Source organism: Paraburkholderia sp. BL25I1N1, from assembly GCF_003002025.1.
Lineage (GTDB): Bacteria > Pseudomonadota > Gammaproteobacteria > Burkholderiales > Burkholderiaceae > Paraburkholderia.
In genome coordinates this window covers 113,683-171,353 of sequence record NZ_PVZB01000006.1, presented here as the reverse complement: position 1 = coordinate 171,353, position 57,671 = coordinate 113,683, and the positions used below count along the sequence as shown (strand labels likewise).

47 protein-coding genes (2 of these 47 only partly in view) are annotated in these 57,671 nt (G+C 62.7%); 16 read left to right on the top strand and 31 right to left on the bottom strand.

Annotation, left to right across the window (positions count from 1 at the left end):
- The 3 genes in view from tssM to B0G73_RS11350 are tightly spaced (at most 4 nt apart) and all read left to right on the top strand, a layout consistent with a single transcriptional unit that may run on beyond the window.
- A protein-coding gene (gene tssM, locus B0G73_RS11360; protein WP_106280710.1) for a type VI secretion system membrane subunit TssM crosses the window boundary here: on the top strand, positions 1–2,066 show its 3' portion. Its footprint begins 1,813 nt before the window's first position; only the last 2,066 of its 3,879 coding nucleotides appear in the window; the start codon falls outside the window, past its left edge; it ends in the stop codon at positions 2,064–2,066.
- Positions 2,063–3,055, top strand: coding sequence for a type VI secretion system-associated protein TagF (gene tagF / locus B0G73_RS11355; protein WP_106280708.1), 993 nt, complete (start codon positions 2,063–2,065; stop codon positions 3,053–3,055). Before tssM ends, tagF begins: the two co-directional genes overlap by 4 nt.
- A 4-nt stretch (positions 3,056–3,059) precedes the next feature.
- Positions 3,060–4,022 carry an OmpA family protein gene (locus tag B0G73_RS11350; RefSeq protein WP_106280706.1) on the top strand — a complete coding sequence of 321 codons (963 nt, stop codon included), beginning with the start codon at positions 3,060–3,062 and terminating at the stop codon, positions 4,020–4,022.
- Positions 4,023–4,109: 87 nt separating this feature from the next.
- On the opposite strand, the gene tssA (B0G73_RS11345) is transcribed toward B0G73_RS11350, so the two are convergent.
- From tssA (B0G73_RS11345) to B0G73_RS11305, 9 genes are all read right to left on the bottom strand, one after another.
- Complete coding sequence (gene tssA / locus B0G73_RS11345; RefSeq protein ID WP_106280704.1) at positions 4,110–5,213, bottom strand: type VI secretion system protein TssA; 1,104 nt, start codon at positions 5,211–5,213, stop codon at positions 4,110–4,112.
- Positions 5,214–5,266: 53 nt separating this feature from the next.
- Entirely contained in the window at positions 5,267–7,942 is a 2,676-nt protein-coding gene (gene tssH / locus B0G73_RS11340) for a type VI secretion system ATPase TssH (RefSeq protein WP_106280702.1), read from the bottom strand.
- A gap of 35 nt (positions 7,943–7,977) precedes the next feature.
- On the bottom strand, positions 7,978–9,072 hold the full coding sequence (gene tssG, locus B0G73_RS11335; RefSeq protein ID WP_106280700.1) for a type VI secretion system baseplate subunit TssG: 1,095 nt from the start codon (positions 9,070–9,072) through the stop codon (positions 7,978–7,980).
- The gene (gene tssF / locus B0G73_RS11330; RefSeq protein WP_106280698.1) at positions 9,036–10,874 is read right to left on the bottom strand and encodes a type VI secretion system baseplate subunit TssF; all 1,839 of its coding nucleotides are present in this window, start codon (positions 10,872–10,874) and stop codon (positions 9,036–9,038) included. Before tssF (B0G73_RS11330) ends, tssG (B0G73_RS11335) begins: the two co-directional genes overlap by 37 nt.
- A gap of 122 nt (positions 10,875–10,996) precedes the next feature.
- On the bottom strand, positions 10,997–11,476 hold the full coding sequence (gene tssE, locus B0G73_RS11325; protein ID WP_007176945.1) for a type VI secretion system baseplate subunit TssE: 480 nt from the start codon (positions 11,474–11,476) through the stop codon (positions 10,997–10,999).
- An 85-nt stretch (positions 11,477–11,561) separates the two neighbouring features.
- Positions 11,562–12,065 (bottom strand): type VI secretion system tube protein Hcp, encoded by a 504-nt coding sequence (locus B0G73_RS11320; RefSeq protein WP_020070381.1) that lies wholly within the window; start codon positions 12,063–12,065, stop codon positions 11,562–11,564.
- Between the two features lie 75 nt (positions 12,066–12,140).
- Positions 12,141–13,631, bottom strand: a complete 1,491-nt coding sequence (tssC, locus tag B0G73_RS11315; RefSeq protein WP_012426790.1) for a type VI secretion system contractile sheath large subunit — start codon at positions 13,629–13,631, stop codon at positions 12,141–12,143.
- 14 nt (positions 13,632–13,645) lie between these two features.
- Positions 13,646–14,194, bottom strand: a complete 549-nt coding sequence (gene tssB / locus B0G73_RS11310; protein WP_106280696.1) for a type VI secretion system contractile sheath small subunit — start codon at positions 14,192–14,194, stop codon at positions 13,646–13,648.
- Between the two features lie 36 nt (positions 14,195–14,230).
- Positions 14,231–14,914, bottom strand: a complete 684-nt coding sequence (locus B0G73_RS11305; RefSeq protein ID WP_106280694.1) for a tetratricopeptide repeat protein — start codon at positions 14,912–14,914, stop codon at positions 14,231–14,233.
- Positions 14,915–15,277: 363 nt separating this feature from the next.
- Here B0G73_RS11305 and tssJ (B0G73_RS11300) point away from each other — a divergent pair, with 363 nt between their 5' ends.
- The 3 genes from tssJ (B0G73_RS11300) to icmH all read left to right on the top strand — a co-directional run bounded on the left by tssJ (B0G73_RS11300) (position 15,278) and on the right by icmH (position 18,135).
- A complete protein-coding gene (tssJ, locus tag B0G73_RS11300) occupies positions 15,278–15,904 on the top strand; it encodes a type VI secretion system lipoprotein TssJ (RefSeq protein ID WP_106280917.1) in 627 nt (208 codons plus the stop codon).
- Positions 15,905–16,012: 108 nt separating this feature from the next.
- Positions 16,013–17,359, top strand: coding sequence for a type VI secretion system baseplate subunit TssK (gene tssK, locus B0G73_RS11295; protein WP_106280693.1), 1,347 nt, complete (start codon positions 16,013–16,015; stop codon positions 17,357–17,359).
- Positions 17,356–18,135 (top strand): type IVB secretion system protein IcmH/DotU, encoded by a 780-nt coding sequence (gene icmH, locus B0G73_RS11290; protein WP_106280691.1) that lies wholly within the window; start codon positions 17,356–17,358, stop codon positions 18,133–18,135. The genes tssK and icmH overlap by 4 nt, the downstream gene beginning before the upstream one ends.
- A 73-nt stretch (positions 18,136–18,208) precedes the next feature.
- Here icmH and zwf read toward each other — a convergent pair whose 3' ends face one another.
- From zwf to B0G73_RS11260, 6 genes are all read right to left on the bottom strand, one after another.
- Positions 18,209–19,690, bottom strand: coding sequence for a glucose-6-phosphate dehydrogenase (gene zwf, locus B0G73_RS11285; protein ID WP_106280689.1), 1,482 nt, complete (start codon positions 19,688–19,690; stop codon positions 18,209–18,211).
- Positions 19,691–19,992: 302 nt separating this feature from the next.
- Positions 19,993–20,928: a bifunctional Delta(1)-pyrroline-2-carboxylate/Delta(1)-piperideine-2-carboxylate reductase gene (lhpI, locus tag B0G73_RS11280; protein ID WP_106280687.1), complete on the bottom strand. Its 936-nt coding sequence runs from the start codon at positions 20,926–20,928 to the stop codon at positions 19,993–19,995.
- Positions 20,929–20,972: 44 nt separating this feature from the next.
- On the bottom strand, positions 20,973–22,079 hold the full coding sequence (locus B0G73_RS11275; protein WP_106280685.1) for a TrkA family potassium uptake protein: 1,107 nt from the start codon (positions 22,077–22,079) through the stop codon (positions 20,973–20,975).
- 94 nt (positions 22,080–22,173) lie between these two features.
- Complete coding sequence (locus B0G73_RS11270; protein WP_106280683.1) at positions 22,174–22,425, bottom strand: hypothetical protein; 252 nt, start codon at positions 22,423–22,425, stop codon at positions 22,174–22,176.
- Positions 22,426–22,523: 98 nt separating this feature from the next.
- Positions 22,524–23,156 (bottom strand): C39 family peptidase, encoded by a 633-nt coding sequence (locus B0G73_RS11265; protein WP_106280681.1) that lies wholly within the window; start codon positions 23,154–23,156, stop codon positions 22,524–22,526.
- 35 nt (positions 23,157–23,191) lie between these two features.
- Positions 23,192–24,532: an FAD-binding oxidoreductase gene (locus B0G73_RS11260; RefSeq protein WP_106280680.1), complete on the bottom strand. Its 1,341-nt coding sequence runs from the start codon at positions 24,530–24,532 to the stop codon at positions 23,192–23,194.
- Between the two features lie 265 nt (positions 24,533–24,797).
- Between B0G73_RS11260 and B0G73_RS11255 the strand changes: the two genes are divergently transcribed.
- From B0G73_RS11255 to B0G73_RS11245, 3 genes are all read left to right on the top strand, one after another.
- The gene (locus B0G73_RS11255) at positions 24,798–25,052 is read left to right on the top strand and encodes a helix-turn-helix domain-containing protein (RefSeq protein WP_106280678.1); all 255 of its coding nucleotides are present in this window, start codon (positions 24,798–24,800) and stop codon (positions 25,050–25,052) included.
- Positions 25,053–25,054: 2 nt separating this feature from the next.
- Positions 25,055–26,395 (top strand): type II toxin-antitoxin system HipA family toxin, encoded by a 1,341-nt coding sequence (locus B0G73_RS11250; RefSeq protein ID WP_106280676.1) that lies wholly within the window; start codon positions 25,055–25,057, stop codon positions 26,393–26,395.
- 294 nt (positions 26,396–26,689) lie between these two features.
- Positions 26,690–27,544 carry a helix-turn-helix domain-containing protein gene (locus B0G73_RS11245; RefSeq protein ID WP_106280674.1) on the top strand — a complete coding sequence of 285 codons (855 nt, stop codon included), beginning with the start codon at positions 26,690–26,692 and terminating at the stop codon, positions 27,542–27,544.
- Between the two features lie 81 nt (positions 27,545–27,625).
- Here the strand turns inward: B0G73_RS11245 and B0G73_RS11240 are convergent, their stop codons facing one another.
- Entirely contained in the window at positions 27,626–29,476 is a 1,851-nt protein-coding gene (locus tag B0G73_RS11240; protein ID WP_106280672.1) for an ATP-binding protein, read from the bottom strand.
- Positions 29,446–29,988, bottom strand: coding sequence for a molybdopterin-dependent oxidoreductase (locus tag B0G73_RS11235; RefSeq protein ID WP_106280670.1), 543 nt, complete (start codon positions 29,986–29,988; stop codon positions 29,446–29,448). The genes B0G73_RS11240 and B0G73_RS11235 overlap by 31 nt, the downstream gene beginning before the upstream one ends.
- A 271-nt stretch (positions 29,989–30,259) precedes the next feature.
- Here B0G73_RS11235 and B0G73_RS11230 point away from each other — a divergent pair, with 271 nt between their 5' ends.
- Positions 30,260–31,207 carry a phosphoribosyltransferase gene (locus B0G73_RS11230; RefSeq protein ID WP_106280668.1) on the top strand — a complete coding sequence of 316 codons (948 nt, stop codon included), beginning with the start codon at positions 30,260–30,262 and terminating at the stop codon, positions 31,205–31,207.
- Positions 31,208–31,223: 16 nt separating this feature from the next.
- Here the strand turns inward: B0G73_RS11230 and B0G73_RS11225 are convergent, their stop codons facing one another.
- Positions 31,224–32,918, bottom strand: a complete 1,695-nt coding sequence (locus B0G73_RS11225) for an ATP-binding domain-containing protein (RefSeq protein ID WP_106280666.1) — start codon at positions 32,916–32,918, stop codon at positions 31,224–31,226.
- A gap of 214 nt (positions 32,919–33,132) precedes the next feature.
- Between B0G73_RS11225 and B0G73_RS11220 the strand changes: the two genes are divergently transcribed.
- A complete protein-coding gene (locus B0G73_RS11220) occupies positions 33,133–33,759 on the top strand; it encodes a glutathione S-transferase family protein (RefSeq protein ID WP_106280915.1) in 627 nt (208 codons plus the stop codon).
- 132 nt (positions 33,760–33,891) lie between these two features.
- A complete protein-coding gene (locus B0G73_RS11215) occupies positions 33,892–34,455 on the top strand; it encodes a Fur family transcriptional regulator (protein ID WP_106280665.1) in 564 nt (187 codons plus the stop codon).
- A gap of 138 nt (positions 34,456–34,593) precedes the next feature.
- Here B0G73_RS11215 and B0G73_RS11210 read toward each other — a convergent pair whose 3' ends face one another.
- Positions 34,594–35,106 carry a response regulator gene (locus B0G73_RS11210; RefSeq protein ID WP_106280663.1) on the bottom strand — a complete coding sequence of 171 codons (513 nt, stop codon included), beginning with the start codon at positions 35,104–35,106 and terminating at the stop codon, positions 34,594–34,596.
- Between the two features lie 480 nt (positions 35,107–35,586).
- Between B0G73_RS11210 and B0G73_RS11205 the strand changes: the two genes are divergently transcribed.
- The gene (locus B0G73_RS11205; protein WP_106280661.1) at positions 35,587–36,306 is read left to right on the top strand and encodes a ribonuclease activity regulator RraA; all 720 of its coding nucleotides are present in this window, start codon (positions 35,587–35,589) and stop codon (positions 36,304–36,306) included.
- Positions 36,307–36,392: 86 nt separating this feature from the next.
- Here the strand turns inward: B0G73_RS11205 and B0G73_RS11200 are convergent, their stop codons facing one another.
- Positions 36,393–37,187 carry a TetR/AcrR family transcriptional regulator gene (locus B0G73_RS11200; RefSeq protein WP_106280659.1) on the bottom strand — a complete coding sequence of 265 codons (795 nt, stop codon included), beginning with the start codon at positions 37,185–37,187 and terminating at the stop codon, positions 36,393–36,395.
- Between the two features lie 74 nt (positions 37,188–37,261).
- Here B0G73_RS11200 and B0G73_RS11195 point away from each other — a divergent pair, with 74 nt between their 5' ends.
- From B0G73_RS11195 to B0G73_RS11185, 3 genes are all read left to right on the top strand, one after another.
- The gene (locus B0G73_RS11195) at positions 37,262–38,797 is read left to right on the top strand and encodes an MDR family MFS transporter (RefSeq protein WP_106280657.1); all 1,536 of its coding nucleotides are present in this window, start codon (positions 37,262–37,264) and stop codon (positions 38,795–38,797) included.
- Between the two features lie 375 nt (positions 38,798–39,172).
- Positions 39,173–40,444: a hypothetical protein gene (locus tag B0G73_RS11190; protein ID WP_106280655.1), complete on the top strand. Its 1,272-nt coding sequence runs from the start codon at positions 39,173–39,175 to the stop codon at positions 40,442–40,444.
- A gap of 193 nt (positions 40,445–40,637) precedes the next feature.
- Complete coding sequence (locus B0G73_RS11185; RefSeq protein ID WP_106280653.1) at positions 40,638–41,714, top strand: TAXI family TRAP transporter solute-binding subunit; 1,077 nt, start codon at positions 40,638–40,640, stop codon at positions 41,712–41,714.
- 94 nt (positions 41,715–41,808) lie between these two features.
- Here the strand turns inward: B0G73_RS11185 and B0G73_RS41175 are convergent, their stop codons facing one another.
- The 11 genes from B0G73_RS41175 to B0G73_RS11135 form a co-directional block, all read right to left on the bottom strand.
- Positions 41,809–41,931: a hypothetical protein gene (locus tag B0G73_RS41175; RefSeq protein WP_258193272.1), complete on the bottom strand. Its 123-nt coding sequence runs from the start codon at positions 41,929–41,931 to the stop codon at positions 41,809–41,811.
- A gap of 151 nt (positions 41,932–42,082) precedes the next feature.
- On the bottom strand, positions 42,083–42,694 hold the full coding sequence (gene tssJ / locus B0G73_RS11180; protein ID WP_106280914.1) for a type VI secretion system lipoprotein TssJ: 612 nt from the start codon (positions 42,692–42,694) through the stop codon (positions 42,083–42,085).
- 41 nt (positions 42,695–42,735) lie between these two features.
- Complete coding sequence (tssG, locus tag B0G73_RS11175; protein ID WP_106280912.1) at positions 42,736–43,716, bottom strand: type VI secretion system baseplate subunit TssG; 981 nt, start codon at positions 43,714–43,716, stop codon at positions 42,736–42,738.
- A gap of 74 nt (positions 43,717–43,790) precedes the next feature.
- Entirely contained in the window at positions 43,791–45,614 is a 1,824-nt protein-coding gene (gene tssF, locus B0G73_RS11170) for a type VI secretion system baseplate subunit TssF (protein WP_106280651.1), read from the bottom strand.
- A gap of 31 nt (positions 45,615–45,645) precedes the next feature.
- Entirely contained in the window at positions 45,646–47,223 is a 1,578-nt protein-coding gene (gene tssA, locus B0G73_RS11165) for a type VI secretion system protein TssA (RefSeq protein WP_106280649.1), read from the bottom strand.
- A 37-nt stretch (positions 47,224–47,260) separates the two neighbouring features.
- Positions 47,261–50,914: an ImcF-related family protein gene (locus B0G73_RS11160; protein WP_106280647.1), complete on the bottom strand. Its 3,654-nt coding sequence runs from the start codon at positions 50,912–50,914 to the stop codon at positions 47,261–47,263.
- A 122-nt stretch (positions 50,915–51,036) separates the two neighbouring features.
- Positions 51,037–52,050, bottom strand: a complete 1,014-nt coding sequence (locus B0G73_RS11155; protein ID WP_146144168.1) for a hypothetical protein — start codon at positions 52,048–52,050, stop codon at positions 51,037–51,039.
- Positions 52,051–52,235: 185 nt separating this feature from the next.
- Positions 52,236–52,496, bottom strand: coding sequence for a PAAR domain-containing protein (locus B0G73_RS11150; protein WP_106280643.1), 261 nt, complete (start codon positions 52,494–52,496; stop codon positions 52,236–52,238).
- Between the two features lie 46 nt (positions 52,497–52,542).
- Positions 52,543–53,946, bottom strand: a complete 1,404-nt coding sequence (locus B0G73_RS11145) for a T6SS immunity protein Tli4 family protein (RefSeq protein ID WP_146144167.1) — start codon at positions 53,944–53,946, stop codon at positions 52,543–52,545.
- A 35-nt stretch (positions 53,947–53,981) separates the two neighbouring features.
- Positions 53,982–57,134, bottom strand: coding sequence for a phospholipase (locus tag B0G73_RS11140; RefSeq protein ID WP_181196529.1), 3,153 nt, complete (start codon positions 57,132–57,134; stop codon positions 53,982–53,984).
- 19 nt (positions 57,135–57,153) lie between these two features.
- Positions 57,154–57,671, bottom strand: the final stretch of a protein-coding gene (locus B0G73_RS11135) for a type VI secretion system tip protein VgrG (RefSeq protein WP_308706117.1). Its footprint extends 2,176 nt past the window's final position; the window shows 518 of its 2,694 coding nt (coding positions 2,177–2,694); its start codon lies beyond the right edge, outside the window; its stop codon occupies positions 57,154–57,156.

Here is a 57,671-nt window from a genome sequence, read left to right as displayed (position 1 = left end):
ATGCGTACAACGCGCTCAAGACTTACCTGATGCTGAGCGACAAGCGTCATGTGGAAACCGCTCACCTCACCGATCAGGTTGCGCGCTTCTGGCGCGGCTGGCTCGAAACCAATCGCGGCAACATGCCTCGCGACGAGATGATCCGCAGCGCCGAACGCATGATTACCTTCTATCTCGCGCGCGTGTCCGATGACGACTGGCCGATGATCGATCAGAACCTCGGCCTCGTCGATCAAACGCGAGAGAACCTGCGCCGCGTGGTGCGCGGCATGCCGGCCCGTCAGCGCGTCTACGAGGAAATCAAGGCGCGCGCGTCGACCCGCTTCGCGCCGATGACGATCGCGCGCATCGTCGGAGAAAACAATACGGCGCTGGTGGCGGGCAGCTATGCGATCCCCGGCACGTTCACGCGCGAAGCGTGGTTCCAGTACGTGCAGCCCGCGATTCGCGACGCCGCGACGAAAGAGTTGCAGGCGAAGGACTGGGTGCTCAACACGTCCGCGCACGACGATCTGACGCTGGAAGGCAGCCCCGAACAGATCCAGAAAGCGCTCGTCGCGATGTACAAGACCGAGTACGCGATGCACTGGCAAAAGTTCATGCAAGGCATTGCGGTGCAGAGCTTCGGCAGCTTCGGCCAGGCGGTGGATGCGATGAACCGTCTCGGCGATCCGCAGGACTCGCCGATCCGCAAGGTGCTCGAAACCGCGTACGACCAGACGTCCTGGGACAACCCGTCGCTCTTCAACGCGAATCTGAAGCGCGCGCAAACCGGCGTGACGAGCTGGGTCAAGAACCTGTTCTCGCGTGCGCCGACTGGCCAGATCAACGCGAATATCGACATCAACGGCAATCCGGTTGAAGTGCCGATGGGTCCGATCGGCCAGGAGTTCTCGGCGTTGGGCCGTATCGTCGTGAGCGGCGACAACGGGTCAATGCTCAAGGGCTATATGGAGACGCTGTCGAAAGTCCGCACGCGCTTTAACGTGATCAAGAACCAGGGCGATCCGGGACCGGGCGCGCGTCAACTGATGCAGCAGACGCTCGACGGCAGCGGTTCCGAACTTGCCGATTCGCTGAAGTACGTCGACGAACAGATGCTCACGGGTCTCACCGACTCGCAGCGCAAAGCCCTGCGTCCGCTGCTCGTGCGTCCGTTGATGGCGGCGTATGCGGTGGTGATCCAGCCGGCCAGCGTCGAAGTCAACAAGGTGTGGAACGCGCAGGTGTATCAAAGCTTCCAGGGTTCGCTCGCCAACAAGTATCCGTTCGCGAGCGATGCGAAGGTCGAAGCCGGCGCGGGCGAGATCGCCCAGGTGTTCGGCCCGGACGGCGCGATCGCCAAGTTCGTCGGCACCACGCTCGGACCGCTCGCGGTACGTCGTGGCGACACGCTGACGGCCCGCACATGGGGCGACATGGGCCTCGCCCTCACGCCCGACTTCACCAGCGGCTTTGCGCGCTGGGTCGCGCCGCTCGCCGGCGGCGCGGCGGGTGCGACGGCGGGCCAGGGTTCGGCCGAACCGCAGACCGTGTTCCAGATTCTGCCGCAGCCGAGCAGCGGCACGACGGAATACACGCTGGCGATCGACGGGCAGCAGATGCGCTACCGCAACACGCCGCCGCAGTGGACCAACTTCGTGTGGCCGAACCCGTCGGGCTCACCAGGCGCGACGTTGAACGCCACCACCTTCGACGGCCGCACGCTGCAACTGGTCAACGAACCGGGCCGCTACGGTCTGGAGAAGCTCATCAACTCGGCGCAGCGCAAGCGTCGTCCGGACGGCACGTTCGATCTGTCGTGGACGCAAGGCAGCGTGACGGTGGCGGTCAGCATGCGCATCATCAGCACCTCGCAGGCTTCGAGCGGCAGCAGCGATGCGCCGCAGCAGCAGAGCTTGCGCGGCTTGCGGCTGCCGTCCTCGGTGGCGGATGTGAGCGCGGCGGCGAACTCGGTCAACGCGACGGCTGCGGGTGCGCCAGGCGCCGCGCCCGCGCCGGCTTCCCCGGCGGCGCGCCCGGCCACCGCCGCCACCGCGGTTTCGAATACAGGGGGTGCGCAATGACGCAAACCGTGCAGGCGCAAATCGCCTACTTCGGCAAGATCCCGTCGCGCGGCGACTTCGTGAAAAGCGCGCATAACCCGCAATTGCTGGCTACGCTCGACCGCTGGATCGCCGAAGCCATGGAACTGCTCACCGACGATCCGCGCTGGAAGATCGTCTACGAAAACGCCAAGCCGATGCACTTCGCGTTCCTCGGTTCGCGCAGCAAGCTGGCGATTGCCGGGCATATGATGGCGAGCCACGACCAGTCGTCGCGGCGCTTTCCGTTTCTTGCCGCGACCGCGCTCGAAGTCGAAAAGCCGCTGACGTTTCTCGCGCACAGTCCGCTCGCCTTCGCGCGCTTGTGGTCGCGCGTCGCGGCGCAAATGAAGCCGCTGCTCGGCGCCAGCGAACCGCCCGGCGCACTGCAGGCGCTCGGCGAAACGCAAGTGCCGATCGAGATCGGCGGCGGTCCGGGCAATCCGCACGACGGCACCTTCAACGACTTCGTCGAACACCAGACACTCGCCGGGCTCGAACAAATGCTGCTGGCGAGCGGCCATCCGGTGCGCTTGCGCGGCGCGATGCTGGCGCTCGGTTCACTGCTGCGTCCAGTGATGCAAAGCGGCTCGTCGCATCTCGAACGCGGGCTGACCTTGCCTCTGCCGAACGATCCGTTCTATCGCAGTCTCGTTGCCGCGTTCTGGCTCGAACTGGTTGCGCCGTTCGTCGCGCAGGCGGATTTCGAACTGGCGATTTTTATCGGCACGATTGCCGAGCGCGAGCGGCTCATCATCGGCTTTAACGGCGCCTCGGCCAAAACGCTGCATAGCGTGGTCGATCCGCAGTCGTACGCGGCGCACAACATCGATATCGACGATCCCGAATGGATCGACGAACACGCACAAAACGATCATGGCATCAGCAAGCTCGTCAGTTATCTCGACCAACCGCAACTGTCGCTGCGCGTCAGCATCGACACGTTCCGCGAAGCATTCACGGGAGCGTGACACGATGCTGAACAACACATCCACCGCACGCATGACGGTGCTGCTCGCGGGTCTTCTGCTCAGCCCGTTCGCGCATGCCGACAACGACGGCCCCGCTCGCGTCACGCCGGTCGACAATAGCGGCGTTTCGATTCACACCACGGTGCTGCCGCCGGCCGCTTCGGCCTCAGTCCGCAATGCGGGGCCCGCGGTGAGCACGGCCGGACTCGCGAGCGGTACGACCGGCGCCGGCACCGGTGCGATCACCGCGGCGCCGCCGCCGGCCAATGCGACGCCTGGCCAGGTCGTGGTCGGCGGCAAGGTGCCTGACGAAGCGACCAAGGCGGCCGTGCTCGCGCGCCTGCGCGACACGTACGGCGCGGCCAACGTGGTCGACCAGATCGAAGTCGCCGATGTGGCGACGCCGCCGAACTGGTCCGCCAATGTGCAGAAGCTGATCGGCCCGCAGTTGAAGCAGATCAGCAAAGGTCAGCTGAAAATCGACGGCACGCAGATCGACGTGAAGGGCGAAGTACACAACGAATCGCAGCGCCAGCAACTCGCGAGCGACATGGCGAATGCGTTGAACCCGACTTACACGATCAAGAATGGACTACGTGTGAGTGCGTCCGAACAAGGCCTGCTCGATCAGACGCTCGCGAATCGTACGATCGAATTCGAAACCGGCAGCGCGACGCTCACGCCGCAAGGCCGCGCGATTCTCGATCAGATGGCCGCCGCGATGGGGAAGATGACGACGAGGACTGTCGCAATCATCGGCCACACCGACAACTCGGGTAACCGCACGTCGAATATCGCCTTGAGCCAGGCGCGCGCGGATGCGGTGAAAGGTTATCTGGTCGCGAAGGGCATTCCGCCGCAGCAGATGACAACGACCGGCGTCGGTCCGGATCAGCCTATCGCGTCGAACGACACGACCGATGGGCGGGCACGGAATCGGCGAATCGAATTTCGTGCGGGCTCTTGAACGGTTGCTGTTGGTGCAGCAGCGTGCATGAAAAAAGCCTGGCCTCGATAAGAAGCCAGGCTTTTTTTCTCGTTCGGACCGCCTTCTTTAGCTGTTTTCTTCCGGCTTCACGCCCAGCAACTCGCGAATATGCGCGAGCGATCCATCGTCTTTGACCACCGTCGAAAGCCATTGATGCAATGGCATATCCGCCGCCTCGGCAGCTTTTTCCGCGAAATACGCGGCTGGATTATGCGGCTCGGTCGCGCGAAAAAACCTGGCCACCGCACGCAATTGCGCGACGGCCTGCGCGCGGCTCTGGATTCCTGCAACTGGACTCGTCGGCATGGTCGTCAACACAGGTTCCTCGCGTTGCGGTGCGGTCTTGAAGGTGGGTTCCGCGCGGTCCTGCTCGTGCGCCGCGGGTGCTTTAGGGGGCGGCGCGTCAGCGCTCACGCCGACTTCGCGCGCAAAGCGCTCGGCCAACCGGTAGACGTTTTCGTAAGCGTCCTTCGCCTGACGGAAACTCGGCGCGGAATCGGCCGCGCGCCGGTCCAGTTCCTGTTCGAGCGCGAGCATGGCCGCCTCGAACGCCTTCAGATCGACTAGCAGCGTCGAATAGAACGCCGTCGGCGTAGCGCGCTTGGACGCCTCGATCTGATCGATCGACGGCTTGCCGCGCGCGATATCGTCGGCGTGATCCGGATCGCGTTTGACGGCTTGTGCAACGTGCGTGGCGACATCCCAATCGATCGTGCTGTACGCATTGCCCTGCGACGACGTGAGCGGCATGGCGCGCAGCAGATCTCCCGTACGCCCGACCAGCCACGCGACATTGCCGAGGCGATACTCGGTGTCGTCGCCGTCCGGCAGCGGATGCACGTGGTCCCAGTAGCGCTCGCATAGTTTTGTCAGCAGCGCGTAACCCTGCGAAAGACCGTTGACGCCCTCATCGATCGCAAGTGCTTCGGTAAGCCACACCGCGAGGCGCAAGTCCTTGGTCTGCGTTTGCAGCAGACTGGCCGAACGCTCGACCACGAAAGCCCAATCGGCTTCCTTGACCTCCGTGACCCATTCGCCCTGATCCAGCGAGGGATCTTCGAAACGGCGCGCGTGCTGGATCGCGTCGAAATCCGCCGAAAACAGCAGATCGTCGCCACAGGGCGAGGTTTCGCTGAGCGGAGCCAGCAAGGTGTCTAGATTAATCGGCATGAAAGAAAGCAATAAGTATCGGGTACGGCATTAAAACAATTTGGCGCGTCCGCTCACACCACCGTGTAATCGAACTCACCCGCCTCGCTCGCGCGCACCGCAATGCGTTCGATCGTCGCACCGTTCGCCACACGTTCCAGCACCTGCTGCGCCACTTCGGGCAACAGCGTGCCGTTCAGAATGTGATCCACATTGCGCGCGCCGGAATCCACTTCGGTGCAACGTGCAAGCACCGCATCGACCAGCGACTCGTCCCACTCGAACACCGCCTTGTGATTCGACTCGATGCGGCGGCGAATGCGGTCGAGTTTCAACTCGATGATTTCGGCGAGCACGTCGTCGGAAATCGGATAGTACGGCACCACTTTCATGCGTCCGAGAAATGCCGGTTTGAATGCTTTGTATAGCTGCGGACGCAAGGTTTCCGCAAGTTCATCGGCGTCGGGCAGTTCTTCCGCGCCCTTGTTCAGGCAGGCCTGCATCACCGCCTGCGAGCCGACGTTCGACGTCAGAATGATCAACGTGTTGCGGAAATCGATCTCGCGGCCTTCGGCATCATCCATCGTGCCTTTGTCGAACACCTGGAAGAACATTTCGAGCACGTCGGGGTGCGCCTTTTCGACTTCGTCGAGCAGCACCACGGAATACGGATTGCGGCGCACCGCTTCGGTCAGCACACCGCCCTCGCCATAACCGACATAGCCCGGCGGCGAACCTTTCAGACCGGACACGCTGTGCGCTTCCTGATACTCGCTCATGTTGATCGTGACCATCTTGCGCTCGCCACCGTACAGCACGTCGGCCAGCGCCAGCGCGGTTTCGGTCTTGCCGACGCCCGACGGTCCCACGAACATGAACACGCCGCGCGGTTTGTTCGGGTCTTCGAGATTCGCGCTTGCGGTGCGTACGCGCTGCGCAATCGCATCGAGCGCGTGGTCCTGGCCGATCACGCGCGCGGCCAGCAACGGCTGCAGGTTCAGCACGGTCTGGATTTCGTCCTTGACCATACGGCCGAGCGGAATGCCGGTCCACGCGGCGACGATTTCGGCGACCACGTGAGCGTCGACCTGCAACGGCACCATCGGTTGGCCGCCTTGCAACGCGTGCAGTTCGGCGACGCGCGTGGCGAGCGTTGCGCGCGCCTGCTGCGCTTTATCCGCTTGCTCCGGGTCCGCGCTGCTCACGCGCGCCGCGTCGATGTCCGCGCGCAAGCCGACAATCTCCGTCACCAAAACGCGTTCCTTGTCGTAGCGGGCTTCGTCTTCGGCGACATCCTTGAGGTCCTGTTCACGCAGGCCGCGTAATTCGGCGAGCCGTTCATCGTGCAATGCGCCGCTCGCTACTTCGCGTTCCAGTGCGGCGATTTCAGCGTCGATACGTTCGAGGCGCTTTTTCGTATCGTCGATGGCTGCCGGTGTCGAACTGTGCGCAAGCGCGACTTTCGCGCAAGCGGTGTCGAGCACGCTGATCGCTTTATCCGGCAGTTGCCGGCCGCTGATGTAGCGATGCGACAACCGCACCGCTTCGGTAATCGCATCGTCGAGCACGCGCACGTTGAAGTGCTTTTCCATCAACGCGGCCATGCCGCGCAACATGGCCGCGGCAAGCGACTCGCTCGGCTCTTCGATCTTCACGACCTGAAAACGCCGCGCGAGCGCCGCGTCTTTCTCGAAGTACTTTTTGTATTCGCTCCACGTGGTGGCAGCGATGGTGCGCAATTCACCGCGCGCCAACGCCGGTTTCAGCAGATTGGCCGCGTCGTTCTGCCCGGCCTGGCCACCGGCGCCGATGATGGTGTGCGCTTCGTCGATAAAAAGAATGATCGGATGCGGACTCTTCTTGACCTCATCGATCACGTTTTTCAGGCGGTTTTCAAACTCGCCTTTCACGCTCGCGCCGGCTTGCAGCAGTCCCATGTCGAGCATGTGCAGCGCCACGCCTTTGAGCGGCGCGGGCACGTCGTCGGCGGCGATGCGCAGGGCGAGACCCTCGACCACCGCCGTTTTACCGACGCCGGCCTCGCCCGTCATGATCGGGTTGTTCTGGCGGCGGCGCATCAGAATGTCGATGGTCTGGCGAATCTCGCCTTCACGGCCGATCACCGGATCGATCTTGCCGTCACGCGCGCGCTGCGTGAGGTTGCTCGTGTAGGTATCGAGCGCCGGCGTCTTAGACGGCGCGCCCGGTGAGGTAGCGGTCGCGACTGGATCGCCCGCGTTATCTCCCGCGCTTTGCGTCTCGTTGCTGCGCTCGACTTCGCGCGAGCCCGCGGTCAGTTCATCGAACTTGTGCTTCAGGTCGGTTACGCGCACATCGCGCAGCAACGGCGACATGCGCTCGGCGAATTGCGCGAGATCCGGCGCGCTCAGCAGCGCCAGCAACAGGTGTCCTGAACGGATCCGCCCGATCTGCGAATCGAGCGATGCAATCAGCCAAGCCTGTTCGAGCAGTTCGATCAGATGCTTCGAAAACACCGGCGTGCGCGTATTGCCGGTTTTCAAACGCTGCAACTCGCGCTCGAGATCCGCGCGCAACGCATGCGCGTCGATCCTGCTCGCGCGCAGCACCAGCGCGACGTCGCTGGCCGGCTCGTCCAGCAGCGCCAGCAGCAGATGCTCGAGGTCGACCTCGTAGTGACCGCGCGCGAGGCAATTGTTCGCCGCCAGCAAAGCCGCCTGCCGGCAGGTCGGATTCAGTTTGGCGATCAGGGTATTGAGGGACGTGCTCATGTCGTGCGATCCGGGTCCGGGTTCTGTCGTTATAGTCAGTGAATCACGTGCAATTCGTAGCGGGCGTCCGCGCGGTCACGGTCGGCATCTTTCGTGCACAGGAACGCGTCCCAACCGAGGCGCGCGCCCTTGCTCAACAGGCTCGGCCCGACGGCTTCGCGGCGCAGCACCAGCGACACCTCGTATTCGAGCGTGACGCCGGCCAGCAGCGTGAGCATGCGTTCGAGCGCCACCGCCCGCTCAGCGCCGGGTAAAAACGCTTCGTAATCGGGCTTGTCGAGCGGTCCGATTACGAGCCGCGCGCGCATGTCGCGCTGCCAGACGCGCTCGCCCGCCAGCGCGGTCGCGCCGAGCGTCGCGTTGACGCTGCCGAGCAAGGTCAACTGATCGCGCGGCACGTCGTACCATTTGCCGACGAACTGCTCGACGCGCACCCGCACCTTGAAGTACTCCGAGAGCGTGCGTTGCAAATACGCCGCCGATACCGGCCGATGCCGCGCGGCCAATGCGTAGCCGGCAATCGCTTCATCGAATAGCGCGCCCTTGCCGCTTTGCAGGCTGTTGCGCGTGTCGTCGTCGGCGACGCCGGCGAGCGCGAGCAAAAGCGGAAGGTAACGTTCGTCGCGATCCAGTTCATAGTGGAATGGCAGACGGTATTTCTTCCACGCCGCGTAGAACAGCGCCGTCGCGCGATTCGAGAACACATCGAAGAACTCGCGCGCGGCGCGATCGCGCTTGATCTGTTCACGCGCGATGATCTGCTCGGTGTAATGCAGCGGCAGAGCGCCCTGCCCGCCGAGCAAGCCGAAAAAGGCCGGCGTGATATCCACCTTATCGAGCGAGCCGTCCTCGAGCGCTGCCGTGCGCTGCGACTTTTCTTTCAGCGCTGCGCCTGCATTGTCAAAAGACTGCGCGCCGTGAATCTCACTCGGCGGGAACGACATCGACAGCGAATTGCGAAAAGCAATCCGCTGCGCGACGACTTCGCCGGGACGCCCCGCGTGAGATGGCGATTGCTGCGCGAACCACTTCTCGAGAATCCGCACCGCCTGAAAAAATTCGAAGCGATGCGGCTCGTCGAGAAGTTGCTCGACTACGCCAGGATCGATTCGCCGCTGCGCGGTTTGCATCGCAGGATCTCCTCGCCGGTGCGCTTCGACACGACGACCAGTTGCACAAAGCTGTTCAGATGCACGTACAGCCCAAAAAACGTGTCGATCACGCGCACGAACGACGCGAGACTCGTGCCGACGAAATGTTCTTCGTCGATCGTCAAACGAATCTCGATACCGCGCACGAAAGTGGCGAACGGTTTGCCCGGCAGCCATTGCACGGCTGCGTGCTGCTCGATGCCGACCAGTCCGTCGATGTGCCGCGCGGACACCGCCGTGCGCCGCAAGTCGTAGAGCACGAGCATTTCCTTGAGCGCCGACAGACCGCTACTGGCGAGCGAGACGTGATTTAACGCCAGATGCGAAATCAATCGCCAATGCGCGGCGCGTCCGCGTTCGAAACGCACGCTTGGCGTAGGCCGGCGCAGCATCGAGATGCTGCCGGTCAGCGAGCCGCCTTCGAGAAACAGATCGCCGCCGTCCAGCCCCACTGCGAGACCAGCAGGCAAATCGCGATTGGTACACGTCAGATCGAGACTCAAGGTATCAGTCTGGGGCGCGGCCGGTTCGAAGTCGATATCCACGATCGAGATTTCAGTCTCGTAGCCGGGGCTTTTTTGTGCGACCCAGTCGTTGCGCCGCGCGAACCAGTAGTGCCCCGCGCGCGCTGCTTCGCCGTGATGCAATGAATAGAACGGCCGGAATTCGATCACCGATTCTTCATGCGCCTGCTGCCTGACGAGTTTCACCGAATCGATCGAATAGACCTCGTAGGCGAACGCGCGGCGTGCTTCGGCGATCACCGGATACGAAATCGCCTGATGGCTGACACGGATCGGCTCGCCGTGCTGTTCGAACAGATTCACCACCGGCGTGCAGAACAGGCGGAAATGATGCGCGGCCAATGAATCCAGCAGGCGCGCCATGTGCGAGTCGCTGCGCACCTCCTTCAACACGACATGCAGCGTCAAACGCTGGCAGCGGCCGCTCGCGCGTGTCATCGCCGCCAGATCGAAGTCGGCGAAATTGAATTTTTCGGGGAACGCGAAGTATTCGGTCAGCAACCGGTATGCCGGATGCGATTTGGCAGGATAGTCGATCAGCGCGTCGTCTTCGTCGAAACCAGCTTGCACGACCGGAGATTCGCGCAGTTGTTTCCACACGCCGCGACGGTCGGCTTCCACGTAGGTGGCCATGCCGTTGACGAACAGACAGTCCGCCAGCGCCGCGATAAATGATTGCTCGCCGTGCAAATGCGTGCGCAGCTTGCCGACTTTCAGCGCCGTGAGGTCGAGTTGCGCCGCCGTCGATTCAAAGGTGATCGATACGATCGCCGTGGCATTGCCCGGCAGCACGGTCGCACTCGGCGCCATCGCCACCGACGTGTACTTCGCCTCGGAAATGCGGATCGGCGCCAGCGTCACATCGTAAGCGGTGCGAAAACGGCATTGCACGCCGCGAATGGGCCGTGACTTGAGTTCGGTGCCGCGCTCGACAACCACCGGTTCGGTCAGATGACTCAGCGCGGCGGACGTGCCCAGTTGCGCGATCGAGCACGACGGGAACGGCCGCAGGTAGTGCGGGTACAGCACTTCCAGCAGCGCTTCGGTGAATTCGGGGTAATCGTCGTCGAGTTTCTTGTTGATGCGCGCGCCGAGCAGCGCGAACGACTCGATCATCCGCTCGACGTGCGGGTCTTCGCAGTGTTCGCCGGACATGGCGAGGCGCGCCGCGATCTTCGGATAGCGCTCGGCGAAGTCGCGCGAATAGCGCCGCAGAAATGACAACTCGCGCTCGTAATACGGCAGCAATTCTTCCATCGATTTATCCCCGGACCTGACACTTCTCCGCCTGGTTCATCGCAGCCGTTGCGCGTAACGGTTGCGGTAAAGCGGTACTCTCAACACAACTACTCAGAAAAACACCGACAGACAATCACTCATTACAACTTCGCGCGTGCACGCGTGACCGAGTATTGCAACGTGGACGGCTGCAACATTGCATCGAAACTCACCGGCTCTTCCGCCGGATGCACAACCAGCAGCGCCTGAATCGCAAAGTTCAGCGCATTGGTGGATTGTTCGTTCAGTTCGAGTGTGACCGCCACTTGCTGCAAGCGCGGCTCGTGCCGCGCAATCGCCTGTTGAATCGATTTGCAGATGAACGTGCGGTCGTAATGGCTTGCAAGGCTTAAGCCCGCGAAATCGTTCAGGCCGTACGTGAGCACCGAGCGCTGACATTCCGGCAGCGCCGCCAGCTCGTGTTCGGTCAGCGCGATGCGCGTATTCAGGATCGCCTCGACGTCGCGCGCGACGGTGCTCTTCAATTCATCCAACGACAATTGCCGCATCGCCGGGGAAGCCGGCAGATGCGGTTCGTCGTCGAACAGCTTGTCGAGAAAGCTGGGTTCGAAGCGTTTCATCAGCGTCCGAAGAAGCGGATCGATGCGAGGCGCACCCGGCGCGCGGCAGCTCTTTCGAGCCACGCGGGCCGCGTGCGCCCGTGCATCAGACCGCGTACGTCTTGTCGTTCTTCGTCAGGCTCCACGCGCCTTGCGCGTTGCCGCCCTGGTTGCCGCCGATCTTCTGCTGCGTGTACTTCCACTGCACGGCAGCGTACTTCAGCGAGAACTGTTCGGTCGGCAGGCCTTCACCCACCACGCTCGGCGTCACGCTCGAAATGATCACGTACTTGAGCTTCACTTCCAGGTACTTGATGCGATTGCCTTCGCCGTCCGAACGCATGAAGTCGATCGTGACTTCGTCGAACGTCGTGCCGCCCGACGCGTGTTGATAGATCAGCGGGCTGACCACGTCGATGTCTTTCGTGAACTGCATATCGGCGTGTTCGCAGCGCTCGGAGGTGTGACCACCTGCCGTGGAAGCCGTTGCCGAACGCGGTTGCGTGATCGAGTGGCTCCACGAATCAATTTCGATCCAGCCAGCGTGATCCTTATCGGCAGACTCGCCTTTGATCGCCGGATTGCCGAATTTTAAATAGATATCCTTCATAACTCATCGACTCCCCAAAGAGGTGGTTTTAAGCTAACCTGGGCGGCCAGCCCAGGCCAGCTGACTTGCTTTGCTTTATGAATTAGCCGGTTTCGGCAGGTCAGCGACAAGCCGCAAAGAGATCGACAGCTCGTCCAGTTGAAAGTGCGGACGCAGGAATGCGACCGAACGATACGCACCAGGCTTGCCCGGAATCTCCGAGACTTGGATCGACGCCTCGCGCAGCGGGAACTGCGCCTTCTGCTCCTGAGTTGCGTTGTCGTCCAGCAGCACGTACTGCGAGATCCAACGGTTCAGGAATACTTCGACGTTCTGTGCCGACGCAAAGCTGCCAATCTTGTCGCGCATCATCGCCTTCAGGTAGTGCGCGACGCGCGATACCGAGAAGATGTACTGCAATTGCGCGGACAGGACCGCGTTGGCATTCGCGCTGTCGGTGCTGTATTTCTTGGGTTTCTGCACCGATTGCGCGGCGAAGAACGCGGCGTAATCAGAGTTCTTGCAATGCACGAGCGGAATGAAGCCGAGGTCGCTCAGTTCTTTTTCGCGGCGGTCGGTAATCGCGATTTCAGTCGGGCATTTCAGCGCGACTTCGCCGTCGTCGGTCTTGAAGGTGTGGGTGGGCAGGTCTTCGACCAGGCCGCCGCCTTCCACGCCGCGAATCGCCGCGCACCAGCCGAAGTCGTCGAATGCGGCCGTCAGGCGTGCGGCGAATGCCCACGCCGCGTTACACCACAGGTATTTGCTGTGATCGGTGCCGTCCACGTCTTCGACGAAGTTGAAACCCTCCGCCGTGGCGCCGTCTTTCGGATTGAAAGGCAGGCGGCCGAGAAAACGCGGCAGCGTGAGACCGACGTAGCGGGAATCTTCGGCGTCGCGGAACGACTTCCACTTCGCGTATTCGACCGTGTCGAACACCTTGCCGAGATCACGCGGCTTGCCGAGGTCGGCAAAGGTATCGAGGCCCATCAGTTCGGGTGACGCCGACGCGATGAACGGCGCATGCGCGGCCGCGGCAACGTGCGACATCTGTTCGATGAAGTACATGTCTTCCGGCTGACGCGTTACTTCGAAGTCGCCGACGATCGTGCCGAACGGCGAGCCGCCGAAGGTGCCGAATTCTTCTTCGTAGATCTTCTTGAACAGCGCGCTCTGATCGAATTCGATCGCGGTCTTGAAGTCGCGCACCAGGTCACGCTTGGGCGCATGCAGCGCCTTGATCTTGACCGTTGCCCCGGTGTTGCTTTCCTTGCACAGATAGTCGAGGCCGCGCCACGTGCTTTCCATGCGCTGGAATTCCGGCGCGTGCATCACCGCGCTCAACTGCGCGGAGATCAGGCGGTCGAGTTCGGCGACGCGCGCGTCGATGGTGGCCGACAGGTTATCGGACACCACCACCGTGCCGTCGAGCACCTGATGCACGAGCTCACCGATCAGGTCTTTCGCGCGCGCGTGCTCGGAATCGGACTTCGCCACGCGGCTTTTCTCGACGATTTCGTCGAGCAGCGTGGATTCCGTACCGCTTTGCGCGGTCGCTAGTTGGGCTGCTGCCGTTTGCTGATTCATCTCACACCCCGTGCTTATTCGCCCTGCTTGTCGTGGTCCGGCGCGCCGCCGTGCTGGTCCGCCGCGTTGCTCTGGTCTTTCGCCAGGGTTTGCAACTGCTGCGTGTTGTTGAGCACTTCGCTCAGCAGGTCTTCGAGTTTGTCGTTGCCGGCCAGCTTGTTGCGCAGATCGGCGAGCTTCGAACGGGCTTCGAGCAGGCGCCGCAGCGGTTCGATTTGCGCGACCACTTCGTCCGGATTGAAGTCGGCCATCGACTTGAAACGCAGGTCGACCGCGAATTTGCCGCCGGCTTCGCTCAGGCGGTTTTCCACCTGAAACGCGGCGCGCGGTTCGATCGCTTTCATCACGTCGTCAAAATTATCGCGGTCGATATTGACGAACTTGCGATCGCGCAGCTTCGGCTGCTCGACTTCGGACTGCCCCGCCAGATCGGCGACCACGCCGACGACGAACGGCAGTTCCTTCACCTCGATCGCATCGCCACGCTCGACCTCATAGGTCAACTGAACGCGGGGCGGCCGCACTTTTTGCAAGCGTTTTTGAATGCTTTCTTTCTTCGCCATCGTCGGCTCCCGGTGCTGATGGATCAGGCGTGTGGATCAGCGCAACGCGCTGAACGGATCGGACGCGCCGCTGCTTTGCGCGGCTTTGGCGGGTGCCGCAGGCGCTGCCGGCGCAGCGGGCGCAGGCGGCGCGGCGACCGGAGTCGTGGCGCCGGGTGTGGCGTCAGGCGTATCCGCTGCAGGCTTGCCCTTGGCGACGTGACGAACCACGCGCTTCTTCTTTGCCGCCGGCTTGTCGCTCGGGTCGGGCGGGAACAGTGTGGCTTCGCCGAGCGTGTCGCGCAGCTGCTTGGCGAGCGCTTGCGCGTCCGACTTGGCATCGCCCGCGAGCGACGCGTCCTGACGCAATTCGCCGAGCGATTGCGTGGCGACGCGCAGGCCGGCCACCGCGAGCACGCTCTTGGCCTGACGATCGGTCTGATCGCGTTGCAATGCTTCTTGCGCGGCCACGATTGCCTGACCGTAATGACCTTGCGTGAACTGGATCTGCGCAATACGCGACCACGGTTCTTCACGCGTCGGATCGGATTTGGAAAGCTGCTGATAAAGCGCGATAGCGCGATCCTGATCGCCGCCCTTTGCGACGGTATCGGCATCCGCGAGTTGCTTATTAAAAGCCTCCGGTGTGGTCGCCGCGTTGTTGCCCTGTGTTGCGCATCCGGCCATCACGCCGCATGCCAACACAACCCCAGATAGTTTTACTAACAGACGCTCATTCATCGTTTTTCACCGACGTGCGAATTTTTTAATTCAAGGAGAAACCGGAGTTTTGCTTTGCTTGAAGTGCGCGGGTATAGTACAGGCCAATTTTCGATAATTCAACTTTCGTGTGAAGAAGGATTGCACAAAAAAAATGCATGCGGATCATTTAAACGAAACATGCAGAAATTGTTTCCTGGCGCAATAGCAGCATTGGGGACACCGGAAAAAATTTCCACTCGCCGGCTGCCGGCCCGGTAGCGCCGGAAGTTACAAGCGCTTTGCATATCGCGGCATTAAGTGGCATAGCGTGGCTACAAATTTGCCGGATTGAGTTCGTTATTGATGTTTTGACGGGGGACGGCGCCGAGCCGGTCGATGTATATGAATTCGCGTGTTATTCGCTATGCATCGCTTTTGATCGCCAATGCGGCGGTCTGCGCGCTTCTGGGCGGCTGCGCGGCCGGCGTGACGGTGCTCGGAGCCGCTGCCAACGCGGCTTTGCAGGCAAGCGGCCTCGGCAAGCCGGATCTGCCGGATGCCCAGAAACCACCGCGCAATCTCGGCCTCACCTTATATGCAGCGTCGAATCTGAACGCCGCGAATGACAAACGGCCATTGGCGCTGGTGGTGCGGCTTTACGTACTGAAAGACCCGACTTCATTCCAGCAGGCGCCGTTCGACGCATTTACCGATCCAGCAAAGGAAAAGACCGTATTGGGCGGTGATTTGCTGGGCGTGCGTGAAGTAACGCTGATCCCGGGCCAGCGCTACGTTGTTACCGAAAAAGTCTCGCGTGAAGCGCAGGCATTCGGTATCGTCGCGCTATTCCGTGATCCGGCGATGCAGCGCTGGAAATTCGCCTTCGACCCGGCGAAGTCGGAGAAATCCGGCATAATGATCGGCCTGCATAACTGTGCAATGACGGTGACCAATGGCACGGTGATCCCGCCAGACCAGGGACTGCCGGCGCAAGCGCTAAATATGCTTTCTTCGGTAAGCTGCGGATAAAGATGCCGGACAAATGCGATTTAACATTTTTTAAGCAATTAACAATGCGGCGCTCGAATCGGTTATCTCCGGGTGCGCCACACGCAGAACGCATATAACGGGTTTGAGATGAGTTATTCGGCAAAAGTGCTATGGGGGGAAGGCCTGTTTCTGAGGCCGCAGCATTTTCAGCGTCAGGACGCTTATCATGAGGCGCGCCTGTTCGAGTCGATCCAGGCGATCCAGCCGTATAACTGGGGCGTGCGCTCGGCGCGCTTCGATCGCGACGCGCTCGGCAGCAACGTGCTGCGCGTGAGCGAACTCTCGCTGGTGTTTCCCGACGGCGCGCTCTACTCCGCGCCGCAGGCCGACGACCTGCCGCCGCCCATCGCGCTGGATACGCTTCCCGACGGCATCAACGAATTCACGTTTTATCTCGCGCTGCATCCGCTGCGCGAAACCGGTGCGAACTATGCGCAGGACAGCAATGCCGGTTTCATCTCGCGTTACGTCAGCGAACAGACGCCGGTGGCCGATCATTTCACCGACGCCGCCGAAGCCGACATCACCTTCCTGAAGACCAGCGTCAAGCTGATCGCGCATAGCGAGCCACGCGATCAACTGCTCTCGGTGCCGCTCGTGCGGGTACGCCGCACCGCTACGAGCGGGTTCGAAATCGACGACACGTTCGTGCCGCCCTGCCTCGCTATCGACGCCTCGCCGATCCTGCATCAGCGCCTGCGTCAACTGATCGACGCCTTGCAGGCCAAGGTCAATGCGTTATACGGCTTTCACCGCGAGCCGACCAAGAACATCATCGAGTTCCGTTCCGGCGACATCGCCTCGTTCTGGCTGTTGCATACCGCGAGCGCGGCCTTCGCTTCGCTCGCGCATCTGTACCAGCATTCGGCGCTGCATCCCGAACGCCTGTTTCAGGAACTGCTGCGGCTCGCCGGCCAGTTGATGACGTTTTCGAAAGGCTATGCGCTCTCTGATTTGCCGGCGTATCGCCACGACGATCCGGGCCCCGGCTTCGCGCGTCTCGACACGATCCTGCGCGATCTGCTCGAAACCGTGATCTCCACGCGCTACTTCGCGATCGCGCTCGAAGAAGTGCGTCCGTCGTTCCATGCGGGCCGGCTCGACTCGGGCAAGATCGACGACAAGACCATGTTCTACATCGCGGTATCGGCGGATATGCCGACCGCCGAACTCGTGGAAGCCGTGCCCGCGCGCTTCAAGGTCGGCGCGCCGGACGACGTCGACAAGCTGGTGCTCTCGGCCATGCCGGGCGTGCGGCTCGTCTACACGCCGCAGGTGCCGCCCGCCATTCCGGTGCGTCCGGGCGCGTGCTACTTCTCGTTCGAATCGCGCGGCGCGCTGTATGACCGTATGTTGCAGGCTCAATCGGCAATGATCTACGCGCCGTCGGGCATCAACGATCTTCAACTCGAACTGATCGCCGTCACATCATGAGCTACGCGCCATCCCTCTTTGGCGGCAGCACGCCTGCCGCCGCGCCCGCCCCGATCACCGAGCCGAGCTATCAGGTCCGCTCGTTGCTCGATCTGCTGTACGACGGTTTCTTCATGTTGTTCCTGTTGAAGAACGGCCGCGAGCCCGGCGACGCGCAGGAATTCAGCCAGCGCATCCAGCAGTTCCTCGGCGACTTCGAGCGCGGCGCGAAAAAGCTCAATGCGTCGGCCGAAGATGTCTACGCGTCGAAGTTTGCGTTCTGCGCCGCCATCGACGAATCGGTGTTGTCGTCCACCTTCAGGATCCGCACGGAATGGGAGCGCCGGCCGCTGCAACTGGTGCTGTTCGGCGAGCAACTGGCGGGCGAGAAATTTTTCCAGTATCTCGAGGAGTGCCGCGCACAAGGCGCGGCACGCTTGCAGTCGCTGGAGGTGTTTCACATGTGCCTGCTGCTCGGTTATCAGGGCAAGTATCTGCTCGAAGGACCGGAGAAGCTCGCGTATCTGACCGCGCGCATCGGCGACGAAATCGCGCATCTGAAAGGCAAGCGCGCGCAGTTCGCGCCGCATTGGCCACTGCCCGATCAGGTCGCGCACCGTCTGAAGCGCGAGGTGCCGTTGTGGTCGATCGGCGCGGTGTTCGCGCTGGTGGGATTGCTGGCTTATCTCGGGCTGAATACCTATCTGCGTGATCAGACCTTGCGTTCGCTCGCGCCGTATTCGCAGGTGGTCAAGCTCGGTCCGCAATCGGCTACGTTGACGATTTCGTTGCCTTAAGCCTGCGCCGACCAATAAGTGAAAATGGCCCGCATTTGCGGGCCATTTCCGTTTGGCACTGGTGAAGTGAAGCTTATTGCGACTCTTCCGCCCACACCGCGTTTTCGCGCGCCATCAGCGCCGTCGAAGCCGCCGGACCAAACGTGCCCGCCGTATAGCCACGCGGCTTCTCACCCGATTTGCCCCAGCCTTCCAGAATCGGTTCGGCCCACGCCCATGCCGCTTCGAGTTCGTCGCGCCGCATGAAATGCGTGAGGCGTCCGCGAATCACGTCGATCAGCAAACGCTCATACGCTTCAGCGCGACGCTCGGTGAAAGCCTGCTGCAAATCCAGATTCAGATTCACCGGCAGCATGTGCATGCCGCTGCCCGGCTCCTTCGCCAGCACCTGCAACTGGATCGATTCTTCCGGCTGCAACTGGATCACCAGACGATTGCCGTAGTTGCGCCCGCCCTTCGGAAAGATCGAGAACGGCAGTTCGGCAAATTCGATGACGATCTCCGACACCTTCTTTTGCATCCGCTTGCCGGTGCGCAGGAAAAACGGCACATGCGCCCAGCGCCAGTTGTTGATATGCGCGCGCAAGGCGACGAAGGTTTCGGCGCGGCTGCCGGCCGGCACGTTGTCTTCTTCCTGATAACCCTTCACGGCCTCGCCGTCCACGGCGCCCGCGGTGTACTGGCCGCGCACGGTATCGCGCGCGATGTCCTCGGGCGTCATGGGCCGCAGCGAACGTAACACCTTGAGCTTTTCGTCGCGCACCGCGTCCGGGTCGAGCGACACCGGCGGCTCCATCGCGACGATGCACAGCAGTTGCAGCAAGTGGTTCTGCACCATGTCGCGCAGCGCGCCGGTTTTATCGTAGAAGCCCGCGCGGCTGCCCACGCCGACCGTTTCCGCCACGGTGATCTGCACGCTCTTGATATACGGCGCCTGCCACAGCGGGCCGAAAATCGGATTGCCGAAGCGCAGCACCATCAGGTTCTGCACGGTTTCCTTGCCGAGGTAGTGGTCGATCCGGTAGATCTGCGCTTCGCTGAAATGCTTGCCGACTGCCGTGTTGATTTCCTGCGCGGAGGCCAGATCGTGACCCAGCGGCTTCTCGAGCACGACGCGCGAGTTGGCGTCGATCAAGCCCGCGGCTGCGAGGTTGTCACAGATGTTCGTGAACAGATCCGGCGACGTCGCGAGATAGAACACGCGGCGCACGCCTTCGCGCGACACTTCTTTCAGACGCTGATAGTCTTCGACCGAGTCGACGTCCATGCGCACGTACTCGAACAGCGCGAGAAATTTGTCCCAGGCACCGGCATCGAACGCTTTCTTTTCGATGAAGGGCTTCGCCTTCAGCTCCATGAATTCGTTGATGTACTCCTCACGCGACCAGGGCTTGCGGCCGATCGTGAGAATGCGGGTGTTCGGCGGCAGATTGCAGTGCAGATGCGCCATGTAGAGCGCAGGCAGCAGCTTGCGAAACGACAGATCGCCGGTGCCGCCGAAGATGATCATGTCGAGCGGCAGGTCGGAAGTGGCAGAAGCGTGTTGGGTCGTCATAGCGCGGTCGCAGCGTCGTGAGGGATAAGGCGTCGGTGAACGGCAGAAAAAAAGCGGGCAGAAAAAAGCAGCGGCGCGGTGCCGGCGCACCGGCACTTCTTCTGGCAAACGCCTATGGTGCAACGTTTTGAGATTGTTTGCACGGCAACATGTGCCTCAGGTTCGCGCAATATGCCAACCTAACGCGCTAAAGGCCTGTTTCCAGGACCTTTTTCGGTGTTCGCGGGCACGCCCTATCCTGTCGCAAAGCATGCTCCGCAGGCCATGCGCGGCCCCTCTCACGTGGTTTTCCCCCCAAGCCTTCAACCTCCTGACAACGCCTCGCGCGCCACGCGGCACGCCGCCAGATCCCACGCTGCACAGCCGACGCTTTTAAATACGATCGGTTTTTTTTGCGGCAACGACGCTGCATTGTCGAGCACCGAAGCGATGCCGCCGACCTGAGCCCAGTCGACGCCCGCCTGAATGAAGTCGCCGGCTTCGTGGCGCGCGCCGGCTTCGTCATCGACGAAAAGCGCGCTTTCGCCGAGGGTGCGCGCGCCGATCTCGACCATCGCCGGCGTGAATGCGCCGACGCCGATCACGAGGCGCTCCACGCGCGCCGCCTCGTCGTAGACCGGCTGTCTGCTCGTGGTCAGCGCGATCACTACATCGACCGAGTCGGGGATCGTGGCGCCGGGCTGGATCAGCGGCTGAAGTTCACGCGCCTTGCCCTGATGCGCGGCGCAAAACGCCTCGGCGCGCGCAGGCGCGCTGCCCTTCACCCACACTCGCGCGTCGGGAAACAGTTCGCCGATCGCCTCCAGATGGTTGAGCGCCTGCGTGCCGGTGCCGATCAGCAGAAATTCGCGCGGCGTTGCCGCGGCGAAAGTGTCGACGCCGAGCATCGAGATTGCCGCCGTGCGCCGTCCCGTCACGGTCGGGCCATCGAGAATGAAGAGCGTCTCGCCGGTGTCGGCGTCGAACGCCATCACCTTGCCGTGGATGGTCGGGAGGCCGCGTGCGCGATTGGCCGGGCATACGTTCACCAGCTTGTGGATCGCGAGATCGGGCGCGGTGGCCGGCATCGACAGCATGATGCCGTCCTCGTTGAGCGGCACAAGCAGCCGCTCGGGACTCGCAATGCGCCGCTGCGCATAGTCGATGGTCGCGCGCTTGAGTGCATCGACAAGCGCGGCATAGGGAATCAGCCGGGTGGTCGCGGCGGCGTCGAAGGTCTGCGTGGTCGGCTGGGTCATGGGCAGGTCGTTCCGGTGTTTGGCAAAGTTTGAGTTCGAATGGGCTAGCAGGCGGCGGGCGTCTCATTCGGCTGCCGCGACGACTGGATCAGCATCAACAGATCGCCCGCCTCGATCGGACACGGCTCGTCTTCGTAAAACGACAGCACGCGCCCCGCGCGCACGAGCCCCACCACCACCGCGCCCGGCAGCGCATTGCTCCAGCGGCCGATCTCCTGCGCCGTCGCCCGACGTTCGACCAGGTTGACACGGCCACGTGCCGACAACAGGTCGTTCACGAAGGGCACGATGTATTCGCTGTCCACCGCGTCGGCAAGCAGCAAGCCGCCGATCTTGGTCGACGAGACGATCACGTTCGCCCCGGCCTGGCGCAATTGCCGCTGGTAGGTCTGCTCCTGAATCCGCACCACGATCTTGGTCTGCGGCGCGACGCTGCGCACGGTCAGCGTGAGCAGGATGGCGGTGGCGTCGTCGGTGACGGCAATGATCACCGCGCGGGCGATCTGCACCTGCGCCTGCTGCAACAGATCCTCGCGCGACGGATCGCCGAGCAGGCCGGCGACACCGAGCGCCGTGGCCGCTTCGAGCGCCGCCTGCTGCGGATCGATCACGACGATCGACTCCGCGGTGAAACCGCTTTCCAGCAACTCGCGCACCGCGACCGAACCGCTCAATCCATAGCCGCAAATCACGACGTGATCGCGCAACTGCTTTTGCAGGCGTTTCATGCGGAATTCCTCGATGACGCGTTGAATGACGAACTGATAGGCGGTGCCGAGAAACACGAACCAGATGACGATGCGGATCGGCACGATGAAAAAGGCGTCGATGAGCCGCGCGCGGGCCGTCACCGGCACGATGTCGCCGTAGCCGACGGTGGCTACCGTCACCATCGTGAAGTACATCAGATCGACGATGCCGAGGACTTTGCGGTTGGCATCACGCAAGCCGTCCCGATCGAGATAGAGCACGGCGAAGGCGAGCACGCACAGGCCCACCACCAGATACACGCGCTGCAACAGCATGCGTTGCGGGGATGCCGCCGGCCGCGTGAACAGCGTGCGGGCGCGCGGCGCCTGCCAGGGCGTGCGGGCACGGCGCGGCAAACGGAAGCGCGGCAGACGTGGCTCCGGCTTGGGCGATTCAGGCATGCGGCGGCTCCCGCAGTCGATGACAAGCGATTCTACGACGCCGGACGCGCCGCGGGGCCGGATCGCGAAAGCAGGACGTTAAGCCGCCCCGCCGTCACTGCGACGTATTTTTATCGGCGCCCTTCTTGCCGCCCTTGAACATCGCGCGGCATGCCGGGCTCAGTTCATCGACGTGCTGCTTCATGCAGGCGGTGATCTTGTCTTCGTTGGGAATGTCGGCGGCGCAAAAATGCATGGCGTCGCCTCGGCAGGCCTTGGTCTGTTCGTCGCGGCTGGCAGCGTCCGCCGTGGCAGCGGAGCCAAGAGCAATCAAGCTGGCAGCAAGGAGGGCGTAGGTTCGTTTCATGGCGGTTCCGGTAGCACTAGAGTCGATACCGCGTATCAGCAGAAAACGGGCCCGATCACCCCGCTCACCGTGCGACAAAAAAACGCCGCCCGCCGCGGCTAGCGCGCGATCCGGCTGAGCGTCATGCCGCGTCCCGCGTAGAAACGCGTCATGGTGTCGAATGGCAGATACACATCGGCTTGATGCGGCGCGATACCCGAGGGATTGTGGAACCACACGCCGTCGCGGCCGCGTCCGTGCAGCAGGATCAGATGACCACCCTGGCGCTGATTGGGCCGCTGGGGATAACGGATCTCCGGGCTCACGGAGACAATTGCCAGCGTCTCGGCGTTCAGCCGCGCGGCCATGTTTTCGAGCGGCGCTTGCGGCAGCACGTCGACCCGAACGCCGAACGCGCCGGCCACCCAATCGGCAAATGGCCGGTAAATCAAACCATCGACGCCGCCATCCTCGCGCATGCGGTACACGCCATGCCGCAACGCTTCGTCGAGCAGCGCGGCGCGCGGCGCGTGATCGATGCGCCAATAGTCGAGCGCGGACTCGAGGCACGTCAGGCCGCACAGCCGCTTAGCCCAGAAGCGGTAACGCTCTGGATCGGAGAAGCCGCTGCGCTGCCAGCCGGGATCGGCGCACGGGTCGCTGTGCTGCTCGACGATCCGGCCGACCCATTCGGGACTGCCCCATTGCGTGTAGTACGGCACGCCGACGTGGCGCAGAGTCGCTTCGTTCATGGGTGGTGCGAGAAAAGGATTGCGACAGAAACTTTTTACAGCATGCTGCGAGGCCGTTGCATCGTGCCGTCGAAGAAACGCTGCAAGCGGAACGCCGACAGATCGAGCGACGCCTGGCCGCCGTCGTTCAATTCCGCGAGCAGTTTGCCGACGATCGGCCCCATCGCGAAACCGTGGCCGCAAAAGCCGGTGGCGATAGTCAAGCCGCTGACCTGCGGCGGCGCGTCGATCACCGGAATGCCGTCGGGCAACACGTCGATCAGGCCGGCCCACGATTCGACCACCTGCGCGTCTTTTAACGCGGGAAACAAGGCGCGCAGTTTTTTCAACGCCCGCGGCGCGTGGCCCACATTCGGCTGCGGATGCGGGTCACGCGGATGCAGCACACGCTCGTGTTTCGGCACGCCGCCCGGCAAGCGCTCGCGCAGATCGCGCAGGCTAGCGCCGTTCAGATGGAAGCTGAACTTCTCGCGCTGCGCCCACAGCTCCGGCAAGAACCACTTGAGCGCGCGGAAATGACCAAGCGTCATGTCGACATCGACCTGCATGTCGTCGGCGAGATTGATCGCGCCGTTCGCGCGCTGCCGCACGCCGAGGCCGTGGCCCCAGAACGTCGACGCGGTAATGCGCGGCAGCGGATTGGTGCGCATGCAGGTGCCGCGCACCGCCTGCTGCGGCAGTTCGAGCCCGAGCGTTTTGAGCAGACGCCAGCTGCTCGCGCCCGCCGCGCAGATGAAGCGCGAAGTGCGCAGCGGGCCGCGCTCGGTGATCACGCCGGCAATCGCGCCGCCCGCGCGTTCGACGCCGATCACGCCGCAGCCTTCGAAAAACAGCGCACCGGCTTGCCTCGCGCGCGCCGCAAAGGCCGCTGCGGCGCGGCGCGGTTCCGCCTGGCCGTCGCTTGGCGTGTAGAGGCCGCCGAGCGCCGGCGCGTGCATGCCGGTCACGACCGTGTCGATCTGCTTGCGGTCGAGCGTGCGCGTATCGAGGCCGTGCTGACGCGCGACGTCCATCCATTGGCGGAACGAGGCCCACTCCTCTTCGCCGGTCGCCACGTACAGACAGCCGCCCTGACGCCATTCGAGATCGAAATTCAGCTCGCTTTCGAGTGTTTTCCACAGCGGGATGCCGGCCATCATCAGCGGCACTTCGGCGGACTCGCGGCCCTGCTGACGCACGAATCCCCACGCCCGCGACGACTGCTGCCCGGCAATGCGCGACTTGTCGAGCACCACCACCGAAAGGCCGCGGCGCGCCAGATAGTAGGCGGCCGCGCAGCCCATGATGCCGGCGCCGGCGATCACCACATCGGCGTGCTTCGGGAATGCCTGATCGGCGGAAGTGAGGTTCGCGTGCAGCGGGTAAGTCGTGGTCATCAAGGCGGGCGGGTTTTAAGTGTGGGCGTAATCTTCGCAGGCGGCCTGCTTGTCCGCAATGCCGCGACGGCCGATGACCGGCGACGCAGGCGGACAAAGGCGCGCGGCGGTGGCGTCCGCGCGGGCTTCACGCCGTTTATTCGCCAGACGCATATTTGCATTTTATTCGTGAGACAGATATTAGCGAAATATGCGTGACACGAATATTTGACAAATATGCGTGTGACGCATAAAGTGCATTTATTCGTTTCACAGATAATTTGCCATGCTGAATCTCATCGCCACACCGGACCAGGTCGCCCGGCTGCTTGCCGCCAGCCGGCGGCAAGCCGGCCTCACGCAGGCCGAGGCGGCGGCGCGGATCGGCGTCAGCCAGAGCCGCATCTCTGCCTTCGAAAGCGACGCTGCCGCTCTCACCCTCGCACAACTGCTGGCCTTGTGCGGCGCCTACGGTCTGCAGCTGCAACTGCGCGACAAGAGCCAGACGCTGCCCGGCCCCACGCCATTGATCGAGTGGTGAGCATGGGACGGCAAACTCACTCGCGCGCACTCTCGGTCTGGGCGAATGGCGAGCGCGTCGGCGTTTGGCGCCTGCCCGCTCGCGGACCCATGGAATTCGCCTGCGAGCCCGCCTGGGTCGCATCGCCCGCGGGACGGCCGCTGTCGCTGTCGCTGCCGTTCACACCGGGCGATCTGGCGCACAAAGGTCCGCGCGTGCTCAACTATTTCGACAATCTGCTGCCCGACAGCGAGGCGATCAGAAAGCGCATCGCCCAGCGCTACCAGACCGAGACACTCGATGCGTTCGATCTGCTGCAAGCCATCGGCCGCGACTGCGTGGGCGCCGTCCAACTGCTTGCGGAAGACGACGTGCCGCAAGGCGTCGAACGGATCGAGGGCACGCCGCTCACGGAGGCCGAGATCGAGGCCATGCTCGCGCGCACGGTCAGCAACCCGGCTTTCGGCGCGCACGACGCGGCGGACGAGTTCCGCATTTCGCTCGCCGGCGCGCAGGAAAAAACCGCGCTGCTGTGGCATGACGGCAAATGGCAGCGGCCGCACGGCGCCACGCCCACCACGCACATTTTCAAGCTGCCGCTCGGTCTGGTCGGCAACAAGCTCGCCGATCTCAGCACGTCGGTTGAAAACGAATGGCTCTGTCTGCGGATTCTGCAGGCTTACGGCCTGCCCGTCGCCAACACGGAGATCATGACGTTCGGCAAGCAGCGGGTGTTGAGTGTCGAGCGCTTCGACCGGCAAATGCATTCGAGCGGGCAGTGGCTGCTGCGCCTGCCGCAGGAAGACTTCTGCCAGGTGTACGGCGTGCCGTCGCATCGCAAATATGAAAACGAAGGCGGCCCGGGCGTGCTCGACCTCGCGCGAGTTCTGCAGCAGTCGGTCGAGGCGCGGCAGGACATCGAGACGCTGCTGGCAAGCCAGATTCTGTTCTGGATGCTGGCGGCGCCGGACGGCCACGCCAAGAACTTCAGCATTCGCCTGCTCGCGGGTGGCCACTATCGCCTCACGCCGCTCTACGACGTCATGTCGATCTGGCCGGTGGAAGGCAGCGGCCCGAACCAGTGGTCGTGGTTCAAGGCGCGACTCGCCATGGGCATGTGGTCGCGCAGCAAGCACGACGCGTTTCGCGACGTGCAGCGGCGCCACTTCAACACCATGGCGCTGAAGTGCTCGTACGGCGCGGACGCGGAACCGCTGATTCAACGGTTGATCGAACAGACGCCCGGCGTGATCGAACGGGTCTCCGCAGAATTGCCCGAACGTTTTCCGGCCAGGGTCGCCGAACGGATTTTCAAAGGCCTGAAAAACTCGGCGGCGAAGCTCGGCACGATGTCTGCTGGCTAGACGTTTCGTGCGGCCGGCATCGCCTGGCATATTTCTCTTTAGATGCAGCGAGGTTTCATCGGTAAAATACATTGATGCTCAATGCATGAAAAGATCGCCCAGCCGGTCCGTTTCGACTCTCGCATCGACGGGCCAGACGGCGGTCGTACAAAACGACAGACTGCGATACTTTTTACGGTACATTTGCTGTCCCCTGCGACGCCGCGTCTTTGCGCATTGCATGTGCATGGTCGCGCTATGCCTGTCGTATCGCACTCCCCCAGTACCCTTTAAGACGGCGGATTCTCACGCAGCATGGCCAACGAAACACACTCACCTGACTCCATCGCAGTCGCCGAGCGCGTGCGCGAGTTGATGAGCCGGCACGGAATCGGCAAACGCCAGCAGACCACGGAACTGTGCCGCATCCTCGATCTGAGTTTTTCGCAGGGACACCGCAAGTTGCGCGGCAACAGCCCGTGGACGCTCTCGCAAATCAAGAAGGTCGCCGAGGTGTTCGGCGAACCGGCCGCCCAGCTATTCGGCGCGCAATCGCTCGATCCCGGCATGGTCGGCGCGATCGCCCAGGAAGCCGTGTTCAGCATCGGCGCGATCGAACTGGCCTGCACGGCCTGGGTCGGCGCCGCCCTCGAGGCCGGCAGCCGCCCGGAATTTGTCGCGTACTCCCGGCTCGGTCAATGGCGCGTGGCACGCCACGACGGCACGCTTTACCAGAGCGCGTACGAAGTCCACAAGATCGAGATCTATCCGCGCCGCGCCGAAACCGACAAGCCCACCATCGCGGTAGTCGACGACGACCAGGCGAGCGCCGACAACCTGCGCGACTATCTGGAGCGCAGCGGCTTCGCCGCGGTGGCGATCTACGGACTCGCGGCCTTTGCCGACCAGTTGCAAACCCAGGTGTTCGACGGCATCGTGATCGACTGGCTGTTCGGCGCGCACACCTCGGCGGCTGCGATTCGCGCGGTGCGCGCCTCGGAAAATCCGGACGCGCCGATCTTCGTGCTGACCGGTGAATTGCTGACCGGCAAGGCCAGCGAATCGGAGATCAGCCAGGTGATCCGCAATTACGACGTCGCGTGCTATGAAAAGCCGGCGCGCATGGCGATCCTGGTTGCCGATCTGTCGAAGCGGCTGAACCGGCCTTAGCGGACCCACCCGCGCCGGCAAACGGCTGAAGGCGTGTGCTCAGGTCGATGCCCACCTTCGCCCGGCCGCCCGCGCTTCGCCTCACGCCGTATGCCGCGAAGTCAGCGCCCGCTGCAACGCGTTGCGGAGCTCCTCGTAATGTACCGGCTTTAATAACGCATCGAAGAACGGCCGCGAGCCGCCTTCCTCTTCCGCCTTCCCAGTCACTTCTGCCTCCGGCGCATACGCGCTGACCACGATCACCGGCACGCCCGCGGACGGTCCGCCCCGCTTGGCAAAGTCCGCGAGAAACGTATAGCCGTCGCGCTCGGGCATGTGCAGATCGAGCAACACCACGTCGCAACGGCGAGTGTCGAGCCAGGCGAGCGCATCGTCGGCGGTGGCGACGGCGTGCGCGTCGAAATTCATGTGCGCGACCATTTCACTGAGCGACTCGCGGATCAGGCTGTTGTCGTCGACGATCAATACGCACGGACGCGCGCCGCCAGGCTCGGCGCGCGTCGCCACATCTTGCGGTTGCGCGGCGGCGACCGGCGTGACCGGAATCGTCACGGTGAAGGTGGTGCCCTCGCCGACCTTGCTCGCCACCTCGACCGTGCCGCCGAACAGCTTGACCAGCCCCTGCACGATGGTCAGTCCCATGCCCGCGCCTTCGAAACGGCGCGTGCGCGACGCGTCCAGCTGGGTGAACTCCTGAAAGATGAGTGGAATCTGCGCATGCGGCACGCCCGGCCCCGTGTCGCTGACGACGAAGACCAGCAGCCCCGGCCGTTGCCGCAACTGCACGCGCACGGTGCCGGTTTCGGTGTAGCGGATCGCGTTGGTGACGAGGTTGTTGACGATCTGGCGGATGCGGTGCGGATCGGAATCGACAAGACCGCTCATGCCGCCCGCCTCGCTCTCCAGTTGCAAACCGCGCGCGGCCGCCGACATCGCGTGTTCGTCGACGATCGACGCCAGCAGTTCGCGCGGCTCGAAATGCTCGTGACGCAACTCGAGCTTGCCGGCGCCGAGGCGCGCGTAGTCGGTCAGATCCTTCATCTGCGCTTCCAGATGCCGGCCCGCGGTTTCGAGCCGCTGGATCACCTTGCGGTCCGCCTCGGAGTGATAGTTGAAGCCCAGCAATTCGATCGACGACACGATCGCATGCAATGGCGTGCGCAGTTCGTGGCTGATCATGCCGAGAAACGCGTCCTTGGCGTGACTCGCCTCGCGCGCGGCGCGGCTCGCCTGGTGCTCGGCTTCGAGCGCCGCGTGCTGCTGATGCATCAGCCGTGTACGACGCCGTCCGTTCAGCACGAGCAACAGCGTCGCCGCCGCCGACAGCAACAGCAGCAACAGGCCGCCGGCGAACAGCATACGGCGCTTGTTGATGAAGTCGCGGTTCATCGCCTCGCGATCGGCGACATCGGCAAAGCGGCGGCTCAGCGCGAGATCGTTGACCTCGTTCCAGTGCTGACGCAGTTGCGCGACGATCCGGTTGGCCTGGCTGCGGTCTTTCGGCAGCGCGTCCACTTCGGGTCCGATACCGCCCAGCAGCTGATCGAGCGAATGGATTTCATCCAGTTGCCTTTGCAACAGCGAGAGCTGGGTGGTCAGCCGGCGCGTGGAACCCGCCATCACGTGCAGCTTGGATTGCAGCAACTGATAACGCAGCATCAGCCGCTGATAGTCGTCGTCGACGCCCGACTGATACAGCAGCAGCTGATTCTCGAAGCGCGCGTAGGCGATTTGCAATTGCGCGGCGTCCCAGTAGAAGCCGTCGTACGAACCGGTCAGCTGCTCGGTGGCGCGCGGGTTGAGCAGATTCGCGTACAGCAGATAGCCGATCGCGCCGACCGGCGCCGCGAGCGCGGTCAGCCAGATCAGCACGTAGAACGCACGCCGCCACGGATGGCGCATTATTTGACGATGAGGGCCTTGATCTGCCATACGAATTTTGAATCGCCCGAGGCGCCCGTGAGTTCATCCGGGTACGCATCGCGCGGATAGATAAGGAACAGCGGCCCGAAGTCGCTGATCTTCAGGCGCCGGCCGTTCATGCTGTACGCAACGACCACGCCATAGCGATCGCAGTCCGACACCGGAATGGTGTACGTATAGTCGTCGAGCGTATGGATCTCGACCTGGGTGCCATTGGCGCCGACTGTCTTCAGAATATCCGCCAGCAACGGTCCTGTGAAGGTGGCACGCGGCGTCCACGTGGTCGAGGTCGTGATCGAGTGGACCGGCAGCGCGAGCAGTTGCGCTTCGGTGAACTGGTAAGTCTTGTGCGCGGCGTCGGTAGTCTTGCCGATCTTGCCTTGCACGTCGAGCGATAAAGGCGTCGGCTCCGACTGAGCCTGCGCGCTCCAGGCGGCCAGCGCGAGCACGAGGCCCGCGGCCCAGCGCGCGCCCGTAACGGCGCGTTGTCGGTCATACACCCTGGCGGTCGACTTGGTCATGTGATTTTTTCCGTTATCTATTCTTCTAGCGGGCGGCTTGAAAGTCGCCGGCCCGCCGCCCTTGGCCTTGTTTCTTGTCCCTTGCGCCGGCCGCGGTTTCGCGTCGCGCGTCGGGTTACCGCGCGTCACCCCGACGCGCGATCTTTGAACCGCATGCATAATATCGCCAAAATTCTTTGTCTCAAAAACGAGGGCTCCCGGCCGCTTGAGCACCAACCGGCCGCTCCCGTGTCAGAGACGCTCGCCCTACACGCGCCACGCCCTACGAGTCATGAACAAGCCGGTTTTGCCCCTGACGTACGAACAACTCGATCACTGGATCGAGTCGCTGCAGCCTGCCTTGCTGGCCGAGCGCTTCGCGATGGCGATCGGCATTCTGCGCGGCGGCGCGCCGCTCGCGCTGATGGTCTCGCACGCCGTCGGCACGCCGGTCGCCTTTCTGCGCTACGACCGCCTGACGCGCACAGTCGCCTGGGATTCGACGCTGCCGATCCCGCCCGCGGGCTCGGCCGTGCTGCTGTGCGAGGACATCGCCGGGCGCGGTTTTACACTGACCGATTGCATCGCGTTTCTTCAGCAGCAGGGTCTCGTGGTCAGGACGCTGACCGGCGCCGTCGACGAGTTGAGCCGCACGCAACCCGACTATGCGATCGACGCGCGCGGCTACTTCGCGTTGTTTCCGTGGGAGCGCCAGGCGTACACCGAGCGATATCGCGACGACTGGGCGCGCGTCGAATCAGGCGCCGCGCCCGCGATGGCCGACGATCACGAATACGCCACCTACGCGATCGACCTCGACGGCATTCTGCTACCCGACGTGCCGCTCGCGCGTTACGACGAAGATCTCGCCGCCGCGCTCGCCGAGCGCGACGCGCTGCTGCCGTTCGAGGAGTTGCCGGAGATCGACTTGCAGCAGGTTCGCACGATCATCACCGGCCGGCCCGAGGCGGATCGCGCGCGCACCGAAGCATGGTTGACGCGCCACGGCTTCGGTCATCTGCAACTGGTGATGCGCACGCCCGACACGCACGATGAAAGCCCCGCCGGCAGCGCCGCGCACAAAGCCGCGGCCGCATTGCGCGGCGGCGTCACGCATTTCATCGAGAGCGATCCGGTGCAGGCGCTGCTGATCGCGCAGGAGGCGCCGCTCTTGCGGGTGATCTGGTGGGACGCGCACACGCAAACCGGCATACTGGTCGGCGCGCGTGCGTGGACATGACCCGAGCGTCCGGGCGCTAGACCTCTTTCGCTTCCTTCACTTCGCGGCTGTCCTTGCCGTCGCGCACATGCAGATGCCGCGCGGCGCGCTGCGACGCAACCACGATCAGCTTCATCGTGGCGCGCGTGGCGCCGACGAACAGCTTGCGCGCGATGCGTTCGTCGAAAGCCTCGAAGTCGACCTCCGTAAAAATCACGCATGGCGCCGCCTGCCCCTTGAAGCGGTAGATCGACTCGAACAGCACGTCGCCTTCACGGTACTCCGGGTTGCCGAACAGATCGTACGTGCCGGTGAAACTGCGCAGCCGATGCGGCCCGAGGTGATCGAGCGCGCTCATTGCCGAGCCCTCGCGTCCGCGAAACGACAGCACCACGATGTCCTGCTTGCGAAAGCCGAGTGAGAGCGCCTGCGTGATCGCGCGTTTGGTGGCCTCGATGCTGCCCTCGGCGGCATTCGCTTCGTCGTAGACCGAAAGCGAAATGTCGGAGCCGTCGAACGGACTGCCCGACGCGAGCGCCGCGGCGACCGGAACCGAAGCACCGACCACGTCGCGCACGTAATCGAGAATATCGCGCGGACTGCGATAGTTGGTGGTTTCCTTGAGCGTGGTCCAGCCGGGCAGCGCGACGGGTTCGCGCATATACAGATTCTGCAGCGGGTCTTCGAGCCACCACCACGCCGCGTTGGGGCGCAATAGACGCTCGAGTGCCGTCACCCACGGCTGCTGGAAGTCCTGCCCCTCGTCGACGATCAGCACGTCGAATTGCCAGCGCGGATCGATCGGCGTTTCGGCGAACGTGGTTTCGAGCTGATCGAATACGTCGCCCGCCTGAAAATCCGGTGCGCGGCCCGCGTCGCGCGCGATCCAGTCGCAGAGCTGGTGATAGTTCGCCACCTTCGCTTCGGACGGCGCGACTCGCGCGATGTGATCCGCCAGCGGCCGGTTGAAGCACACGTATAGCGGCGTCTGGCCGCGCGCCACCGCGTCGTTCATGACCTGCACCGCGAGTTGCGTCTTGCCGGAGCCGGCCGTGCCGATCACACGCAGCCGGAACGGCGCGAACTCGAGCCGCCGCGCCCAGGTGGCCAGACCGCCCGCGAGCCGCGTGACGAGCGTGCCCGCCTGGCCGACCAGCGCGCTGGCGTCGGGGCTGAGCGCCAGTTCGTCGGCTAGGAAGTGATGGATTTTCGGCGCGCAGGCAAGACGCGGCTCATCCGCCGGCAAGGCTTCGCGGATGATCGCCGCGAGCCGGTCTTTACGCGTTGCATCGACGATCCGCGCGGGGTTCACGCCGGCGATCGCCGCGTCCTTGACGATGTGGTCCGGACAGTACAGCAGTTCCTCGACGAAATACGTGCCCGCGCCAAACGCGGCGGTAAAGCGCCGATGCAGACTTTCGATGGTGTGCGCGAGCGCGATCGCCACGTTGCGCTCGGTTTGCAGATAGACCTTGACGAGCCCTTTCGGCGTTTCGCGCAGAAAGCCGGTTTTCTGTTCGACGATCATCACGCGTCCGGCCGGACTGACGATCACGAAGTCGGCTTCGCCGAACACCGAGAAGTTCTGGTTCAGGCGCGTCCAGTGCACGCCGTGATAGACGGTGTAGCCATCGGGCAGCGCCTCTTCCAGCAAGGCCAGCGTTTCGCGTTCGCGAGCCGCCGCGCCGGTCGCGGCGAGGCTCTTCCAGTCGTCGGGAACAATGCGGGCCATGCGTGCCTCGTCGGATTCGGGTGGGCTCATTGTACGCAACGCGCATGCATTCCCGAATGGCTGCCGGGGCGTCGTTTTCGGACGTGCCTGCCGCCATGTTCATGCGGGCGTTTGCGGCGTCGCGGCGAGCAGGATCGCGCTCATCGTGTATCGTTACCGGTTGAACGCCGCGCGATGGGCGCGGCTTGCCAACGTAAAAATAAGGATTTACTGGATGATTACGATCTGGGGACGCGCCAACTCGGTCAACGTCCAGAAAGTGTTGTGGTGCTGCGATGAGCTGGTGCTGCCGTATAACCGTGTCGACGCCGGCCTGCAATTCGGCCGTAACAACGAAGCCGACTATCTCGCGATGAACCCGACCGGCAAGATCCCGACGCTGGTCGACGACGACTTCGTGCTGTGGGAATCGAACTCGATCCTGCGCTATCTGGTGCTGCAATACGGCGAAGGCAGCCTGCTGTATCCGTCGGAGCCGAAAGCGCGCGCCAGCATCGACCGCTGGCTGGACTGGTCGTTGTCCACGCTGCAGCCCGCCGAACGCCCGGTGTTCTGGGCGCTCGTGCGCACGCCCGCCGCCGCGCGCGACGCCGCCAAACTCGCCACCGACTTCGACGCCGTCACCGTGCTGTGGCGCATGCTGGACACGCATCTGCAAGGGCGCTTCTTTCTCGAAGGAGAGAAGTTCACGCTGGCCGACATTGTGATCGGCGCCTACGCCAAACGCTGGTTCGGACTCGACGGCGTGGCGCGTCCGCCGCTGCCGAATCTGGAACGCTGGTATTCGCGTATTGCGACGCGCACGGGGTTCAAGAAGTACGTCGACTTCGCTTTGACCTGAACCATCAGGTCGCGCGTGGTCCGTGCTCTGGCCACGCGCCCGACTGTCTGATCATGCCGCGCGTGGCCAAGGCGGCGACCGGTCGAATTGCGCGCCGCTACAGCGAGACGCGATGGCCTTTATAATCGACGCATGAAGACCGCCAAACCCGCCGCGACCGCCGACAAAGCCGCCTCCGCTCACTCGGATGAGCCCGGGCACACACACGGTGTTTCGCAGGAAGCCGCGCTGACACTCGCGGAAGAATATTGCCGCGAACGCGGCGAAAAACTCACGCCGATCCGCCGTAAAGTGCTCGAATTGCTGCTGAATTCCGGGCGCGCCACCAAGGCGTATTCGCTGCTCGACGAGATGCGCCAGATCCATCCCGGCTCGGCTCCGCCCACGGTGTACCGGGCGTTGGACTTTCTGCTCTCGGCCGGGCTCGTGCATCGAATCGAATCGATCAATGCTTTCACCGTCTGCCACGATCTGACGCAATGCCAGCACGGCATCCTGGTGGTGTGCCAGCAGTGCGGCAACGTCACCGAATTGCATCAGCCGAAACTGCGCCAGGCGCTAGTCGCGCAAATCGAAGACTCGGGCTACCGTCTCGCGAGCGATGAAATCGAGTTGAAGGGGTTGTGTTCTGCGTGCCAGGCGTTGGAAGCCGCGGCGTCGAGCAAGGATTCGGCAACGCCTGTGGCCGTCAAGTAACGGCGTCGACGTTCGCGAGCCGCGCTGCGCCCGGCTTTTGCGGTCAAGCCGGGCATCTGAAGAATCTGAAGATACGGTGTCTGGCGACGCGGCTGTCAAGCCGCGCCGCGAATTCGTCCGCTCAATCGAAGCCGTGATTCAGCCCGCTGCGCGAGCGTCAATTGCATCGTGCAGCAGCGTCACGAGATCTTCGGGCAAAGCCGGCTTGGTCATGAAATGCTGGAAGCCTTCGCCGATGCTGCGTAAGCGGTAAGCGTCGTCAGTGTGGCCGGTGAGCGCCACCGCAACCGAAGGCGGATGGTCGCCGCGTATCTCGTGGTCGCGCAAGCGCTGGATCAGATAGAAACCGTCCATGGCGGGCAGTTCCAGATCGCATACCACGGCGTCGGGCAACAATCGCAGCGCCGCCTCCACGCCCTCTTCTGCATCCGCCACAGCGACGACATGCGCGCCTTCTGCTTCGAGTAATAAGGTCAACGATTCCCGGCTGTCCGGGTCGTCTTCTACGAGCACGATCGTGGCCTGATCGAGTCTCAATGCTCCGTTCATTTTCCGTTGTTGCTCAAAAAAACCGGTTAGGCCGTCCGACTTGGCCAACGTTTCGCCCTGCTGCTTGCCGCCAATGTGCGCGGCTGCGCTATTGCTATTCATGGTTCCGACTCGATTTCATGCGCGGAGTTGCAACCGGGCCCAAGATTGTAAAGCATGGTCCGGGCGCCAACGCGCGCGCACAGTAACGCGCCAAAATTGCACGCCGATGAAAAACCGGCCCTCGGTGCCACAGTCACGGCTCTCCGATGCCGACCCGATTCGCCGTGGCGGCCCGCGCAAACCCCATTCGCACGGCCTCTCCCGCCCAACGTCTCTTTTCCCTTTCCTTTTCTTGCGCGATGCTGGCAACCTGGTTGATGCCGCCTGCATGCACATCCACATCAGCTACAGCACGTTGCGTGCCTCGCCGGCCTCGGCGGCCGACGAAAGTCTCACGACGCGCAGATTGGCTTGCCGGCTGCTTGGGGCGCTATCATCGTGTGGGTGCAGACCGTGCCGAACTTTGCGCCGCCACGGCGCCGCGCGGCATGCGGTCGCCATACCCCGTTTGCGCTTCCAACCTTGAGGCCGCCCGACACCATGTCCGATCTCGACTCCGTCACGCTTGGAGCACTCCGCCAGGTCAGCACTGCCACGCTGACGACTCAATTATTCAAACGCGGCCTGCGCAATACATTCATGCGCGGCGTCGCTCCGCTCGCCCCGCATGGCGGCGCGAATCTGGTCGGGCCGGCGTTCACGCTGCGCAACATTCCATCGCGTGAAGACATCGACGTGCTCGAGTTGTTTGCCGATCCCGAGTACGCGCAGCGCAAGTGTGTCGAAACGATTCCGGCCGGCCATGTGCTGGTGCAGGATTGTCGCGGCGAACGCGGCAGTGCGTCGTTCGGTTCGATCCTGACGCAACGCTTGCAGGTTCGCGGCGTGGCGGGCATGGTGTCCGACGGTCCGGTACGGGACAGTACGACGATCGCGGCGCTCGGCATACCGGTGTTCTGCGCGGGGGCGAGCGCGCCGCCCAACCTGATTCGCCATCATGCGGTGGATATCAATGTGCCGATCGGCTGCGGCGGTGTTGCGGTGTTTCCGGGCGACGTGATCGTCGGCGATGCGGATGGTGTCGTAGTGATACCGCTGAAGATGGCGGCAGAGGTCGCGCAAGCCGCCGCCGAACAGGAGCAACTTGAAGCGTTTCTAACCGAGCGGATTCGCGACGGCGCCGCGTTGCCCGGCACTTACCCGCCGAACGACGCGACCAAAGCCGCTTATGAGGCGTGGAAGCGGAAACGGCAAGCATGAGACGACGTGGCGCGGCGATGGGTGATGGTGGATGGTCTATCGCGCCCCGCGCGGCGCAGGCAGGGTTCAGAAAGCGTCGCCGGCCGTCAACCGGGCTTCGCCGGACCGATACCTTGCACCAGCAAAGCCACGGCATGCCGCGCGATTTCCGCTCCACCGATATTGCGGCGAAGCGGGTCGTTACACCATAGCTTCGACGTGGCCAGCGGCAAAATCGTCAGTCCCAGTAACGTGACGAAGACGAGCGCGGGTTCCAGCCCCGCGTTCAGCCGCCCTTCCTTCTGCCACCGGGCAATAGCCGACAGCGACGCCTTCTGGTGCGCGTTGCCGAAGCGCTCGTGCATGCGCTGGCGCAACAGGCCGCCGTCGCTGATTACTTCGCGCACCCACAGCGATGGAAACCACGGATGCTCGTCCGCCACCTGCACCAGCCGCTGCGCGAGTTGCGTGATGGCCGCGACCGGATCGTCGGGATTTTCCTGGAACGGCACGCCGAGCCCCGCGCGCAGCGGCGCGAAACGTTCGTCGATCAACACGTCGAGCAGCTGATCGCGCGTCTTGAAGTAGTAATGCATCATGGCCGGCGTGAAACCGGCCTCGCGGGCAATTTCTCCGAGCGTGGTATCGACGATGCCCTGCCGCGCGAACAGCACGAGCGCGGCGTCGAGCAGGCGGCTGCGCTGCTCCGGTCCGCGCGCCGCGCCTGGAGGCCGGCCCGGACGCCGTGCCGGCGCGGCGGCCGCCTCTGCTTGCACCGACGAACCGCTCGCCTGGGCTTCGACACCCCGACCGGGCGCGGAACGCCCCTTGCGGACCTTCACGGCAGCCGTATCAGGCGGCGCGCTTTTCACGCTTCGATCGTCGGACGGGATCCTTGCCATTGCATTCAATTTGACTGGTGATGCGATGTCGCATATATTAATCTCTGAATTAATTAATTTCAACCCGCGATGCCATGGACCAATCGACCACGACACAACCCGCTGAATTGACGCAGCCCTATGCGCAGGCAACCGCGCCCACAGCCGATCATCCGCCGATCCGCCTGCTGTTTCCGGCGCTGCTGCTGGTCATGCTGCTCGCCGCGCTCGATCAGACAATCGTTTCGACGGCGCTGCCGACTATCGTCGGCGACCTGGGCGGCCTCAACAATCTCTCATGGGTGGTAACTGCCTACCTGCTCAGCTCGACCATCGTCGTGCCGCTGTATGGCAAATTCGGCGATCTGTTCGGCCGCAAGATCGTCTTGCAGACGGCGATCATCGTGTTCCTGGTCGGCTCCGCGTTGTGCGGCGTCGCGCAGGACATGACGCAGCTCATCGTGCTCCGCGCGCTGCAAGGTCTCGGCGGCGGCGGCTTGCTGGTGGTCACGATGGCCGCCATCGCCGACGTGATTCCCCCGGCCGAACGCGGCCGCTATCAGGGCGTGTTCGGCGGCGTGTTCGGTCTTGCGACCGTGATCGGACCGCTGCTCGGCGGCTTTCTCGTCGAGCATCTCTCGTGGCGCTGGATCTTCTACATCAATTTGCCGCTCGGCATCATCTCGCTCGTCGTGATCGGCGCGGTCTTCAGGCCGCACGTCCGCCATGTGAAGCACACCATCGACTACATGGGCGCCGCGTTTCTCGCCGGCGCCCTCACCTGCATCATCCTGTTCACGAGCCAGGGCGGCACGATCCTGCCGTGGTCGTCGCCGCAACTCTGGTTCACGCTGGGCATGGGGCTGGTAGCGATCTGGGGTTTCATCCACGAAGAACGCAGCGCGGTCGAACCGATCATGCCGCTCGAACTCTTCAGGCAACGCACGTTTTTGCTGAGCAGCCTGATCGGTTTCATCATCGGTGTGTCGCTGTTCGGCTCGGTGACGTTCCTGCCGTTGTATTTGCAGGTGGTAAAAGGCTCGACGCCAACGGAAGCCGGCATGCAGATGCTGCCGATGATGGGCGGCCTGTTCCTGATGTCGATGGTGACCGGGCGGGTGATCAGCAAGATCGGCAAGTACCGCATGTTCCCGATCGCCGGCACGTTACTCGTCGCGGTGGCGATGTTGCTGCTCGCCCGCCTGCAGATCAGCACGCCGATTCATGTGATGTATATCGACATGGGCATTCTCGGCTGCGGGCTCGGCATGGTGATGCAGGTGCTGATTCTCGCGGTGCAGAATACCGTCGAGTTCAAGCATATGGGCGTGGCGACTTCCGGCGCGACACTGTTCCGCTCGATCGGTGGATCGATCGGGGTCGCCGGCTTCGGTGCGGTGTTTTCCAACGGCCTCGCCGCCCGCCTCGAAAAGCTCATCCCCCCCGACACCGAGTTGCCGCACGCGCTCGGCCCCGCCGCGATCCATTCACTGCCACAAGCGTTGCGCGACGATTATCTGCAAGCATTCGCGGGCGCGTTGCACACGGTGTACCTTTCGGCTGCGTGCGTGGTGGTGCTGGCTTTTGCGCTCGCATGGCTGCTTAAGGACCATCCACTGCGCAAACATTAAGTATTTTCCCGCCTGCTTCAGACGCTTGATGCGTGCGCTTAATGACGAGGCCGGACGCCATGCGCGCCGGCCTCGTTCTGTTTTCGCCCTCCGTCGATTCGTGTGAAAAAACCCCCGCGTCCGTTCGTCCTGCCGATATAGCGGCTATTTCGTCCTACCTACCAATGTTCGCTGGCGCACATAAGATAGGTAGCAACGGCGATTGACGTCCCGATTGAAACCCCACATATTGCAACCAGCGGCAGCGCAAGCGTGGGCTGGCCGCCCAAGACTCTCCGGCGCATGTGGATCGTGATTCCCGCGGACCTGGCTGCCGCTTCAACATGATCCGGAACATGCCGTAATGGCATCGTTTTCCAAAGGTGGGTCCACAGCATGTCCACCCAGACACTACTCGGCCACAGTTTTCCGACGCCTTGCAAGCGGTGTGGCGGCGCGCTGTACCGGCAAGTCGACTATTGCCCCTATTGCGGCGAGGTGCATCCGCTCGATGCGGGTCCGCACAAGCGCACCGTGATCCCCGGCAGCCGCGCCAGCGCCATGAATAAAGCAGCGCAAAAAAACAGCCTCGACCCGGCGACAGCCGATGAAACCGACCCGACGACGCGCGTCGCGTTCATGGACGACCCGGTCCGAGCCGAAGCAGTGATGCCTGCGTCAGCACTCGTTTCAACGGACAGGCCGATCGCGCCTCTTCCCGCCATGCCTTATGCGGAGGGTCGCGGTTCAATCTCGTTGCGTAAAATGCTTTATGCGATCGGGGCAGTTGGCGTAATCGGCCTGGCGTATGTCGGATATGCGCTATTCAGCGGGCGCGATGTGTCGAGCGGGAATAACGACCAGCCTGCCGAGAGCGAAACTGCTCAGGACGCCAGAACGACGACGGGCACGATCGCACTATATTCGCCGGCCCAGTCGGCCAACCCGTCTGCCGCCGCGGGCAAGCCCGCCACGTCCGTCAATCCCGCGAAGCCGGTGCAAGCTATACAAGCGATGCCGGCAACGCCCGTCGCGCCGGCGGTGCCCGTTGTGCCCGCCAAGCCCGCGCCGCAGTTCCGCGATGCAGCGCAAGCCGTGCAGGCGGCGCGTCTCGCCTCCCGCGCCAACGATCTCTCTTCAGCGCAGGCCGCACTCGGCGTCGCGCAAACGATGCAACCGGGCAATTCCGACGCCGAAGACCTCGCGACAGAATTGAAGCCGCTGACCGCCCGCCGCGACGCCGCCTTGCAAGCCGCGCAAACTTGCGCCGCGCAGCAGTCGTGGCCCTGCGCACGCCAGTACGCCAACGAGGCGCTCGCGATCGACACCGGCAGCGACACTGCGAAGTCCATACTTGAACGCGTGATTCGCGAGACCGGCTGGGCGCCGCTCACTCCGCGTGGCGCAGCCGGCGCGCCGCCACAAGGCAAAGCGTCGGCGCAAACGCGAGCCGCTCCGTCGTCACAGCAGGTGGTTCAATCGCAGACTCCACTGTCCAAAGGTTTGCCGCCGAACAGCGACGTGATAGTGGCCGCCCCGCGCTCCACCACCGCGACGCCCGACGGCAATAGCGTCGAGGCACGGGAACGCGCGATCAAGGACTCCGGCTGGAAACGTCCGGCGACGAATGCCGCGAAGCCCTCCGCAGGTGGTTCATCCGGCCAGTGACAGATAGTTTGGATACCGAATCGTATAACTAGTCTGCCCGGGAATGGCACGTATAGGCGCCCTCGGTTTGAGAGGTAACAGACGGACGGGGCAGGCGCGGCACATAGAACATGACATGGCAATCCGGCTCACTGGTGCTTCGTGCGCGTCGACGCGCGAAGTCATACGAACCTGACCGATAGGTAGAGAGACCATGCTGAAGAGACTTCTCACGGGATGGCTGGGGCTGGCGTTGATGGTCGTGTCTTCGCTGGCCTGCGCGGAGCCGGCGCATTACAAGATCGTCACCGGACCGGAACGGGGCACGTATATCCAGATCGGCCAGGATCTGTCGAAATGGGTTGCGCAGCCGGCGGGCATCGACCTGGAAGTGATGGCGTCCAAGGGCTCGGCTGAAAACGTGCAACGCATGCGCTTCGAACCGGGCGTGAAACTGGCGCTCGTGCAATCCGACGTGTACCAGGCTTACATCGACATGGCCAACGCCGGCAACGCCGACGCCGGCACGGCGATCCGGCCGCTGCGGCTCATCATGCCGCTTTACGACGAGGAAATTAACGTCGTGGTGCGCGCGGACTCGCCCCTGAAAACCCTTGCCGATATCAAGGACAAAAGCATTAGCGTCGGCCTGATTGGCAGCGGAACCGCGCAGTCGGCCACGACGCTGTATCACCTGATGTTCGGTCAGGCGATACCCGAGCAGAACATCCAGCATCTCAGCAATGAAGATGCGCTGGCCGCGTTGATCGTGAAGAAAGTGGATGTCGCGATCATCGTGGTCGGACAGCCGGCCAAGCTGTTCAACGATATGAATCCCGACCTGTTGCAGCAGATCCGTCTTCTGAAGGCCGATCCGGCCGCACCCGAAACCAGCCGTGCCAAACAAACCTATTTCCCCACGACGATCCGCGCGACCAGCTATCCCACCTGGCTCAAGGAAGATGTGCCCGCGCTGACCGTCAAGGCGTTTCTCGTCACCTACGATTATGGCCTGCGCGACACCGTCGGCAATCTCAACCACTTTGCCGACTCGCTCTGCGCCAACTTCGACAATCTCCAGGAACACGGGCATCCGAAATGGAAGCAGGTGAAGCTGGAGTTGCCGCCGCTCGTGCGCGGGTGGAAATACTACTCGCCGGTTGAGAAACATCTGCGCGCGTGCCTCACGAACAAGAGCGCCGCGATGAACGCCACGGCCGCCCAGCAGGGCACACCGAAACCGCGTCCGACGTGTACGGATCAGGAGCGCTTGCTTTTGCTGTGCAAGTGAGTTCGGCGCATTGGCGAGGGAATGTTCAGCGATTTCTGCGGGAAACGGTTAATGAACGGCAGCATGCTGGCGATCAACACCGAATTGCAGAGACTCAATGCGGCGAGGTGACGAAGACCGAGGTCAGCAGCGTGACATCGTAGCCTTGTCTAATCAGCGCGCGCATGATCGCGACAATGTGCAGGACGACGACGAAGCAGATTGTCCGTGCAATCATCTACAGGAATTCGTGCTTGATCTTGGCGGTTAGCTTGGTCATGTTCGTCTCCTTCCATGCAAGGCGGTCGACCAGAGTCAGCGCTTTGGGCGTAGCACGCGAACGCCTTCATAAACTTTCATGAGCAACCGGACGGTTCGCGGCGGCGTTGTCACCCCGCCTGCGTGCCATATTCGGTCGACACCGGCGACTTCGGCCTGGGCGGATTCGGCACGCTCTGCTGCGGCGCGTTGCGCTTGACGGTGTCCGCGGTCGCACCAACGAGTTTCAACGTGTTGTCGCGGGCCTCGATCTTCACCGGGTCGGTGTTCTTCCACTGTTTCTTCGGAATCAGCAGTTTCCAAGTCGATTCGCGGCCGGCGTCCCGAAAGAATGCGACGACGCCGACATACGCCGCGTCGCCGTTCATCGGCTCGCTGATACTCGCACTCGCGTCAGGGCGCAGCACGACATCTTTAGTCGCCAGCAGGTCGGGCTTCAGTGCATCGAGATCGTTCGTCTGCAGTTGTGCGTAGTCGAGTTGCTGGAATGCCTGCGGCGTCTTCAACTGATAAATGCGTACCACCGTCGACAAGGATTGCCCGGCGCCGTTCGTGTTCAACGACGCGCGGCTGACCAGCTCCACGTTCATCGTCTTCACCTGCGTCGTGAATGCCCATTTCGCCGCGTCGACGGTGCTGTCCGTCACCGCCTGCCCCACTCCGCATGCCGTCATGGCCAAAGTGGCCAAAGCCGCAGCGCAAGTGCGAAGTTTTCTTATCATTGTGCCCATCCCGTTGTACTCCAAATTCATTGATTATTGTGTCAGTGCGCAGTGAGTGGTGGGGCGTCGTGTCGGGCGCTGCTGCCCGCCCACGTGCCTAGCCGGACCCGAGTCAGACCGGTCGCGCGATCCCGTTCGGCTGGCTGCGGCAATCGCGTGGTGTAGCCCAGCCTCACCTGATCTGAATTGAGTTGCTGAGTCGGCATAAGTGGCGCGCTGACATGCATTTCCAGCTGCGCTTGTGCCTCGTAGCCGAGATAGAAGCGCAGCAGCGCCATGACCTCCCGGTGCGTCGCCTGTCCAGGAATCAAGCCGAGCACGGACTCGCGCGTGCGTGGCGTAATGACCACGCGCACTGTATTTGACCGGTCGAAGAAGCCCCGGCCGAGCAGACAGCCATCGCCCAAGGCGCCACGCTCGTAGCCTTCCGCGTGGGTCCATACCGGATAGAACTCCTCCACCATGATCCGGGCGTCGGGCACCGCGTGCTGCAACACGCCCGCGAGCCCCTCAGCCGTGCGCGTTTTCTGGCTGGCTAGCCCGAGCATCGACAGCAGCTTGCGTATGCCGACCGACCGCGCGATCTCCGGCGCACCGATGCCGAGGCCGGCGAAGCTCAGCAGGTATTGCGAAATCTCATCCGTACCGCCGCTTCTGAAACCGGCTGGATAGCGATACTTGCGCCACACACGGTAGTACTGCGTCGCGATCCGATGATGGAACAAATCGAGGAACGCCGACAGCGGCTCTGCGCCGTCGCGGGTCTGCGCAACCTCGTCGACGAAGTACGACGGCATGCGCGCATCGACGCCGTACAGGCCGAGGAACGTCGTGCGAACCGCTGGCGCCGCCGCCGGGTTGTCCAGGTCGTATTCGACTGCATCGATTTCGCGGTTGGGAAATCCGAGCCGTGTGTGTGACCGGAAGCGCACTGGCTCGTCGGCGAGCGAATCTGTCGTGCCCAATGACGGTTTCGCTGGAGCGGCAAGTTCGATCAACTCGCAGAAACGGAAGAAATTCATTCGCGTCGCGTCATGGAGCAGCACCGGCAGCAGCGCGCGGTCGGCATATGCCAAAGACGTCCGATCCGGCGCGTTCAAAACGGTGCTCCAGCGCCCTTCGTCTCGGGCCATACAATGCGACGGCCCGTGGGTTGCAACACGATTACGAGCCTCGTGAACAGGTTGAGCGTCGCGTACAGCCCGAGGAAACGGTTCAGCATGCCGCCGAACAGTTCGATATCGCCATCACCCGCGAACCGGTTGCTGTCGAGCGTCACCTCGATCTCCACACCCCGCTGCACGCCGCCCTTCACGAGTTTCTGCAACTGACGATGTTTGACGTCAGTCATCGCCTCGATGCGGCGCCGGTTCAGCTCGCCCTCGGTCCAGTCATACAGCGCAAGCGAACCGCGCAGGATTTCCGGGTTCAGCAGCGACAGATAGTTCGGCGCCAGATGGGACAACACGCGCCAATGGAGACGATCGCCGGTTGGCGGATAGACCGGCAGCGTCGGCGCGGTCAGGTTGCGCACCGAACCGATGTTAGTGAATCCGCCGCGCATGCGCGTGATGCCCGCTTCGCGCAGACCTTGGCGTGGCAACACGCCATTAGTACCCGTTACCGACAGCGACAGCGTTTCCTTCGGCAGCGTCGTTTGATGCTCCCATGCATGGCCGCCGAGCACGATCCAAGTGTCGAAGCGCCCCGACGGGCCGCGCCGCATGCGGGTGTGGAAATACCGTTCAGGCATCTCGTGACGCAGCATGCCGCCGCGATGGCGAAAAGCCGCGAACGGCGCGTACTCGAAGCGGCGCCCCGATCCGACCTCAAAGCCTTGCACTGTATCGACCGAATACACGTCCACATGGCTACCGTAGTGTTCAGTCGCGTGCACGCGGTATTCGGTTTCGAACTGCGTCGCGGTGACCGGGTCAGCCTCAAGCTGGAACAGGTTGATGATCGGCGTGCAGAAGAGCCGCACGTTGTCGGCCGAGAAACGCATGTCGTCCGGATAGGACTTCTCCAGGACGACCTCGACGTCGAAATACGGCGCGTCCTGAGGAATCGCGTGCATGTCCAGGCCGAGCAGGTCCACGAACATGAATTTTTCCGGGAACGTAAAATATTCGAGCAATAGCTGGTAGCCGCCGAACGCATTATCGGCCTTCGGCCACAGGCGTTCGTTCGCGGCAAACCCGGCGGGTTCGAAACGCAGGCCGGGCATGGCCCGAGGTAAGCCGCGACGGTCGACCGGATGGCCCGGCGTGCGCACGTTGATTGCGACCGGCGCCGCGATGAGCGCGGCGTACAACGCCAGTGCAACGGGCCGGTCTGCGTTCAGGTAGAAACGAAGTCGCGGCACTTCGAGTAGCTCGCGCCGCGCCTGCGGCTGCACGTCCAGCCGGAAGCGCAGTACCGAGCGGCCGTCCTCGCGGGCATAAGCGTTCGCCTCGCTCAAACGCAGCGGATAGAGGTCGATGTCCTGCGTCGTCCGGTACACGCATTCCACGGCGTCTTCATGCGCACTTGCGGACAAGCCTGCCCGAATCGGATCGGACGTCACCTCGAGTCCGGCTGCGAGCGTTTCGTGCTTTTGCAGCACGCCGTGGGCCGGACTCACTTCGAGGATCGACAGAGATGGAATCATGCGCAGGTAATGCGGCCACAGCATGCTGACGAGCCCTTCGGTCAGCTCGGGCAGTTCATCGTCGAGCTTGTGACGCAGGCGGCCCATCAGGAATGCAAAGCCTTCGAACAATCGTTCGACGTGGGGATCGCGCTCGCCGATGCGGTCAATGTTCAACCGGCGGGCGCGATCAGGAAACGCGTGTGCGAACTCCTTGCCAGCTTCGCGCAGGTAGCGCATTTCCGCTTCGTAATAACGCAGTATTTCGTTGTCTTTGATGGGTTCGCTCATGGGCTAAAAGTTTCGCTATCCTGGGTACGGCTCACGCGAACGTCACGGCACGCGCCGGGTCGATCGCCGTGAGCTCGCCCGTCAGCACGTCGGCGCGGGCGGTCAGCGCGGGCTTGTCCGCGTCCTTGCGGTTCATGCGGATTCTGAGCAGGCGCAGAAGATGATATTTGGCGTCGAAGGCCAACGAAGGCTCCCATGCAGCGAGTTGGAAGCGTTGCGCTGCGGCATCGAGAACGGACAGTAAATGCAGCGCGGTGTCCAGACGATCCGCGTGCTCGGCAACGCGCGCCATCACCAGTTGCCGGACGAAGCGGCCACGCTCGCCATCCTCGGCGGGCAGGCGTTGCAGCCACGCGAACGCGACGTCCAGACCCTGCTGTGCGGCGAGCTCGACGGCCTGAGCTTCGGTTTCCGCCCAGTCCGCGTTCACCGACGACACCGCCACGGGTGTCACGCTTTCGCCTCGCTCGACATCGCGCACCGTGGCATGGCGCGCGATCCATTCGAGTGTCGTGTCGTCGGCGAACGGCGAGCCGTCGGAGAATGAAAGCTGGTCGAGACCGGGCAGCCGTTCGAGCATGAGCGCGCAGTCGGTGGCAGCCAGATCGCGGACCTTTGCGTAGTCGCCGCCCGCCTGTTCCTGGGCACTGAACGCGTAGTACTGCAGGTCCAGCCAGAAGTGATTCGCGCCTTCGGCAAACGCCGCCTCGACGCGCTCCAGCAGCTCCGGCCATTGCCTCTGCAACAGCAGACGTTTCAGAAGCGCGCGCAGTTCCGCGCGCGGCGCCACGAGCCGCGTTTTGCCGCTGACCTCATGCGGCGGCACTTCGGTGAGTGTGTCCCAACGCACGCAGCGCATCAGCCGATAGGCCGCCAGATAGCCGTGCGGCTGATCGCGCAGGAACAGCACCATCTGGCGTGCGCGATCCAGCAACTCACGAGTCGAGGACACTCCCCCAGCCAATGGCAGCGCCGAGGCTGACGAGTTCTCCGCCGATGTGCCGCTATTGCCTGAGCTTTCCGACAATTCAGGCGACTCCACGCGGCCTTCGAAGCGCCGGAACAACGGATCGAGGTCAGGACGCGCGGCTTCGGGCCAAGGCGCGGTGCGCTCGTTGATCAGCGCGAGCGCCGACAGCGTACGCGCGAGCAGCGGGCCGGACAAACCCTGCACGCGGTCGAGCCGGTCAGCGAAGGTGCCACCGGCCAGCCATTCGAGCGATGCCTTGCGCGTTTCCACGCGCGCCGGCAACAGCGTGTCGCCGAAACGGTCGACGAATGCAGATAGCAATTCGAAACCCGAAGCGACACCTTCCGCGCCGTCGCGGCGCATGCGCCCGTAGAGGTAGTAGACGGCGAGCCGTACGTCCTTCGCGCTACGCTTGAGCAGGCGTTCGGCAGTATCGACAATCAACGTGTTGTCGACCTCCGAGAGTTTGGCGACTTCCTCCTTGATCGCGAGGAATTCATCGTCATAGCCGGGGTCGGTGCCGACTGGCGCGTCGTCGCTGATGGGGTGCAGCCAGTCGTCCCAGCGCCCCTGTGCCGAGCGGGCGAGATCGGACGGCGCGCGTGCGCCGAACAGTGCGCTGAGGAAGTTTGTCAGCATGAGAGAAGGTCTTTGGGGGAGTCGGTATGAGCAGTGTTCAAAGTGGGCCGGCTCCGCCGGGAAGCGGGACTTCGGCGTGCTTTGCCGCGTCGAGCATGGCGTGCGGCAGCGGCGGCGGTCCGTTGGCTTGCGCGGTCTTTTTCGCGCCTGGTGTGGCCATGGTTCCGTTGGCACCGCCCGCGAAGATGCGCGCCGGCAGCACGAAATTGCGCAGCGCCAGCAGTTCCAGCGGACCCTTGCCCACCTCCGTGCGCATCATGAAACTTAATGGATACGTGAGATCGGTCGACGCCGGCGTCAGCGGACCCTGAACGGTCAGACTGTCGAGGCGTTGGGTGCCCGCGTCGGCGTCGACCTCATTGTCTTTATCGTCCCGATCTGCGCTGGCGACTTTCGGCCCGCTCGCCGCCGACGTCGCCTTCAGCGCCCCTGCCGCCCTTAGCGGCATCGTGTCCGGCCTTGCCTGCCACGTGAGCTGATACGTGGCGCTGTCGATCGGCTGCACCCGTGCCCGCTCCAGCATCCGCACCAGTCCCCAACGGCCGCCGAACTCGAAGCTTTTGTTCGTGCCCGCGCTCTCGGTCTGCCACTGCAGGCACGTGCCGGGCCCCTGCGGATTGTTCGACGGCCAGGTCAGCGCCTGCCACGTCTCCTGCTGATTGAAGTAATGCAGGCTCTGGCCGTCGAGCGTGAATATTGTGTCGGTCACGCCCGCTGTCGGCACCGGCTTGAAGTCGAAACGATATTGCGGCTCGCCCTGCGCAAGCAGATGACCCGCCACGCGCTGCAGCGTGTTCAATGCCTTGAGGAAATCAGGATCGAAACTCAGGGCCGTGTTGCCTGTGATCACCGGCACCCATTGGTCACCCTGCAACTCCAGCACGCCTGCGAGCTGTGAGCCGAGAAACGCGCCGATCAACCCGCCCTGCGGTCGCAGGAAACGCGCGAGTTCGGGCAGCGACGCGTCGTTATCCGTGTTGGCGAACGGATAGCGGCCGGCGAACGAACGGTTCCACGTGGCAAGCACCGTCTGACGCCACGCCTCGTTCAGGCTGGCCTGCGCCGGTTGCAGCACCGTTTGCGTCGCCTGGGCGACGGGCCGCACGAAGAGCGCGTCGCCCATGCCGGCCCATTGCGCGCCGAGGCTTGCGGCAATCAGTTGCGCGTAGACCTGAGTGTCGGCAAGCTCCGATCCTTTACCCTGGAAGAGCGATTGCGCAACCTGCCTTGCCTGGGCGTCGGAATCCGGGCTGTCGCTGATCTGTTGCAACCGCAGGCGCAAGGTCGTCACGCGCTCCATGAAACGCTGCAGGCTGAGGTCGCCGCTCGCGGCGGGGTTGGCGCTGCCCTGTGCGACGAGGCGCAGTACCGGCCCGAACGATGCGCCGAGCGGACCGGCCGGGTCGGGTTTGGCCGCCTCAGGGCCTTCGGCCTCCCTGCTGAAGACGTGCTGTGCCTTGTCCACCAAGGTGTCGGACAGCGAAGCCTTCAGCGCACCCGCTCCGCCCTGATACTCGAGCGATTTGATCAACGCGATCACCGGCGACTGTCGCGCGTCCGCGATCAGTTTCAATTGACCAATCGCGACCGGCAGCGCGGGCGCAGGCTCCCATTTCAGGCTGTTCATGAAACCCTGCCAGTGCTCCGCGTAATCCGTGAAATAGCGGCTCGCGAGCGAGGCTTTCATCGCGTCCGCGGACTGCTCGGGTGGTTGCTGCGGTTGCTGCGGCCCTTGCGGCTGTTGCGTGCCGTCGGCCAGCACCCAGTCGCTTGCAGCTTCGTTGCGCCTGGCGGCTTCGTCGATGGCGGCGGCTATCGTGCCCTCGTAGGCCTGACGGGTGAACACGCCAGGAACCGAGGATGCCGCCCGCAACAGACCGCGCGTGTCCGTGCCGGCCGTGAGGGACGCAAGCGTCTGGTCAGGGTAGCGATTACCCGCTGTGTCGAGGACGCTCTGGTAGACCGTGTCTTCGGAGTTCTTCACGCCGATCACCGCCAGCAGCGTCTGACGCGATGAGTTGACCAGATCCTCGCGCGGCTGGATGCGCCAGTCTTCGTGTGCCTTCAGATGCCCGGCGTAGAAGCCGAGCAGGCGCCCGGATAGGTCGAGCTTTTCGCCGGCCGGGAGGTTTGCGCTGGTGCTCCAGTAACGTGCGAGTTGCGGCGCCATGAATGCGGCGTCGGCGCGTTGCGGCCTGGCCAGCATCAGATAGGTCTTGAGCGCCTTGTGGCCGTCGAGCGCCAGCCGGTTGGTCTGGTCGTCGAGGTGCCCGGTTTGCATCTGGCTCAGGTCGACCAGCGACGCTTCGAGGTTCTGCTGGAGCGGCGTGGTGAGAAGATTGCGGGATTCCTTTGCGTAGGGCCGCCATAGCGCGGTGAGCACCTCATGGTCGTGGTTCAGGCCGAAGCGCGTGAGCAGTGGCGCGTGGTTCTGGGTGCGGGTTTCGTAGAGGTGGATGCGATGCTGCAGGCGCAGCAGTGCTCGTAGGCGTGTGGCTGGATCCGATGCCGTGGTCAGGGTGCTGAGCACTTGCCTCGTGACGTTCAGGTCGCGTGCGTTCGATGCTGCCGAGATCAGCATACCGGTGGTCCACAGGCCGACGGCTGCGAAGGCGATGACCGAGCAGACGGTAACAGGGTGCAGGCCAGTGCGGCGGCCAGGCGTGGCGCGAGCTGTCCTGGCGATGTGATGCCATAGCGGCAGGTGTACGCTGGTCGGCGCGTCTTCTTTGTCGCGATTGGTGGTTGGCTTGGGGTACGGGGCGAAGAATGCACCGTTGACGCGCTGACGATTGCGCCCTTCGGACAGGCCGGCAATCCAGTTGGTGAGCGGTCCGATGCGCGTATCGAGACGCTTCGACAGATTCCCTGCGTAGCAGTCCCGGCCATTCCTGCTCAATTGCCCGACGCTGCGATCGGCGAGGCGCAGGCGCAGCGTTTGCAGTGCGGTCCCGATTGAGTGGGCGTCGGCACCGCGCGGGAATTCGCAGCCGGTGACTGGCGTGCTGAGGTCGGTCACTTCGTCCGCGTCTGCAACATCAAGCACGTAGACAGGGGCGCTCCAGCGCAAGGTGTTCGCTATACGCGCGACGGTCGTGCCATAAATGCCCGCGCCGCGCCGTTGCGTAGGCAGTTCGGCTACACCATCGAGAATGATCACCACTGCGTCGATGGGCCGCCTGCGACGCAGTTTGCCCAATTGCTTCAGCCAGTCAGTATCCAATCGGCCGCCGGCATCTGTCTCACACCACAACAGCACGGCATCGTCGGCAGTGAGCCAGCCGGAATTTGCGAGTGAGGGTAGCAGGCGATCTATTCTCGCTTTGTCTCCCGTCAGCAACAGCCAAGGTTGCCGATAGCGCCAGCGAAAGCCGTGGACAGTATGCAAATTCGTCCGCAACGACTCGAGTGGCGCCGCCTTCTGTTCTTGCGCGTCAGACAGCTCGGCGGCGGGAGCCAAGCGATGCTGCGCCACGAATTCGCCCAGCCGACCCCGCAATTGCCGTGACCTCAACGAGTAGCCGGAGATGACCCATGCCATCGCTCCCGCAAGCACGAATGTTATGGCTATGCGATGTTCGCGCGACCACGCCAGCAAAACATTCAGATCGACGAAGAGCAGCGACGCCGACACGGCGAGCGCAGCTATCGCAACGAGCAAAAGCGGTAGTGCGAGAAGTTTTATTTTCATTCTATTGAGGTCATTCAAAAAACCGCGCCCAACCCGAGTCCCGCAGTCGATAAATTAACTAGTCGATCAATCCAACCGTCAGCGGCTAACAACACATAAAGCATCGGAACGCTGTTAACGCCCTACGTCATTTCGCCCGGCGCCGCGACACGAGCAAGCGTGAAATCACTTTCCAATTCTGTCGCGCAAAACTGCGTGGTCTCCGTTTGCAGTGCCGCCTTGCAAGCCGCACCCAAGGCAATCCATTCGCGCAACGCGCCTGGAGAACCGATGAACATATCAAGAGAAACTGGCTCGACGTTTCTTCCCGATTCACCACGTATCTCTTCGGATAGCGAAAGTTCACTAAACAGCTTCTCGATCGACGGCTGCTTCATGCCGCTCAGCCACCAAGTGGACGAATCTGGAAGCTTGCCCTGAGACCTGAACATGGCCTTAAGATCCTCGGTCAAACCTGCAAAATTCGTCGGCATTGGACGATACAGCCAGGCAATAGGCTCGACGCCAGTGGTATTGACCACTCCCACCGAAGCCAGAATCAAAGCGGCGCCTGCTTCGGTGAAACTGGGCACGCCGTCATCGCCCCAAAGCTGTGTCGCGACAACCAGGCCGCAGTAGGCTGATTGCTCGTCAGCCCAGCGGGCGAAAAGCCCAGAAGGCGACAGATCCGTGCCCGCGTCAAGTGCACGAGTCCGAATCCTCTTATCGCTCATTGCTTCAAGAAGCTGGCTCGCTCGCGGCGAAGCGTCCAACCTTTCAATGCTCGTCACCGCTGGCGCTGCGATTTCGATGCCGCACCGTACCTGCGTCAGTGCGCCGCCAATCTGGTAGAGAAGCCTGTTCAGCAACTCGTCGCGCCTCGCATCCGGTTGCCCATCCGTGTTGATCGTGCCGATCTGACGACGGCTTTCCGGATGAAATTCCGGGTTGATCTTCGGGCCCTCCGAAGCCGGCACGGGCCGGACCGAATCACCGTCCGGCGTGACAACGGCAGCTGCGAGAACGGCAAGTCGGCGATCGCCCCATCCGTGCCACTGATTGATCAATACCTCGCGCTCGCCATTGAGCAGGGCTCTGGCTTCACATTCATTTCCGTATGCAAGCAACCGGATGCCAAGCGATGCTGTCCAGCCCAACAGCGGGCATCCTACGAGCGCGATCCAGAACCTCAGGCCATGAGCCGGCGAGTTGACTGGCCAGAGGGTCAAGGTCAGGATGGCGCCGACCAGTAGAAACACTAGCAGTAACAGGACCCACAACCAGAGCCGAGGCGGTTTGACAGAGTCGAAGGATCTGAGCGTAGGAATTGGCCACGACATTACTACTCGCCCATCCCCGTGGAACTCGATATCAGCATGCATCCGCAACCGGCCTTAAAGCCGTGAAGCGCGACCTGTCTCGCGTCCGAGAAAATATGGCCTTCGCCTGGCATGATCGACGTCGTGCCGTGTCCTGCCCGCGGACACGAGACCCGATCGCCGACAAGTGCCGCGGGCAACCCATCGACGATCGTTGTCGAACTCGCCGTCTCTACGAAGCCACCGTGGTCTGTCCGATCGCGTAAGCGAATGATTCCTTTCATGATTCCCTCCTTATGGGCTTGTTCTGACTGGCTGGGGCTGCAACGTTTATTCCGGTTTCGACGCTAGAGGTTGGGAGGTTTCACCGTAGCCTTTACCTAGCGCCGCCACTTCCGGTAGCGCTGGCGTCGTTGCCCGCAGGCCGATGCTGTTCAGCAGCCCTTCGAAGCGTGGCTGGCTCTGTGCAAACGGCGGTGGATCCGATGCGAGTTCTCCTTCCTCGACCTGATTACGCGCGAACGTACGCATCTTGACGGCCAGCCATGGCAGCGCCTGGGAGTCCGGTTTGGCGTTGGTCCCGGCGTAGACGGTGTACACCTCGTACGGCGGCCGGTTGAGTACCTTCTTTAATTGCGCCGGCGTATAGTCCGCGCGGTGGTTTGCGTCGTCTTTCTCTGACTCGCTCAGCCCTTCCACGCGTGCCACCACGCCGCTCTCTATCCCGCCTCTGCCGTTAATCCGTACTTTCTTCGGGCCGATACGTTCCACAATCTTCACGTTTTCAGGCACTGCTGCGCCCAGCAGGCCGACTCCTGATACGCCGAGCGCATCCCATAAGGCACCACCGCCTGGCGGCGTCTGGTCGTTCAGCACTCCCGTGTCGATTACGTAGATCACGCCGGGCACATCGCGGTAGCGCATGCCCAGTTTCATGCGAAACGGCGTCTTGCCGTCGTCGGCGATGAATCCATAGGGGATGCACAGACCCTGTTGCGTGGGAATCTCGAATTCGGCGCGCGCGCGGAACCGTTGCAGGAATTCGCGCATGCGGGCTTCGTTGGCCTGCGGCTGGCCAGCCGGGCCGGTCTGCTCGAAGATGTGCAGCCACGGTTTGCGGTAGACGTAGGCCGTCAGTGTTTGATGCCGGTTATTGCGACGGTCGTCGTCTGCCCTGAGTTCATCGGGATATTCCGATTCCCAGACACCAAGACTGTCGGGAATACCCGTCTCGAAACGATGGTCGAGCCTGGCGCGAGCCATTGACAGTTCATCGTTGTGGATTCGCTCTTCGAGGGATTTACGCTCTTCGTCGGAAGTTGTCCTGGCAAGCCAATCTGTCCATGTCGCAATGTCTTTAGTATTCCAGTTAATCGAGTTCTTTCTGTCAAGGTCCAGTTTTTTAAATTGCCAGTTGAACTCTTCCCGTTTGGGATCGGAAACCACCGCAACTCTTGTGCTGCCGACTTCGATACCATCGTGTACGTCATAAATCGATGCGCTTTGTCGTGGAGAGAACATGTAGCTGTTGCCAGGATCGGAGGGCCACTCAACTCGCCCCGCGACATTGAACGCGTGCCGGCCGAGGCATTCACGCTCGCTGCTCGACACTGGCGTCGTATAAGCCGCCTTCGATACTGAGGCAAGATCTTCGCTCCAGATCCGCTCGTCTTTCTGTGCCTGACGTTCTGCCCGCGAGGGACCGCATCCCACCATTAGAACGGTGGCGATCACGCCCAATATCGTCACACAGTTGAGTCTAGAATTTATCACCCTGCCGCCTCCCTGTCGTTCTCATTTGTTTGCGCGATTACGACCAGCGCTCCAGGATCGCCTTGCGTAGCAGGACCGTCTGTCGCGGCGAGCAAAGTCAGGTTAATTCCCGAAATATTGTTCTCACCTGCGGTCCAGCGAATAGGCAACGCACAAATAAATCCGGCAACTTGAGTTGGTGCAGTCGTCTTCGGATTCGCTTTCGCTTCCCAGCTACGGGGCTTGTCTCCAGCAACAGGCTCTCGCCAGAATGTTTCAAGGAACGGCATGCGCTCCTTCATCTTCCCTGCCTTGTTAACCCAGGTCGGCCAGATCGAGCCGCCCTCGTCCTTGACATTCAGCTTTGGCACCGAGTAGGGCACATAGCTGAATGCCTTGCGATATTCGAACGCATTCAGCTCAGCCCGGTCTTGAATTCCCTTCCATGTTGCAGGACTGCCCGGTTGGTCGATGATCCCGGCAAGCTCGCTTGCGGGGTGCCGGCAGTTTCCACTGAGACCAAACAGCTTGCGCCACAGATTCCTGCGCAATTCATGCACGCTTTTTCCAACCTGTTGCGTGTTCTTTCCGTCAAGCAGAACAGGAACGGACGCATCATCGACAATCACCATCGCCAATTCTGAATCCCGCTTGCCCAATTGACTGCGATCGTTGATATTCGCGCTTCCCAGAATCGCCACCCGGTCATCGGCAATCAGTAATTTGCTGTGTATGTACACCTGTTCCGTTACGGGCTGTCCGCCCAGGTTGGCCCAGTTGCGCAGATTCAAGAGCGTAAGGTAACTCTTCCATTCGGAGGGCACATCGCGCACCAAATCTTTCCATTCCAGTTCTGTCAAACGTTGGAACACCGCCAGCTTCTCCTCATTCGTCATCCCCGGCTTTGCCTTCCGCTCCCGCGCCTCGAGGATCGCCCGGCGAATGGTGTTCACCAGGCTATGGGTGCCAAACACCAGCGACTGCATGGTCAGATGGATCTGCGACATCACCGCTATATCGTCGAGTTGCCCCTCTGGATGAACGGGCAGCACCATGTACACGTGAAACGGCAGCCCCTCCAGGATCGCCCGGCGGATGCGCGCGCCCAGTGCATGACCGATCGGGTTCAGGAGACTCTCCTGCGGCTTGCCAAACAGTTTCGTCGTTTCGACCGTAGCCAGGCAGCTCAGATTGGTCCTGAAATCGGTCAGGAATTTCTCGTCGCCCCGCGCTTCCTCTATCACCCGCTTCAGCCTGGCGAGATCGATGTTCTTTGGAATCTCGCTCATCGTCATCGAGCGCGTGATCCCAATTTTTTCCATATACGCTCGCGCGTTCGGTGCCTGCCACGGATCGCGCAACGCAGCCATCGGGCCCGACCACGCCCGGTCGGATACGTTGGTCCCAAACGCCGACTGAAAAAACTGCCCCTCGATATAGATGAAATGCTGCGCACCGCTGATGGCCTTGAGCATCGCTTTCATGCAGTTGTTCTGGCTACGGGTCGGCTTCGGCCCCTGCGGATTGGCCGCATATTCACTCTGGAGCAGACGCAACGGCGCACTGCGCAGCAACTGCGCCCATTGGGTGCCCCCCGGCGCCTCCTGCCGCTGCGGCGCATGCATCTTCGCCAGCATCGGCAGTCGATGAGCCGTCCATGCGTCGGCCGATACATAAGGTGTCAGTTCGAGCGCCTTCAGCAGGATATTGACCAGCCGGAACCCCGGCAGCGAATCGCTGTTCACCGGCATCATTGGTGACGACCCGGATTCCGGAGAACAGTACCGTTTCACGAAGCCATCCCAGCGATGCACGAAATTGGTCGCCAGATCGAACACCGCCGGCCCCTCAATCCGCATATGCACGTCGTGCCACGGCATGCGCGGCTGCTTCGTCGTGTCGTGGACCTTTTCGCCGTACGGCATGGCCTTGCGTTTTGTGACCAGGTCCGCAAGCGGCTCCTTACGCTGCTGCGTGACGTCGGCAATTGACGTGACACACGCGATCCCGAACGCCTCGATCAGACTGCCCACAGTCGTATAAACCCCGGGCGGCAGTTCATCCAGATGACCACCGCGCAGCCAGTCGATCATCCAGGTCACCGCGACTGCCGTATCGGCGCCATAGTTGCGCAGTTCCTGCTGAAGCGCAGGACTCATCCGATCCCACGTGCGACGCGCCAGCCACTGCAACGCCTCACCCGGCGCGTCCGCGATCGCCTCCTTCGTATTGTCGACTTTCGTCCTGACGTATGCTCCGGCCGCGCGCACGCTCGCCGGCAGCAGATCGGTGTTGCTCCACCAGTCCTGCACCCGCCACGCAATCTGGTCGTATTGCGTCTTCCTGTCGTCAGCCCAATCGAGCCCGCTGTTGACCGGCCCAAGATCGAGTGGCGAATACCACCACGCCGCACCTTTCGCGAGAAACTGATCGGAGCTCCCTGCCAGCAGTTCGCTGAGGGGAACATGGCCGACCTTTTCGACGCGCGTCATCGAATTGATCTTCGGGATACAGCTGCTGTAAAACTCGTTGCCGCTGCGCCCCTGGGCTTCGAGCGAAAAAGTACCGTCGTCGCGCCGCCCGTAGGCCAGATCCATGCCGCCCAGATAGCCGATTCTGTTGTCGACCACCACCATCTTCTGGTGATGCGAGAAACCCAGCAGTCCGGAAGCGCCCGCAACATCGCTTTGCCCCATTGCCGGCAACGTCCATGCGCGCCGCTTCGGCAGACCGGCGTTCAACTGGTTCAGTCCGAGCAGGGATTCGAAAATTCCCACGTCGAACGCGATCGGCGGGGGAGCGAACCACGGCATGACGAACACTTCGACGCCCCGCTGCACCGCCCCGCGCAACAGTTCAAACAAAGTTCGGCCGTCGCCCATGTCCACGTCGAAGTTGACCTGCCAACCCGCAATGAAAATGCACGTGGCGGCGCCATCGATAGCCTTCGCCACGTCGCTGAAATAATCGCTGCCCGTCACGAAGAACTGCGCCTTGTTCTTCTGGCGCGGCCCCGAGAAGACGTCGCCCCATTCAATTGATTTCAACTCTTTCGCCAGACCCGGATCCGCACTCTGTGGATGCTCGACATCGGATACGAAACAGCCCGGCGCCGACACGGATTGAACGCTGCCCTGCTTCGCGGCGATATGTGTGATGGTTTTAGTCATCTTCTGGTTGCCACACAACTTAGGTCTTGATGGTCCGGTAAATGTGCCGCTCGGTCGTGCCGAGAGCGTCTTGCGCATAGTCCACAACCGGATCAACCGATGCGTCCCCTCGAACCGAATGGAGATCCGGAGAGAAATCCGCTGCATTCAAGCCATGCAACAATTTGTCTTCGTCAGTCCAGTTCGCCAATTCGGACTCGACGTTGACGCGCACGGTATGCCCGGGATAAACCAACCACGTTTGCATGGGGTTGACGCAATGAACCTCCGAGACTCTTTGCTTTTCCTCATCCGTCAGATTGATATTCCCGCTTGCGTCGCTCGTACCCTGCGCCACGAGTCGTTGTTCATCGACGTCCAGCGAATCGGGTTCGGGACCATGCACGATCTTCCACGGCGCGTGCGCCAGCGGATGTCCGTCGGAGCCTGGACGATCAGCAAGACGAAACTTGAAATCGAACTGTTGCTGCTGAAGTTCCGATTTGGGCAATGCGGGTAACACACCCGGCATGCTCGCTGGTCCGCATTTCTGAAGAC

Bases quoted from the DNA above. Each gene is read 5' to 3' on its own strand.
- B0G73_RS11220 (WP_106280915.1), top strand. From the start codon at position 33,133: ATGATTACGATCTGGGGACGCGCCAACTCGGTCAACGTCCAGAAAGTG.
- tssE (WP_007176945.1), bottom strand. From the start codon at position 11,476: ATGAAACGCTTCGAACCCAGCTTTCTCGACAAGCTGTTCGACGACGAA.
- tssA (WP_106280704.1), bottom strand. From the start codon at position 5,213: ATGCCGATTAATCTAGACACCTTGCTGGCTCCGCTCAGCGAAACCTCG.
- tssF (WP_106280698.1), bottom strand. From the start codon at position 10,874: ATGGAAGAATTGCTGCCGTATTACGAGCGCGAGTTGTCATTTCTGCGG.
- B0G73_RS11250 (WP_106280676.1), top strand. From the start codon at position 25,055: ATGGGACGGCAAACTCACTCGCGCGCACTCTCGGTCTGGGCGAATGGC.
- B0G73_RS11150 (WP_106280643.1), bottom strand. From the start codon at position 52,496: ATGAAAGGAATCATTCGCTTACGCGATCGGACAGACCACGGTGGCTTC.
- B0G73_RS11205 (WP_106280661.1), top strand. From the start codon at position 35,587: ATGTCCGATCTCGACTCCGTCACGCTTGGAGCACTCCGCCAGGTCAGC.
- B0G73_RS11350 (WP_106280706.1), top strand. From the start codon at position 3,060: ATGCTGAACAACACATCCACCGCACGCATGACGGTGCTGCTCGCGGGT.
- B0G73_RS41175 (WP_258193272.1), bottom strand. From the start codon at position 41,931: ATGATTGCACGGACAATCTGCTTCGTCGTCGTCCTGCACATTGTCGCG.
- B0G73_RS11235 (WP_106280670.1), bottom strand. From the start codon at position 29,988: ATGACCAAGTCGACCGCCAGGGTGTATGACCGACAACGCGCCGTTACG.
- B0G73_RS11240 (WP_106280672.1), bottom strand. From the start codon at position 29,476: ATGGCAGATCAAGGCCCTCATCGTCAAATAATGCGCCATCCGTGGCGG.
- lhpI (WP_106280687.1), bottom strand. From the start codon at position 20,928: ATGACCCAGCCGACCACGCAGACCTTCGACGCCGCCGCGACCACCCGG.
- B0G73_RS11215 (WP_106280665.1), top strand. From the start codon at position 33,892: ATGAAGACCGCCAAACCCGCCGCGACCGCCGACAAAGCCGCCTCCGCT.
- icmH (WP_106280691.1), top strand. From the start codon at position 17,356: ATGAGCTACGCGCCATCCCTCTTTGGCGGCAGCACGCCTGCCGCCGCG.
- B0G73_RS11160 (WP_106280647.1), bottom strand. From the start codon at position 50,914: ATGAAAATAAAACTTCTCGCACTACCGCTTTTGCTCGTTGCGATAGCT.
- B0G73_RS11275 (WP_106280685.1), bottom strand. From the start codon at position 22,079: ATGCCTGAATCGCCCAAGCCGGAGCCACGTCTGCCGCGCTTCCGTTTG.
- B0G73_RS11190 (WP_106280655.1), top strand. From the start codon at position 39,173: ATGTCCACCCAGACACTACTCGGCCACAGTTTTCCGACGCCTTGCAAG.
- B0G73_RS11270 (WP_106280683.1), bottom strand. From the start codon at position 22,425: ATGAAACGAACCTACGCCCTCCTTGCTGCCAGCTTGATTGCTCTTGGC.
- B0G73_RS11305 (WP_106280694.1), bottom strand. From the start codon at position 14,914: ATGAATGAGCGTCTGTTAGTAAAACTATCTGGGGTTGTGTTGGCATGC.
- B0G73_RS11260 (WP_106280680.1), bottom strand. From the start codon at position 24,532: ATGACCACGACTTACCCGCTGCACGCGAACCTCACTTCCGCCGATCAG.
- tssJ (WP_106280917.1), top strand. From the start codon at position 15,278: ATGAATTCGCGTGTTATTCGCTATGCATCGCTTTTGATCGCCAATGCG.
- B0G73_RS11225 (WP_106280666.1), bottom strand. From the start codon at position 32,918: ATGGCCCGCATTGTTCCCGACGACTGGAAGAGCCTCGCCGCGACCGGC.
- B0G73_RS11140 (WP_181196529.1), bottom strand. From the start codon at position 57,134: ATGACTAAAACCATCACACATATCGCCGCGAAGCAGGGCAGCGTTCAA.
- B0G73_RS11245 (WP_106280674.1), top strand. From the start codon at position 26,690: ATGGCCAACGAAACACACTCACCTGACTCCATCGCAGTCGCCGAGCGC.
- B0G73_RS11255 (WP_106280678.1), top strand. From the start codon at position 24,798: ATGCTGAATCTCATCGCCACACCGGACCAGGTCGCCCGGCTGCTTGCC.
- B0G73_RS11200 (WP_106280659.1), bottom strand. From the start codon at position 37,187: ATGGCAAGGATCCCGTCCGACGATCGAAGCGTGAAAAGCGCGCCGCCT.
- tssH (WP_106280702.1), bottom strand. From the start codon at position 7,942: ATGAGCACGTCCCTCAATACCCTGATCGCCAAACTGAATCCGACCTGC.
- B0G73_RS11185 (WP_106280653.1), top strand. From the start codon at position 40,638: ATGCTGAAGAGACTTCTCACGGGATGGCTGGGGCTGGCGTTGATGGTC.
- tssG (WP_106280912.1), bottom strand. From the start codon at position 43,716: ATGAATTTCTTCCGTTTCTGCGAGTTGATCGAACTTGCCGCTCCAGCG.
- B0G73_RS11230 (WP_106280668.1), top strand. From the start codon at position 30,260: ATGAACAAGCCGGTTTTGCCCCTGACGTACGAACAACTCGATCACTGG.
- B0G73_RS11195 (WP_106280657.1), top strand. From the start codon at position 37,262: ATGGACCAATCGACCACGACACAACCCGCTGAATTGACGCAGCCCTAT.
- tssC (WP_012426790.1), bottom strand. From the start codon at position 13,631: ATGAATCAGCAAACGGCAGCAGCCCAACTAGCGACCGCGCAAAGCGGT.
- B0G73_RS11265 (WP_106280681.1), bottom strand. From the start codon at position 23,156: ATGAACGAAGCGACTCTGCGCCACGTCGGCGTGCCGTACTACACGCAA.
- tssA (WP_106280649.1), bottom strand. From the start codon at position 47,223: ATGCTGACAAACTTCCTCAGCGCACTGTTCGGCGCACGCGCGCCGTCC.
- tssB (WP_106280696.1), bottom strand. From the start codon at position 14,194: ATGGCGAAGAAAGAAAGCATTCAAAAACGCTTGCAAAAAGTGCGGCCG.
- tssF (WP_106280651.1), bottom strand. From the start codon at position 45,614: ATGAGCGAACCCATCAAAGACAACGAAATACTGCGTTATTACGAAGCG.
- B0G73_RS11320 (WP_020070381.1), bottom strand. From the start codon at position 12,065: ATGAAGGATATCTATTTAAAATTCGGCAATCCGGCGATCAAAGGCGAG.
- B0G73_RS11210 (WP_106280663.1), bottom strand. From the start codon at position 35,106: ATGAATAGCAATAGCGCAGCCGCGCACATTGGCGGCAAGCAGCAGGGC.
- zwf (WP_106280689.1), bottom strand. From the start codon at position 19,690: ATGACGACCCAACACGCTTCTGCCACTTCCGACCTGCCGCTCGACATG.
- tssG (WP_106280700.1), bottom strand. From the start codon at position 9,072: ATGCAAACCGCGCAGCGGCGAATCGATCCTGGCGTAGTCGAGCAACTT.
- tssK (WP_106280693.1), top strand. From the start codon at position 16,013: ATGAGTTATTCGGCAAAAGTGCTATGGGGGGAAGGCCTGTTTCTGAGG.
- tssJ (WP_106280914.1), bottom strand. From the start codon at position 42,694: ATGATAAGAAAACTTCGCACTTGCGCTGCGGCTTTGGCCACTTTGGCC.
- tagF (WP_106280708.1), top strand. From the start codon at position 2,063: ATGACGCAAACCGTGCAGGCGCAAATCGCCTACTTCGGCAAGATCCCG.